The sequence below is a fragment of the uncultured Flavobacterium sp. genome (assembly GCF_963925185.1).
In the GTDB taxonomy this organism is placed as follows: Bacteria; Bacteroidota; Bacteroidia; order Flavobacteriales; family Flavobacteriaceae; genus Flavobacterium.
Window position 1 is genome coordinate 1 of the sequence record NZ_CAWURC010000024.1, and the last position, 42,408, is coordinate 42,408.

The following is a 42,408-nucleotide window of genomic DNA, read 5'->3' on the forward strand; positions in this document are numbered from 1 at the left end:
TTAGTGTAGTAAGCAGTTAGAAGCCGATGTAGCTCAGTTGGCTAGAGCAGCTGATTTGTAATCAGCAGGTCGTGGGTTCGAGTCCCTCCGCCGGCTCTTTAATAAAACCATCTAACTTTTGTTAGGTGGTTTTTTGTTTGGAATGCTTAGGAACGACAAGTTTATGATTAAAATCGGTCTTGTTTTCAAAACAAGACCGGTTTTAATTTTGTTAATAGATATGTAATGTTATTTCTGGGCTTTAATTTTTGCTACATATTGCGTCAATTTTTTACCATAAAGTGATTGTGCTACTTTTGGCGACATTGATTTTTGGATGGTGTCCAAATATTTGATATTTATGTCATAAATATCGGATAAAGCGATGTAAGGAGACACTTCGTATTCTCTATTGTTTATGGCAAAATTCGTGGCAAATAAATATTTACGTTTGGTGTTATTGTCTTGTTTTGTATTAAGACTATCTATAGTTTTTGAGTTATTACTTTTAATGGCATTGAATTTCTGTTCAATCATATCAAGATTTTCATCTCTAAAACGACTATTTATTTTTTTATAGTCTTCATAGATCTCCTGGTTTTTTGAGCCTGTTATTTTCGCACTCAAAATGTATGAATCTAAATTGGTGTCAATGTTAATATTTCCTGATTCTGCAAAAAACAATATGTTGTTGTCCATTGAATTTGTCACGCCTCTATCTAAAAACAGATATAGCATTTCTGCCGATTTTAAATCTATATCAGTTTCAAATTCTGAATTTCCATCAATATTTATTGTATCTATAGCAACAAGACTGGTGTCAACAACTCTTTGAATGTATAAAGTCCCCTTTTTTAGTCCTTTGATATTACCTGTTAGATGTAAATTTGTTTTTGATACTTCCTTGTTGCAAGACGACAATAGCAAAAGGGTAAAGAAGGCATTAAATAATTTTTTCATAGGTGGTTATATTTTTTGCAAAATAAAGAAAATTGTTGGAAAGATTAACTATTGTCTTCGTTGAATTTCATAAAAAAACCCCAACTTATTTCTAAATGGGGATTTTATAGAAGACAAATCGGATTATCCTTTCAGCCAAGCTTCTTTTAATGATGATTTTATTGCATCGGCCGCTTTGAAACTTTTTTTTTCTTCATAAGGAAGTTTTACCGTTCCTTTGATGATTTGCTCTTTGTCGTTGCGTTTTATTTTTATTGTAATTGGATCATTTTCTTTCCATTTTTGACTTTCCGAAATCAAATCATAAATGTTATCCAACGAATAAAAGGTATCATTTACAGTCATCAAAACATCATCGCCTTTGATGCCAATGTTGCTAAAGAATTCATTTAATTCAATATTTGGAATAACGATTATTTCCTTTGTTTCACGATTTACGGTAATATATGGGGATTGTCCTTTTATGAAAACATTGCCAGGTAGTTTTTTAGTTGCTTTAGTAACTCCGACTCTTACTAAATAAGCTTCATAAGGAATTGGGGTTGTTCCCGAAACATAAGTTTTTAAAAATTCGCCCACTTCTGGATAAGTCAATTCGGTTATTTTTGTAAAAAGTTCCTCATCGTTGAATGCTTTTGAAACTCCAAATTCATTAGAGAGTTTTTGCATTAAATCAAGAATACCTCTTTCTCCGTGACTATTTTCCCGGATAATAATATCCAAACACATTCCTATTAATGCCCCTTTTTGGTAAACATTTAAATATTGATCTTTGTATGGTTTTACCAATACATTAGCACTCATAGTAGTGAAGGGCATTGTGTCATCAAGTGTCTTTGCTTGTTCGATTTTTTCGGCCATTCTAGTGTAAAATTCATCTTCATTTATCAATCCTTGGTTAACTTGGAAAAGATTCGCAAAATATTCAGTAACACCTTCATACATCCATAAATGCTGGGACATTTTTGGAGTATTGTAGTCAAAATTTTGAATTTCCTGCGAGTGAATTGTTAACGGAGTTACAATATGAAAAAACTCATGTGAAACTACGTCTTTTAATTGCTCGGCCAGTGCCTCTTTCCCCATCATTTCTGGCATAACAACGGTTGTTGCTGTTGGATGTTCTAATGCTCCAAAACCACGAGCATCTGGTTTTGACATATCGGATAAATAGATAAGTACAGTATATTTTTTTGTAGAATTAAATTTTCCCAAAAATGTTTTTTGGGCTGTCATCATCGTTTTCAATCCAGGAGTAATATCCTGGGCGGTCAATTTTCCGTTTGGAGAATATACTGCAATTTGAATTTCCATCCCATTTACATTAAAAGTAGTATAGTCTGGTTTGGAGTACATAATTGGATTTTCGACTAATTCGGCATATCGAGAAGTTGAAAACACATCGTTTGTAGTAGACGAATCCTGGTCAATCATTGATGTTGCGCCCCAAAGTCCTGCTGGATGCGAAATAGTTACTGTATACGGAATGGACATATAATTTGTAAAATAACCTACAAAACAATGTGTGTTGAGCATTATATTTTTTTCCGCATCTATATTTGAACCTGTTGGCGAAAAAATGTCATCGCCACCAAAACCAGTTCCTTTTTCGGTATCAAAAGTGTCATTTACCAAATAAGTGATTTTATCTAATTTTTTTGCATTGGCAATTGACCACGAATTAGCATCTGTTTTTTTAACTTCCAAAAGGTTTCCTTTTTTATCGAATGCTTTAAATTCTTCAATATACCTTCCAAAATTATCTTCTGAATAGGTTCCAGGAACCATTTTCGGAATACCGTAAGTTATTTCATTGGTGCTAATTTTAGGAGATTTTACTGTGACCAATACTTTGTCATCCTTGATTTCGTTTAAGTTAATGTTGACTTGAATTTTTTCTTTTGTAGAATCAGTAATTTGAGAATTAGCGGATTTATAGCTAAAAAGTGCTGTTGCAAATGCAATTGCAAAAAATATTTTTTTCATTTTAAAATTTTTTGTTTTAGGATTAGTAAAGAAAAAGGGTTAATTGTTACAAAGACTAACACAGGTTTTACGAAGTAATAATTATTAAATAAAAAACTCCTGATTACAGGAGTTTTTTATTTAATCGAGTTTGTTTTTTATATAGTACTTACCATCCAAATCTTCATCGAATTCGTCTATTTTAATAGGTTTTGGTTTTGGTTTATTCGCAGCTGCTTTCTTTTTCCACATTTCAAATTTTTCTGTGGGCATCTTCTTTTTCATGATTTCAAGAACCTCTTTCTCGGCTAGGCCAAATTCTTTTTTGATTATTTCAAAAGGATTTTTTTCCTCTAGGGCAAATGTAACAAGTTTTTCTGTTTGTTCCCAGGTCAATTCTTTGCGGTTACTCTTTTTCATTACGTGAAAATTAATTCAAATAGGTGTTAATGATTAATAAATTCCAATTCTAAATTATGTGCCAATATTAATAAAAAATATAATCACTTTTGATTTAAAGGCAATGTTTTTTATAGTTTTTAGTTGTTTTCTGGTGATCTTAGTTTTTCGAAAGGAATTTTTAATAAATTTTTCAGTCGATTGTTCTCTTTTGGATTCATGTGTGTATCAATACCATAGATAATTTTGTCTTTTGGGAGTGCCATAAATGTTCCAAATATTCGATCCCAAATTGAAAAAATATTGCCGTAATTGCTATCTGTATATGGAAGCGTATTGTGATGATGTACCTTGTGCATGTCTGGTGACACTATAAAATAACTCAAAACAGCATCTAATTTTTTTGGTAACGCAATATTAGCGTGTGTAAATTGTGTTGAAATTACCGAAAGAGTTTGATACATAAATATCAGCCACATTGGACTTCCAACTATTAAAACCCCAAGTGTTGTAAACACAAATCGGAGGACACTTTCTCCTGGATGATGCCTATTTGCAGATGTCGTGTCTACCCATGTATCGGTATGATGAATGAGATGAAAGCGCCATAAAAATTTAACTTTATGCTCTACGAAATGAACTAAATAAGCTCCAATCAAATCCAGTAAAAGAAGGCCAATCACGGCATAAATCCAAAGAGGCATTGGCGGTAGCCATTGTAAAACACCAAAATTATTTGTAATAGTCCAATCGGAAGTCATTAACAAAATGAATGCCAATGAAAAATTGATAACGATGGTCGTTAATGTCAAAAAAATATTTATGCTAGCGTGATGCCACTTTTTATAAGAAAACCGGAAGAGCGGAAAAGCATTTTCTATCAACCAAAATAAAGCAATGCCACCAACTAAAATTAGACTTCTATGGGAAGAAGGAATCGTTGAAAAATAAGAAACTATTTCGTTCATAATTTAAATATTTGAATTTAAATATATTGTTTTTTTGATAATCTAATTATTCAATTACACGAAATGTTAGATTTATTCTTGAATCAGTTGTTTTTGATGTTTTCGGAATTTGGTGTTTCCAAAAATGCTGCGTGGGTCCTTTCATTAACAATAAACTCCCATGTTCCAGTACAATACTTTTTTTCTGGTTTTTATCCGTATTGTGCTTCAATTGAAAAGTGCGTTCAGCACCAAAACTCACTGAGGCAATCACTGGATTCTTACCTAATTCTTTTTCGTTATCCGAATGCCATCCATTTCCGTCGTTTCCGTTACGATAATAATTAAGTAAAACAGAAGTAAAATTCGTTTCGGAAATACTTTCGATATGAAATTTCATCTTTTGTAGCAGCAGATTCCATTGATGCGGCTGCATTTTAATATTAGAATATGAATATGGCTTTCTGTCGTTTCCATACAAGGCGGTTAATCTGGGTTGTAAATGTTTTTTACCGTAAACAGTTATTTCATCTTGTTGCCAAGGAGTTTTTGTCAATAATTCTGCAAATATTTTGTCAGCTTCCTCTTGATCAAAAAAATGGGGATAATAGATGATTTCTGCATCTAGCAAATTTAGAACTATTGGCTCATTTTGAAAAAGTGAATTCATTATGTAAAAGTAAAGAGAAAAACCCAAGGTTAAAATCCTTTTTTCTCTTTACTTCTTAACTGGGCTTTATAATTATCGATTTGTAATTTCATAAATGTATATAATTAATGTTTGTCATCACTATGTCAAGAATCCCAAAACCCTAGTCAGTGTAAAAATTTTAAATTTTGTTTTCTATTTAGACTTTCTATTTTCTAATATTTTTTTGAATGAACGACCGCGAATTTCCTCTAATGTTAGTCCTGTTGCTAATACTTCTTCTTCCGTAATAGCGCCACTATTCAAAGCGCGAAGAAAGTAATTTAGTAATCCCTGTCCAGTTGCTGCATCATCAAAAACATCTCCTATTAAAGTAGCGCGTGCGGCCTTATCCACAAAGGTTTTCAAACGTTCTACAGCATCGTCATAACTTTCTAAAAAGAAAGCATATACTGCAGCATAACGCATCGGAAATTGAGCTGGATTTAAATCCCAACCTTGATAATAGCCATTCCATAACGAATGACGAATATGATCGTAGCCTTTTTTCCAAGCTCTGTGAACTACTTGACGATTTTCTTCTTCTTGAGCTGGAGTCAAATCACCTCGGTGTGGTCCAATAGGCATCGTATTTGTCGCTCCATCGCTCAACCAAATTCCGGTATGTGCCAAAGCTACTTTGGTAACATGATGCGCAAAATCGCAAACAGGATGATCCATTTCTTGGTATTTTGCTGTAATACTACAACTCGCCGTATAATCATAAGTGCCAAAATGCATCGCAATACAACGCCCTTGAGCAGCTTTTATAAATCGGTATAAAGGATTTGTCCCGTCTATGTCCATGATTGCTTGAGTAGTCTCGACCATCATTTCCATTTTTAAAATTCCTTTTTCCAATTCTAATTCTTCTTCTAAAATAGAAAAGAAATTAGCCAAAGTTTCTGGTTGTTGCGGAATCGTAACTTTTGGTAACATCACCACAAAATTATCAGGTAATTTTCCATTGGTTTCTTTCACCAAGGTGCTTACAAAAATATCTAATGTTCGCAAACCTCTTTCTTTCATTTCTTCGGTAAACGGTTTTATACGAATACCAATAAAAGGAGAAAGTGTGTTTTCTCTCATGCCCTTAGCTACTTCTTTAGCAGTCGATACGGCAGTTTCATCTTCTTCTTCGTTGCTTCGGTTTCCGTAACCATCTTCAAAATCAATTCGGAAATCTTCAATAGCTTCTAATTTTAATTTAGCCACTACTTTGTCATAAATGCGTTTGGTAAAATTGGTTCCTCCTGTTAAACCAAATGCTTTTCCAAAAACCTCATGATTGGGTGCGTAGGTTTCTAATATTTCTAAAGCTCTTTTCCCCAGTGCAATTGGCGCATCCGATTTAAAAAGGTTGGCGCCACCGTATAAAGTATGCACAGGCTGGCGGTCGCTTCTATCTCCTGGATAAATTTCGTTAAATGCTGAATTAGCTTGACTTAAACTATGGAATAATTGTTTTTTTTTTGAATTTGGAATTGTCATATTAATTATAAATTTATATTGTCTATTATCTTTCTCTAACTTCCTCTGTAGGTATTGTATCCAAAGGGATTTACTAACAGTGGCACATGGTAATGTGTTTCGTCAAAGGTGTTGAATATAATCGCGACTTCTGGATAAAATGTTTTTATGTTTTGTTGTGCATAATAATTACCAGTATCAAAAACCATTTTATAGGAACCGGGTTTCAAGTTTTTTTCTTGTGGTAATAAGTCTGCAATTCTTCCATCGGTATTCGTGATTCCTTGAGCTATGGTTTGCCAAACGTTGTTTCTTTTAGCTTGTAATCGTATCGAAATATTGGATCCAGGCAACCCAACCGAAGTATCTAAAACATGAGTGGTAATTTGGCTGACTTTTAAAAATTCAAAATTGCCTCCAGTTATTAATTTTTTGAATCGGATAATAGAGATTTTTTGTTGCTCTCCCATGGCAATATGCAATTCTTCGTCAGCCGAATTTTTCAATCGGTCTAAAAGTATTTGTAACATTTCTGTTGCTGACTTTCCTGTGGCGCAAACGATAAAAATAAAACCATTCTTGTTTTCATAATCAGTGTTGGCTTGAGACAATGCTTCAATAGTATGGCTAGTTGCAACGGCAACTCCGGCTTGTTCTTTACCTGCAAATTTTTCGGTTAGACTTTTTACATCTCCAATTTTCGGATGATGGGTGAAAGAGGCTCTCCAATCTGTTTCGGAACATTGGTCATACCAAATTTCGGTGGCATAATCCACTAAATCTTTTTCTGAGATAAAGGGGAAATGTTCCATCATCGTGGAAGCCCATTCGTTAGAACCACAACAAGCAAATAAATGGTTGTAGGCGGTTTGATTGTCTAAAGTATTAAATTGGGATAGTGTCATGGTTTAAATATTTTCAATTTATTATTTGATTTATAAATATCAAAAATTATTATTATAGATATTAATAATCCTCCAATTGCTAGCAAAACGATATGTTGATTAAACGATAAAATTTTCAAAAACATTGCAATTATCCAGATTATGAAAAGATTTATATTGAAAATAAAAGAGAATATGTAAAAGAAATTTACTTTTAAATTATTTTGTTTATATTTTAAAAAGTTGATTATTCGAATAATTAATAAAATAATTCCCAAACCAATAGAAAAATACAAACTAAATATATAAAAAATTAATAAATTTAAACCATGAAATGTACTTTCTTTTTCTGTAAAATAATCAAAAAAACCATATAAAGTCCAAAAGTTAATTATTATCATCGATAATAAACTAAATCCAAGTATTTTTTCTTTCATAATTTTTATCTCCATTTACTTCAAACTCGCTCCTTGTTCAATCCAGCATCGAATAGCATCTCTTTCTTCTTGAGTAATATTGGTTTTGTTATTTTGAGGCATAGTTTTAGTTAAAACCACACGTTGCATAATTAAGTCTTTTTTCTTTACAATATCTTCTGGAGTGTCATATTTTACACCATTTGGAGCTACTTTGTTGATGTCGTCCGTTGGTGCGGCTGAATGACATTGCACACACCGTTTTTGGATAATAGTATTCACTTCTGCAAATGAAATCTCTTTTTTACATTCGTAAGGATTCGTACTTGGTGCCGATATAAAGCAAGCCGCTAAAAGTATAGCAACCGAAACTGGCAAAATCCAAACATTGAGATCCTTTTTTTCTTTCAGATTTAGATAGTGTTTCACCCCGGCGGTACCTAAAGAAATAATTGCCAAAATAAGCCATGGATATTCATAACCAAAAGTAGATGGAAAATGATTACTCACCATAACAAACAAAACCGGCAACGTAAAATAGTTGTTGTGCAACGAACGGGCTAATGCTTTTTTACCCAAACTTGGGTCTAACGGAATTCCTAATTTAGCACAACGCACCATTTCTTTTTGCCCGGGAATGATTACAAAGAAAACATTGGCAACCATTATTCCACCAATCATAGCACCAAAATGAATATAAGCTGCTCTTGGACTAAAAACGTGGCAATAGAAGTAAGCGAAAGCTATTAAAATGGCAAAACCAATAATTGAAAATGCCAGTTGGTTTTTGATTAAACGAGTTTTGCAAAGAAAATCATAAACTATCCAAGCTACAACAAACGAACCCACACCTATCGATATACCCTGTGTTGCGGTAATATCTAAAATATTTTTATCAATTAAGAAAGCAGAAGCATTAAAATAGTACACTACAAACAACAAACAAAAACCAGAAAGCCAAGTAAAATAAGCTTCATACTTAAACCAATGCAAATGCTTGGGAATAGTTTTAGGAGCAACCTTGTATTTTTCTAAATAATAGAATCCGCCACCGTGAACTGCCCAAAGATTTCCAGCCAATTCATCGCGCACATCATCTGTTCTATTTAAGGCATTTTCGAGAAATACAAAATAAAAAGAAGCGCCAATCCACGCAATTCCGAAAGTAATATGCATCAACCGAATTACAATATTGAGCCATTCCATTAAATGACTTTCTAATGGAGTTCCTTTTACTAAGAAATAAGTGTTAACAAGAATTCCAACAATTACTAATAAAATTCCTGTATAAATGTAATTTTGACTAGCAACTTTTATTTCTTCTTTCTCTTCAGAAATTGTGTCCAATTTGCCAATCTTAACGCGTGACATTTTATAAGACAAATACCCCAGCATTATTAAAACGCAAAAATAAACTACATATAGTACAGTTAATATGAATAGATTGATACTCATTACCTACTGATTTTACCAAAGATTCTTAATCTACTAATTCCTCCGTCAGGAAAAATATTTAGCCTAATGTGTGTTATCGTATTTGATGCATTTATTTCGGAAACAAATTCGTGTTCGTGATCTGCACTTAACTTTTGTTGTGGTAAGAGTGTTTGCCAATTGATGTTTTTTAGTACATTATCCGTATCAGAAACACAGGCTTCAATGGAACAACTGTCTGGATAATTTCCTTTAAAATGGCACGTATCTACAACTATTCTGTCTACAATTCCTTTGTGAGCTAATTTTAAAATTACCCAATCGCTGTTGTTTGGTGTTCTATTTCTTTTGGTTTCCCAACCATCGCCCATGTTGACTCCACGATTTGGCATGATTAAATTACTCATGTCGCTAAAAAACATATCGTTACAAGCAATAGCTTGACCGCCATTAATGGCAGCTGCTAAATCTATTTCCTGAGAAGTAGAAACGGCATCCCAATTTTTGAATACTTCTCCATAAACGCGTAATCTTGCGACACCACCATCAGGATAAATATGCAAACGTATGTGAGTAAAATTTTCATTGCTTTGAGATTCAAAGAAATTTTGAGAGCCCGCATCCAAATGAGATTTTGGCAGAATTTCAGTCCAGGCTATAGCATCCCAATCAGTTATTTCATCAGTATGCGCAAGATTCACAGCCTCAATTGACGCATGTGGCGGATGATTTCCTAAAAAGAAATTGGTGTCAATGTCAAATCCAGTGATTTTACCAGAAGTAGCTAATCGAATTACAGCCCAATCGTGTCCAGGCGTTCTTTTTCTTCGGCTTTCCCAACCGTCCATCCATTTCCCTCTATCTGTATATTTATCGGTAATAAATACCCCACGGGTTAGTGCGATTAAGTTTTCTTTTTCGGCAAAAAAATCATCCGTAGCATACAAGACTTTTCCGCCTAATCGTTCAGCCGCCAAGTCAGTAAGTTGAGTAAATGATGGTGATTCCTTTATAATTTCTTTTACTTTTTCAAAAGCCATTTTCCTTTATTTTTATTTTCTATTGATTTATTTTTATAAACAGTCTCGCCATTTACTATTGTTTCAAGTATAACCCCACTTAGACTTTGTCCGATGTAAGGACTGATTTTATATCTAAAAAGAACGTTTTCTTCTTTAATAAGACTGGATTCTTCTGGGTTCCAAATAACAAAATCGGCATCATTTCCCACTTCAATAGTTCCTTTAGAAGCTGCCTTTATAAAGCGAGCTGGTTTTGAGGTAACTAGCGGAATAAATTGCTCTAAAGTTATAGTGTTTTTTAATGCTGTCCATGAACCATTTAACAAAAACTGAATACCTGCAATTCCGCCCCAAGCTTTTTTTAAATTTCCAGTTTCAATTTCTTTAATGTTTGGAGGTGCAGGGGAATGATCGGTAGTTATAAAATCTAAAACACCCGAAAGAAATGCTTGTTTTAATTGCTCATTATTTGCTTTTTCTCGAATTGGTGGAGCGCACTTATAGATGGTATTCGCATCAGGAATAGCCTCTGCATTAAAGTAAATGTATTGCGTACATGTTTCTGCAGTTATAGGCAAACCTTCTTTTTTTGCGGCTTCAATTTTAGATAAAGCATCAGCCGACGCCACATGCACAATATGCACCTGACATTTATGTTTGCGACACATGCGGATCATTAAATCGACCGCATCGTTTTCCCATTTTTTTGGTCTGCTTGCTAAATAATGTTGGTAGCTTGTTGGGTTTTCATCAAAATCGGTAGCTACTTCAGTATTGTATAATTCACAATGAGCTAATAACGGTAATTTGAATTCAGCAATAACAGGCATGGCTTCCTCTAAATCTTTTTCGGTAACATTAGGAAATTCATCAAGTCCTGAATGTGTTAGAAAGCATTTGACACCAACTACACCGGCTAATATCATTGCTTCTAAATGAGTTGAATTACCAGGAACAAGTCCAGCATAAAAACCTACATTTACATTCATTTTTCCTATAGAAGCTTCTAGTTTTTCTTTAAAATTAGCTACAGTAGTAGTCACCGGACTTGCGTTTAATGGCATGTCGACAATGGTCGTTGTACCACCCGCAGCTGCCGCTTGAGTAGCTGTTTCAAAGCCTTCCCATGCTGTTCTTCCGGGCTCGTTAACATGAACGTGAACGTCGATTACACCAGGCATTAAAACACTGTTCCCAATATCCTCAGCATCATTTCGTTTTTCGAAATGAATTGCGGTTATCGTTTTGTTGTCGAATTCTATGGTTGCTGGTTGTAGTTTATTATCTACCCAAACCCTATTACTGTATATTTTTCTTTGTTGCAAGCTTGCTTTTTTTATGTGCGAACTAACAAATATAGTTTTAATTAAAAAAAATACAAGGTTTGTTATAAAATATTGATATAAGTAGGTTAGCCTCCAATGGTGATCATACTTCGATTTTGTGAAAACTGCTCTGGATTTTGAAATTTCAAATCATCATCCATTCCTCCACGGATTGCTTTTTTAGAAAGTAGATTTTGTTGAATTAAAGGGATAATTGATTTTCCCGCCCGCAAATCTTCTAACAAAGAAGTTTCTGAATTGGAAAAAAGACAGTTTTTTAATTTTCCGTCAGCGGTTAATCGAATGCGATTGCAAGTGCTACAAAACGGATTTGTAACCGAACTTATAATGGCAAAACTGCCTAAATAAGATGTGATTTTAAAATTTTTGCAAGTGTCATTTGGCGCATCAACAAGGCGTTCAATATTGCCAAGGGGATATTTTGACTGAATGGTTTCTATAATTTGAGCGTAAGAAATTAATTTTGATTTGTCCCATTGGTTGCCACTAAAAGGCATGAATTCTATAAATCGAACTTGGATGTTTTTATTTTTTGTCAAAGCAATAAAATCAATGATTTCATTATCATTGAAATTTTTAATCAAAACCACATTAAGTTTAACTTGAAACCCTTCTTGGAGCAATAAATCGATATTTTTAATCACAGTGTCAAAATAATTTCGTCTCGTGATTTTATTAAATTTTTCTTTTTCCAGACTATCAATACTAATGTTTACAGTTTCAATTCCTGCGATTTTAAAAGTTTTAATAAAATCAGGAACTAGAATTCCATTGGTGGTAATGGTCAAGTTGACACCCAATTTTCCTAGTTGCAGAATAATTTCTTTGGCTTCTTTTCGAACCAAAGGCTCACCACCAGTTATTCGTATTTTTGTAACACCTTGGCGAACAAAAGTTTTGGCGATATAGACAATTTCATCGACTGTCATCAAATGAGTTTTTGGCGTAAGTGCAACCCCTTCTTCAGGCATACAATAACTGCATCTCAAGTTACAGTGTTCTGTAATTGAAATTCGTAAATAATCATGCCCACGTCCGTGTGAATCCTGCAATAAAATAGGTTTATTTTCCATGATTGAAGCCGTTCAATAGTTGAAATAAATGCAATACTGATGGAAAAACAGCATCAATAGATTCTGCCGCGCCTCCTGTAGAACCTGGTAAAGCCATAATTAAAGTATTGGCTTTGAACCCAACAACACTTCTGGATAACATGGCAAAAGGCGTTCTGTCTTGTCCGTAGGAACGAATTGCTTCTTCTATACCTGGAATTCTTCGATCTAATAAAGGAATTACTGCTTCGGGAGTCACATCTCTGTTTGACAATCCGGTTCCGCCAGTTAGAATTACTAAATCTATTTTTTGATTACAAAAAAGCTGAATTGTATTTTGAATATTCTGAATTTCATCAGGAATTATAATGTATTGAGAAACTGTTAATCCTATTTTTTCTAATTTATTGACAACAATTTTCCCTGCTTTATCTTCTTTATTTCCAGCAGCAACACTGTCAGAACAAACGATAACCGCTAAAGAAAGAGTTGTGTTTTCTTTCATTCCATAATCTGATTTTCCTCCTTTTTTATGCAGCAATTTTATGTTAGAAATCTCAACATTTTTATCGATGGGTTTCAACATGTCATACATTGTGAGTGCTACAATGGAAGCACCATGCATGGCCTCGACCTCTACACCTGTTTTGTAAATTGCTTTGACGGTAACTTCAATTTGAATAAAATCTTCAAAGCATTCAAATTGAATTTCTGTAAATTCAATCGGCATTGGGTGACAATCTGGAATGGCATTTGATGTATTTTTAACGGCAAATAACCCTGCGGTTCTCGACACTTCTAGCACATCGCCTTTGGGAACTTTTTTGTCCAAAATGGCTTGTATTGTTGTTGCCGAACCTACTTTTACAATTGCTTGGGCAACTGCCGTTCTTAGCGTGATTATTTTATGTGTGATATCTACCATTTTATGTATTTTTTTTCCAAGAATAGGTTTCGTCTTCAAGGATTTCTTTGCCAAAAATAGGTGCTTTTTCTTTTATTTCTTCAACCAAAAACTCCAAAGCTTCGTAGACCACTTTTCTTCTTGGCGCAGAAACAAATACAAATAGGCAAATTTCTCCCGTTTTTACTAATCCTAAACTATGATAAATGTGTAAACACGACAAGTCATATTTTGCAAACGCTGCTTCCCGGATTTCATAAAAACTTTGTTCTGCCATGTCTTCATAGGCCGAATACTCGATTGCTGCGACATTTTCCCCATCAATAACATCAGCGCGAACTTGACCTAAAAAGATATTATGGGCGCCAATAGTGGTTTTGCTTTGATGTTTTGAAATGGAATCTCCAATAAATTCTGCGGAAATGGGTCCTATTTTAAAACAAGATTTTTTAGGTTTATTTGTTGTCATTTATGTGATATTTTTTTTTAATGCATCAATTCCGTTTTGCAAGTGAAAAAGATTAGTAAATCCTTTTTTAATTAAATAATCTCCGGTCAATTTACTTCGAGTTCCGTTTTGGCAAAACAAAATAATTTTTTGATTTCTATCGGTGTTTTTTAAGAAATCATCTAATTGGGACAATGGCACATTGTTTATTTTTTGCAAATCTAATCTAGGTTTTTCATAGGTTTCTCTGATGTCAATCACAAGGCTATTTTGATGAGTAATTTCTTCGAATAAATTAGTTGAATTCACGATTTTAACTTCATTAATTGTTAGAGTGTTCAAAATTTTAAATCCATTTTGAAGGCCCTTTTCAATTTCTGTTGGATTTTTTTTGAAATTAATATTTTCGAATTTAGAATTTAAACTATTGTATATAAGTAACTTACCGCTCAAAATTTCACCTATTTCCAAGATTATTTTTAATACTTCATTAGCTTGTAAAACACCTAGTGTATTTGGCAAAACCCCCAAAACCCCAGTATTGGAACAGTTTGGCGACATATTTTCTTTTTCGTTTTCTGGAAATAGACAGCGATATGTTGGACCAGATTTGTAATTAAACACGGAAAGTTGTCCTTCAAATTTATGGATGGAAGTATAAACCACTGGTATTTTCTTTGCCAAGGAAACATCGTTAATCAAATAGCGAGTGGCAATATCATCGGTGCAATCAACTATTATTTGATAATCGGAAATAATTTCAAAAGCATTTTTTTTAGCAAAATGAAATGAATAGGGGATTACCTTGATTTCAGGATTTTGCTTAAAAACAGCATCGGTGGCAATGGTCGCTTTGTTTTTTCCACAATCAGCCAAAGTGTATAAAAATTGACGGTGCAAGTTGGTTTCTTCAACTACATCTCCATCCATAATTCCAATATGACCAACACCGGCAGCGACTAGATTTTGCAACACCGGACAGCCTAAACCACCAGCGCCAATGATTAAAACCTTGGCGTTGGTTAGTTTTTCTTGACCCAAAATTCCAATTTCGGGTAATTCTGTTTGTCGATTATACCTTTTTGAATGCATTTTTATTTTTTTATCCACCAGCAAATGGTGGAAGTAAAGCTATTTCATCAGTGTTATTTAACTCGGCATTTTCTTTGGTCAATGATTGATTAACTGCAAATGAATAGCTTGTATTTTTTAGTTCAGGATATTTTTCTTCGAGTTTCGATTGCAATTTACACAAAGTGATAGTTTTATTTTCAAAGAAAAGTTGTTCTTCCTTTTTTTTGGTAATATCAGCAATCATCCCAAAATATTTAAGTGTCATCGTCATAATTTAAATGGTGTATAATTTAAATATGGCTATAGCTAATACTATAGCCAGCACATTTTTCAATATTTTTGAATTCATTTTTTTGGTTCCAAAATATCCACCAAGGATTCCTCCAAACATGGTTAGACCGATTAACCAGGTTGACGAAATCGGGAAAATTCCTCCGATGGAAACAAATCCAAAAAGACCAGAAATGGAGTTTACAAAAATAAACAATGCCGTTACTGCCGCAGTCTGCTTTATGTTTGCCCACCCAAACAGTAGTAATATTGGACTTAAAATAATACCGCCCCCAATACCTATCAATCCTGATAGAAACCCGATTAATGCGCCTATTGCCAATGCCGAAAACAGGTTTAATGGCTTTAAATCTGTTTTGTGTTTTCCAAACAAGCCTACCAATCTTGCAACGGCAAATAGCAAAACGGTTGCTAAAATTATTTTATAATAATGGCTGTCGATTTTTATTGTACCTCCCAGAAATGAAAAAGGCACAGATGTTATGGCAAAAGGATAAAATAATTTCCATTCGAACTTTTTTTGGTGATAATAAAAATAAAATGAAATGGCAGAAACCAATATATTCAAAATCAAAGCTGTAGGCTTCATAAAAGTCACTGGGAATGCAAAAACACTCATTAATGCCAGATAACCACTAGCGCCTCCATGTCCCACGCTAGCATATAGAAAGGCAACTATGGGAAGCAAAAGCAACAATAAAGGAAAATTTAGTAATTCGCTGGCAGGCATGTTTTGGTATTTAGATTGTAAATATACTAAATAGTGTAGACAACGACTTTGTCTCCTTTTATAAGCTTGTAGTTTCCGTTAGGCAAATAAACCAAGGCATTGGATAGCGCAAAAGTATCTAGCATAGACGAATCCTGGTGCGAAAGTAGGGTAACTTGATCGGCAACTACCAAAGCCTTTAAAAATTGACAACGCGAATTATCAACAATAAAATCATGTGTTATTGTTTTTGACTGTTTTGAAACATAAGAAGACTCAATCCCAGAGCGTCTTTGAAGTGTTGGTAATACATAAATATAGAAACAGGTCAAGTTTGCCGCTGGATTTCCGGGCAATGCAAAAATGATTTTATCCTTTTGTTTTCCAACAAATAAAGGTTTTCCAGGTTTTTGATTTACTTTATAAAATAATGTTTCGACTTCAATACTTTTCAAAGCACTTTCCACAAAATCATAATCCCCAACAGATATTCCCCCTGAAACTAAAACCACGTCGTTTTCAAGAATGGCTTTTCTTAATATTGTTTTAGTACTTTCAAAATCATCTTTAATTTTATATAACGAAACAACTTCAAAATTGCCATTGTACAAAGCGGTTTGGAGCATTATGGCATTGCTTTCATAAATTTTTCCATTAGGTAAAAAATCTCCTGCCGAAACTAATTCATTTCCAGTAACCACAATTCCAACTGTTGGTTTTTTATATACTTTTACAGAAGTAAAACCCAATCCAGCCAAAAACCCAATGGCTGCTGCATTTAGAAAAGTATTTATTGTCAAAGCAACATCGGCTTTTGAAATTTGAGCACCAATTTGGCGAATATTGGTTTCTAATTTTATGTTTTCCTGAAGTAATAATTGAGTGTTGGTAATCGTGACTTTTTCAATTTGAATTACAGCCTGAGCAGAATCAGGAACGGCAGCCCCAGTGAATATTTTTACAGCTTGACCGGGTTGAAGTTCTTCGGAATATATATCGCCAGCTTTTACTTCCCCAACAATGGTGTATAATAACAAATCATGAATACAAATAGCAAAACCATCCATATTTGATTGTCGGAATGGAGGCATATTTATTGAAGAATATAAAGTTTCAGCAAGAACATGATTTCGAGCTTCCAATAGAGAAACTTCCATTTCTTTCAAGGGAGAAACAGTATCTTCTAATATTGAAAAAGCGTTGTCGATGGAAATCATTCGTAAATTATAATTGGTTTTTAATCTTTATTAATTGCGCCGCAACACTGATGGCTATTTCTTGAGTAGTTTCACTTTTGATATCTAAACCAATTGGTGCATGTATTTTTAAAATTTGCTCTTTGTTATAACCATCGGCGATGAGGTTTTGAAACAAAGTGGCAATTTTTTTCTTACTGCCTAACATCCCAATGTATTTGAAATTTCTATCCAGTAATCGTCTAACTATTATATCGTCAGTTCGAAAACCAAAAGACATGATAACTACATAGACAGCATCTCCTTCGGGAATATAATTTTCTATGGTTTCAAATTCAGCAACTTGTTTCGAATGAACAAAATCATTGCTCATCATGGTGTTCAAATTTTCTCTGTGATCGAGAAGATGAACTTCAAAATCCAATCGAGAAAGCACTTCACTCAAAGCCAAACCAACGTGTCCGCCACCAATGATATATACTTTTTGAACCACGGCGTTTTTCTCTTTATAAATCCACTCCGTATTTTCGGGATGTTCTGAATTAATGGTTATACCATAATTTGAATAAGCAATCGAAACCTCTTTTTGAGACAGAATCTTATCGATTTTAGAAATAAAATCGGAATAAATATCATAAAAAGCAATCGTTTGTTGACCAGAACATATCATTCCCGATTGATTTTTAGGTGCTTTTTTGTCGTGAATTTGGTGTTTTATAAAAGGTTGAAATTCAGTTTTTTTTAGTAATGTCTGTGCATATTGCACTAATTTATGCTCCATAATTCCACCACCAATGGTCCCGAACATTTGATTTTTTGTCACTAGCATTTTAAAACCTTTTCTACCCGGACTGCTACCTTCATTGGCAATGACAATCATCAAGATTAATCGCTCTTCTTGCCGTAGCAATTTCGACATTTTTATGTAGGTATCTAAAACCATTGGCTGCTCATTGAATAATAAATGGCCATTAAACCTGAAAATAGGGTACTTGCTACAAATCTATCTTTCAAAAGGATTTTGTTTTGTATATAATAATTCGCCAAAACAGATATTGGAATATTGATTAAAAATGATAAAAGTCCAATTTTCAATAAGCTAAAGTTAATTTGGAAAAATTTTCCAGAAAAAAGCATCAGCAAACACAAGTGACGAGCAATCCATAAAGGGTTGAAATACAGTAGTACAATTGTAGCTTTGATTAATCGCTTTTTTACTTTTTGTTTTTTAAATCTTTTTATAAATTTATCTATCCAATTAAAAAATAGTTGAATTTCAAAAGCATACAAAAAGACTCCAAGTAAAAACACACAAACTGCTCTAAAAAAACTAAAATCATCTGACAAAATAGAGGCAATCGAATCGCCAATCATAAAAACAAACCCACCAAAAAAATTACTGAAATATTTTTTTTTACTAAAAATCATTTGCTTATAACTGTTGTGGTTTGTAGAGGTCCATTAAAACTTTTTCTGGGGTGTAAGGTGCATTTATGATCAATTCAGCATTTGGGTTGAACGATTTTATCGCATTACGAATGGCAAAATAAGCTCCAATTCCATACATTATAGGTGGTTCTCCAACCGCTTTTGATTTCTTGATGGCTAATTCGTGACCTTCAGTTTCTAAATGTCTAATGTTTATTTCTTTAGGTACAGAATAAATATCGGGAACTTTATAAGTAGAAAGTGCATTCGAAACCAATCTTCCTTGCTCGTTATAAATAATTTCTTCCAATGTCATCCATCCAATTCCTTGTACCAATCCACCTTCAATTTGACCATTATCGATTGTTGGATTCATGCTTTTTCCAAAATCATGTACGATATTTACACTTTCAAAATTATATATTCCTTTCAAACAATCAACAGTTACTTCTAAAATTGCCGTTCCATATACATGATAAGCAAATGGATGTCCCTTCTCTTTTGATTTATCATAATGAATGGTAGGGGTAGAATAATGGGCATTCTCGCTCAATGCCACTCTCAACGTAAACGCTTTCATAACTAAATCTTGCCAAGTCATCTCGGTATTTTTAGCGCTGGCAATAACTAACTCGTCTTTAATTTCTATAACTTCAGTGTCAAATTCTTTTTGAGCGACCGTTTTTAATCGATCCAACAAATTATTGCAAGCTATTTGCAATGCTTTTCCATTAAGGTCAGCACCAGCACTTGCGGCAGTTGGTGACGTATTGGCAACTCTAAGTGTATTGGTAGATTCTATTCTAACACTTGAAGGTTTTATTCCAAATGTTTCGGTTACGATTTGAAGCATTTTGGTGTTAACTCCTTGTCCCATTTCGACTGCGCCAGTATTTACTACGACACTTCCATCATGATAAATATGTACCAATGCACGTGCGTGATTCATCATGGTATTGGTAAACGAAATTCCAAAACAAATTGGCTGGATGGCTAATCCTTTTTTAAATCGTGAATTGGTAGCGTTAAAAGATTCGATCCTCTCTTTTTGAGCATCATAATTATAGCTTTTCATACAGCTTTCCCAGGTATTTTTTGCTTCTGTTTGTTGCAAAATCTGACCATAAGATAATTCGTCGCCATCTTGTACCAAATTAATTTTTTGTATCAAAGAGGGGCTTACGCCTAAATTTTCTGCCGCTTTCACGATGGCCGCTTCAATTACAAATTTACCTTGTGGCCCGCCAAAACCTCGGAAAGCAGTATTAGGAGGTAAATTAGTTTTACAACTGTATGCTCTTGCAATTACATTGGGAACAAAATAGGCGTTGGTAGAGTGAAATAACGTTCGTTCCATCACAGCTGGCGACAAATCTGCAGCGGCTCCTGCATTTTGATAATGGGTAACTTCGTAAGCTAAAATTTTATAATCTTTGGTTAAACCAATTTTAAAATCGGCTGAATAAGGATGCCTTTTTCCAGTCATTCGCATATCATCCATTCGATGCATCGCCATTTTTACAGGCTTATGCAAAAGTTGGGATGCTAAAGCAACCATGACTGCCCAAGGAGTTGCTTGGTCTTCTTTTCCGCCAAAACCTCCACCCAAACGAACAGTGTCAATTTCGATTTTATGCATGGGAATCCCCAGAACTCTGGCCACCATTCTTTGAACAGCTGTTGGTCCTTGAGTCGATGAAGATATAATTATACTTCCGTCTTCTTTTGGTCGAGCATAAGCTCCTTGTGTTTCTATGTACAAATGTTCTTGCCCATTTACATCGGTTCTGCCTTCAAAAACAAAATCGCATTGCGACCACGCTTGTGCCGTATTTCCAAGGGTAAAAGACCTTGGAGACATAATAAGTTTGTTTTGTTTTTGTGCTTCCCGTGCATCTGTAATAATGGGTAATTCTTCGTAATCTACTTTGATAAGTTTTGCTGCTTGACGACAATGATGCTCAGATGTCCCAATAATAAGAGCAATTACTTGACCCCGAAAATGCACTTCGCCTTCGGCAAATAAAGGTTCGTCAGGAAGGATTCCTCCAATTTGATTTTCTCCTGGAATGTCTTTAGCCGTTAATATTGTAACGATGCCAGCTCTATTCAAGGCATTTTCAAAATCGATGCTTTTAATTTTGGCATGAGCCACCGTGGAATCAAAAGGCAATGCATAAAGGGTTCCCTTGATTTCTTGAATGTCATCAAGATAAATCGATTTTCCTTTTACGTGATTATGTGCGTCTATATTAATCATATTAAGTCATCCATTTTAATGGTTTCGGGGAAAAGAGCGATAAAATGTGCAAAAAACAATTGGCGCGCCAGGAGTCTTTTGTATTCTTCCGTTCCACGAGCATCGCCAATTGGCGCTAATTCGTTTTGTAAAATTTGTTCCGCTTGTTTAATTGTATCAGTATCTATTGATTTGTTTACCAAAAAATCATTGGTTTTTGATAAATATTTCGGTATTGGGCCAACACCACCTATAGAAATGTGGACCTCAAGGATTGTGTTTTCTTTCGTGCTAATTGTTAAAGCAGTGTTTACACTGGCAATATCTAGATATTGTCGTTTACATACTTTTTCAAAATTAAATTTACTGCTGGTATCGGGGATTTCAAAAGTGATTTCGGAAATGATTTCGTCTTCGGTTTTGTTGAGTACTTTATAGCCTAAATAAAAATCTTTCAATGGTATTTCACGAGATTCGTTTTCTTTATTGGTCAACGTAATTTTTGCTTTCAAAGCCAACAATATAATCGTAAAATCACCAATAGGAGAGCCATTGGCCAGATTTCCTGCAATAGTTGCGATGTTTCGAATTGGTGTTGAAGAAACTAATTTTAAATAGTTGTACCAATTTGGAATTTTCTCTAAAAGTGTTTTATTGACAATCAAATCAGAAATTGTAACGGCTGATTTTATAGAACAAAAATCACCTTCAAAAGTGATGCGATTCAGTGAGTTTTTATCAAACAAATAGTTCAAATCCATATCGTGTAATTCGTCATGTTTTTGAACGTATAAATCGGTTCCGCCGCCAATAGGAATGTTTCCTTCGGTGTTATATTTTAGATTAAAGTCATTTAATTGGTCTTCGATATGTAGAAAATATTCAGGAATAAATTCATTTTCGACTAGCCATCTTAAAGGGTTTTCAGAATTTTTATTTTGTAGTTTTTCGGCTAATTTTGCTACGGCACGTTCAATAGATTTGTAGCCCGTGCAACGGCAAATATTACCATCGATAGCACTAATGGCGCCTTCAATATTGGGTGATTCACAAGTTAATGCATAGCCGCTCATAGAGTTTATGAATCCCGGTGTGCAAAATCCACATTGTGTTCCTGATAAATCGACTAAGGCTTGTTGCGCTTGGTTGAGTTTGTCCGGAAGGTTTAATCCTTCAATGGTTACTACGTGTTTGCCATGAACATTGGGCAGTGGTGTGAGGCAAGAAGTTGCGCTGAAATATTCTAATTTTCCGTCTTTTAGCGAACCAATTAAAATGGTACAAGCTCCACAATCGCCTTCACGGCAACCAATTTTTGTACCGCGTAAATTTTCATCATAACGAATGAAATCAAGCAAAGTGATGTTGCCCGGATTTTGTTTATGAATGACTTGGTTATTTAAAATAAATTGAATCATGAAAATAAATTAGGAATCAATATTCTGTTTTAGTAATACTCTCTGACCATAACCGAAAAGCCTCCAAAGCTTCATCTCTCATCATTTGAGCAGTGGTCAACTTCCTGTCTTGAAAAGGAATTTCGATTTCTTCGTAGATAAACTGGTCGTCAAAATTAATATCGGCAGCATCTTTTTTAGTGTTGGCAAAATACATTTTATCTGGTCTAGCCCAGTAAATTGCGCCCAAACACATTGGGCACGGTTCGCAACTTGTATAGATTTCGCAACCATCTAATTGGAAAGTTCCTAATGTTTTGCATGCATTTCTAATGGCGACTATTTCCGCATGTGCAGTTGGGTCGCCCGAAGAGGTTACTTCGTTTGCGCCACGAGCAATAATTTCACCATCTTTCACAATTACGGCACCAAAAGGGCCGCCCTTGCCAGACATTACATTTTCAATAGACAGGCGAATGGCTTCCTGCATAAACTCATTTTGTTTGTTTGAACACATTTATATCGTTTTTGGTAAAATAATAAATTAATAATCTAGCCCGTGGGGTTTAATTATTTAAAGTAAAAAAATGATTAAATGTTTGGTCAGAACACTTTAATTCTGATAAAGAAATTATACCCATTTTAATTTTTTTGTGGGGGTAAAAATAGTGTATAATTATGAGTTGAATGGTATAAGTAGTATGTTTTTTTGAAGAGACCTTTCAATGTCTTATTTTGTATTTCAGATCGGTAAGCAAGAATAGTTTAATTACATCCCTTTTTTATCACTCAAATCACTCAAATGCAAACGAAGCGCATCGACCGAAATGTTAATTTCCCAAAAAGAAAATCCCAATGAAATTAACAAACTGAGCAAACTCATCCCAAAGAGATATACTCCAAATAATTGTAGCTCTAAAAACAATAAAAGCATTGAAAACACAGATACGAATAAACTCAAGACCCCAGCCATTTGCATATATCGGATGAGTGTTAAGCGTAAGTTTAGGTTTTTAATTTCTAATAAAATTAAACTATTTTCTTTTTCCTTGTAGGCTTTTTTTAGTCCTCTTATGATTGTGGCTATAGTAAGAAACCGATTGGTATAGGCCAATAAAATTAGAGAAGTGGCCGAGAACAGAAGGGCGGGAGTTTCTATTTGTAAGATCATTTTATTTGATTTTTTATAAGTTCAACTTTCAAAGTTCGTTATTCTTTTGTCAATATCGAATTCTTTTAAGTAAAAAACCTGCAAGTTCCGATTCTTCGGAATAACTCACAGGCATTTCTTCTTTTAATCGGTTATGCGAATAACTGGTTAAACAAATTATTTATTTTATCAAATCGAAACTTCTCTTCACAAAAGCCGTAAGCTCTTCGCCTTTTAACAAGTTTTGCGATAATTTTGCCAAGTCTAAAGCCTGTTTTACCAAACCTTCTTGCGCTGTTTTATCCTTCATGTTCAAAATATTTGAAGCCAATTCAGAATTGGTGTTTACTACCAAATTATACATTTCTGGCATGTTCCCCATTCCGAACATTCCGCCACCGCCAGACTGACTCATCTCTTTCATTCTTCGCATAAATTCCGGTTGCGTGATAATAAAAGGAGCTGCTTGACTATCCATGGGTTGTAATTGAACCTGATAGTTTTGTTTAGGAACCAACGCTTCTAAAACTATTTTTAAGCTTTCTTTTTCTTCATCGGATAATTTAGAAATCGTAGTTTCCTCTTTTTTGATTAAATTATCGATATGATCTGAATCGACCCTCACAAAAGTTAACTCTTTGTTGTCTCCTTCTATTTTTTGAATTAAATGTGGGATAATTGGAGAATCTAAAAGCAGGACTTCATATCCTTTTTCTTTTGCTATTTCAATATAAGAATGTTGCGCTTCTTTATTTCCAGCATATAAAACGACTAATTTTCCGTCCTTGTCAGTTTGGTTTACGGCTAATTTTTCTTTTAATTCTTCTAAAGTATAATACGCATTATCAACTGTTGGATACAAAACAAAAGCGGATGATTTTTCATAGAATTTGTCTTCTGATAGCATTCCGTATTCTAAAACAATTTTGATATCGTTCCATTTTTTTTCAAATTCTTCACGGTTTTCAGTAAATAACGATTTCAATTTATCAGCAACTTTACGAGTGATGTAATTCGAAATTTTCTTCACTGCTGCGTCTGATTGCAAGCTAGAACGCGAAACATTTAAAGGGATATCTGGCGAATCAATCACCCCTTTCAACATGGTCAAAAATTCAGGAACAATTCCTTCAACATTGTCAGTTACATATACCTGATTTTGATACAATTGAATCTTATCTTTTTGAATTTGTAAGTCAGAACCCAGTTTTGGGAAATACAAAATCCCCGTTAAGTTAAACGGATAATCTACATTTAAATGAATGTGAAATAAAGGTTCTTCAAATTGCATTGGATACAATTCGTGGTAAAAACTTTTATAATTTTCATCAGATAATTCTGCTGGTTGTTTAGTCCAAGCCGGATTTGGGTTGTTGATGATGTTGTCAGTTTCAACTTCGGTGAACGTTTTATCTTTATCCTCTGGCGCAACTTCTTCGCCCTTTTTTTGCTCTATTTTTTCTTTTCTAGTTCCAAATTTAATTGGAATAGGCATAAACTTATTGTACTTATTTAACAATTCTTTGATTTTGTATTCTTCCAAAAAATCTAATGAATCTTCTGCAATATGCAAAATAATTTCAGTTCCACGAGTAGTTTTATCACTTGGTTCCAGCGTAAATTCAGGACTTCCGTCACAAGTCCAGTGGGCCGCTGGTTCTTCTTTATGTGATTTAGTTAAGATTTCTACTTTGGAAGCTACCATAAAAGCAGAATAAAAACCAAGTCCAAAGTGACCAATTATCCCAGAATCTTTAGCAGAATCTTTATATTTTTCCAAAAACTCTTCGGCACCAGAAAAAGCAATTTGGTTGATGTATTTCTCCACTTCTTCCGCAGTCATTCCCAATCCTTGGTCAATAATGTGAAGTTTTTTGCCTTCTTTGTCGATTTTTACTTCAATGATAGGGTTGCCATATTCCGCTTTAGCTTCACCAATACTTGTTAAATGTTTTAATTTTAGTGTAGCATCGGTTCCATTAGAAATCAGTTCACGCAAAAAGATTTCGTGATCGCTATATAGAAATTTCTTGATTAAAGGGAAGATGTTTTCTACCGAAACATTAATTTTTCCAGTTGTCATATTTTTAGTTTTTAAATTTATTTTTTATGAATCTAATTCTTTCAAATAAGATACCAAATAGTGTTAAAGTGACAAATTGACATTTTAATCTGTTTTAATTATTTTTTTATTGTTTCCAAAATTAAGTCCAAAACAAGCTTTAAATTATTTTCATCTTCTTGATAACTCCTTAAAGTAAAATTATTGTTATATTGTGCTAAATTTTTAAATTTGCATCCTAAATTTTATTAAAAGACCATTACAATGTACCATTCAAAAATCGCAGGATTAGGATATTATGTTCCTTCCAATGTCGTAACCAACGACGACTTGTCTAAAATTATTGACACTAATGACGAATGGATTCAGGAAAGAACCGGAATTCAAGAGAGAAGACATATCATTAGGGGTGAAGATACTACCACAACAATGGGCGTGAAAGCTGCGAGAATCGCTATTGAACGTTCAGGAATTTCCAAAGAAGACATCGATTTTGTGGTTTTTGCCACCTTGAGTCCAGATTATTACTTTCCTGGTCCAGGAGTTTTAGTACAGCGCGATTTGGGTCTAAAAACTGTTGGCGCATTAGATGTTAGAAATCAATGTTCAGGTTTTATTTATGCATTATCTGTTGCAGATCAATATATTAAAACCGGAATGTACAAAAACGTTTTGGTAATTGGATCTGAAGTACATTCAGCTGGGTTGGATATGACTTCTCGTGGACGTGGAGTTTCGGTTATATTTGGCGATGGAGCTGGAGCTGCTGTCATAAGCAGGGAGGAAGATTTGACAAAAGGAATTCTTTCTACTCACTTACATTCAGAAGGGCAACATGCCGAAGAATTGATTGTAAAAGCGCCAGGAATGGGTGGCCGCTGGGTAACTGACATCCTTGCAGATGATGATCCTAATGACGAAAGTTATTTTCCTTATATGAATGGACAATTTGTATTTAAAAATGCTGTGGTTCGTTTTTCAGAAGTTATCAACGAAGGTTTGCAAGCCAATAATTTACAAGTTTCGGATATTGATTTGCTTGTTCCTCATCAGGCAAATTTGAGAATTTCCCAATTTATTCAGAAGAAATTCGGATTGAATGATGACCAAGTTTTTAGCAATATTCAAAAATACGGAAATACAACGGCGGCTTCTATTCCTATTGCGTTAACGGAAGCTTGGGAGCAAGGAAAAGTAAAAACAGGAGATACAATAGTTTTAGCTGCTTTTGGCAGTGGTTTTACTTGGGGAAGCGCTATCATAAAATGGTAAATTAGATTTTATAGTTTTAAAAATCAAAAAACCCGAAGTGGCATACTTCGGGTTTTTCTTTACAACAAAATTAAAATTAAACTAATTTATAAAAGTCAACTGCTACCTTTGGTCTTGTTTTCATCTCTTTGGCATCCTTGAATTACTGTATGTTTTTTAATTTCAAAACGGGTGTTGAATTCAATAAAGCTGATTTGATTTTTCATTATTAGAGAAATATTTCCAACATATAGATAACTAGTAGATTTTGCAATCGATAAATTGTTACATAAAAATTGAAAACAATCGATAATTTGTATTCTTACAGAAGTAATCCTCCTAATTTTTAAGAAGAAATTATCTCTCTTTCCAATTTTCAAATTGAGGCATAATAACTATCTTTGCAGCTTTAAAAAAACAAATAAAATGACATTACCACAAATTCTTACCCCTTCAATTGAAAAAGCCGTCCAAGCTTTATTTGACGTTGCCATTGACAAAGTTGAATTTCAAACTACACGAAAGGATTTTGAGGGTGATATCACGATGGTAATTTTTCCTTTATTGAAAGTTGTTAAAAGCAATCCGGTCGAATTGGGAAATAAAATAGGCAACTATTTGGTCGAAAATCTACCAGAAGTTAGCAAGTTTAACGTAGTTTCCGGTTTTTTGAACATCGTTATTTCCGACGAATATTATTTGAATTTTTTTAATAGAATTAGAAAAAATGAAAAATTTGGTTTTGTAACTTCTAGTCCAAACGAGAAAGCTGTGATGGTTGAATATTCTTCACCAAACACGAATAAACCTTTGCATTTAGGTCACGTTCGAAATAATCTTTTAGGTTATTCTGTTGCTGAAATTATTAAAGCTTCAGGCAAAAAAGTTTATAAAACTCAAATTATCAATGATCGTGGAATTCATATTTGCAAGTCGATGTTGGCTTGGCAAAAATTTGGAAATGGAGCAACTCCTGAAAGTATGGGTTTAAAAGGCGATAAATTAGTTGGAAATTTTTACGTTGCTTTTGACAAAGCTTATAAAGAAGAAATTACGCAATTAATGAGCGAAGGAAGAACCGAAGACGAAGCTAAAAAGCAAGCGCCAATTATTCTTGAAGCGCAAGAAATGTTACTGAAATGGGAAGCTGGTGATACCGAAGTTATTTTACTTTGGAAAACAATGAACCAATGGGTTTATGACGGATTCGCAACAACATATAAAAATATAGGAGTCAATTTTGATAGTTATTATTACGAAAGTAACACCTATTTATTAGGAAAAGACGTGGTTCAAATTGGTTTGGAGAAAGGAGTTTTCGAAAAAGATCCCGACGGTTCAGTATGGATCGACTTGACCGACGAAGGTTTAGATAGAAAAATAGTACTGCGTTCAGACGGAACCGCAGTTTATATGACGCAGGATATTGGAACTGCAATTCAACGTGTAAAGGATTTTCCAGACGTTGGTGGAATGGTTTATACAGTTGGCAATGAACAGGATTATCATTTCAAAGTTTTGTTTTTGATATTGAAAAAACTCGGTTTTGATTGGTCAAAAAACCTCTTTCATTTATCTTACGGAATGGTCGATTTGCCTTCCGGAAAAATGAAAAGTCGAGAAGGTACCGTTGTCGATGCCGATGACTTGATGCAAGAGATGACGTATACGGCACAAAAAATTGCCGAAGATTTAGGAAAACTAGAAAGTTATTCACCCGAAGAAAAAGGAACATTGTATAAAACCATTGGACTCGGCGCCTTGAAATATTACATTTTGAAAGTCGATCCAAAAAAACGAATCCTTTTCGACCCCGAAGAATCAGTTGATTTTGCTGGAAATACCGGGCCGTTTATTCAATATACTTACGCAAGAATCCAGTCGATAATTCGTAAGTCAAATTTTTATTTTTTAAATAAAGCAGAAATAGAATCACTTCACGAAAAAGAAAAAGGATTATTGAAACAAATTGAATTGTTTCCAGAAGTAATTCAAAATGCGGCTCAAAACCAGAGTCCAGCACTTGTCGCCAATTATACTTATGATTTGGTTCGCGAATACAATTCGTTTTATCAAACGGTTTCGATTTTGGGTGAAGAAGATTTAGAAAAAAAAATATTCCGAGTACAACTTTCGAAAAAGGTAGCAGATACAATTGCTTTGGCATTTCAATTATTGGGAATTGATGTCCCTGAAAGGATGTAGTTTTGCACCCTATAATCCAAGGAGCGATTGTAGCTTCTTAACTTTATATTATATTTGCATTTTAATAAAATAAAAAATCATGTTCGATAATTTAAGCGATAAATTAGACAAGGCCTTTCACATACTGAAAGGACACGGAAAAATAACTGAAGTTAACGTTGCCGAAACTCTTAAAGAAGTTCGTCGTGCTTTATTGGATGCCGATGTCAACTTTAAAATTGCCAAAGATTTTACCACAAAAGTAAAAGAAAAAGCAATTGGACAAAACGTATTAACGACACTTCAACCCGGACAGTTACTGGTAAAAATTGTTAAGGACGAGCTAACCGAATTGATGGGTGGAGATGTTGCTGGAATCAATCTTTCTGGTACTCCAACGGTTATTTTGATGTCAGGATTACAAGGTTCAGGAAAGACTACTTTTTCTGGAAAATTGGCAAATTATCTTCAAACTAAAAAGGGTAAAAAACCACTTTTGGTTGCCTGTGATATTTATCGTCCTGCTGCAATTCAGCAATTATATGTTGTTGGAGATTCAATCGCTGTCGAAGTATATTCAGAACCAGAAAATAAAAATCCAGTTGAAATTGCTCAAAATGCTATCAAGCATGCTAAAGCAAATGGTTTCAATGTAGTAATTGTGGATACTGCCGGACGTTTGGCTGTAGATGAAGCAATGATGACTGAAATCTCAAATGTTCACAAAGCTATTCAACCACACGAAACTTTATTTGTTGTTGATGCGATGACAGGTCAAGATGCGGTAAATACGGCAAAAGCTTTCAATGACCGATTAAATTTCGATGGTGTAATTCTAACTAAATTAGACGGTGATACTCGTGGTGGAGCAGCTTTGTCTATTAAGTCTGTAGTCAATAAACCAATAAAATTTGTTGGTACCGGCGAAAAAATGGATGCCATCGACGTGTTCTATCCTACTCGTATGGCGGAACGAATCCTTGGAATGGGAGATGTTGTGTCTTTGGTAGAAAGAGCGCAAGAGCAGTATGACGAAGAAGAAGCTAGAAAAATTCAAAAGAAAATTGCTAAGAACGAATTTGGTTTTGACGATTTCCTTTCCCAAATCCAACAAGTGAAGAAAATGGGTAATATGAAGGATTTGGTAGGAATGATTCCCGGAGCTACAAAAGCAATGAAGGATGTCGAGATTGAAGACGATGCATTCAAATCTATTGAGGCTATCATCCATTCTATGACTCCAAAAGAAAGATCAAAACCAGTCATAATTGACGTAAAAAGAAAAACTAGGATTGCCAAAGGTTCCGGGACAAAAATCGAGCAAGTCAATCAATTGATGAAACAGTTCGAGCAAATGAGCAAGATGATGAAAATGATGCAAGGCCCAGGCGGAAAAAATATGATGAAAATGATGGGCAATATGAAAGGTGGAATGCCACAAGGAATGAGATAAATTGGTTTAAGGTTCAAAAGTTTAAATTTGTTTAAAGTTTTGAACTTCATTTTTTTTTTTTTTTTTAACAACACACTATGTTTTTTAAGGTTTATTTTAAAGTCATCCAAGCCTTTAAACGTTTAAACTTTCAAACTTTCAAACAAAATTAAAATGCAATTACTAGACGGGAAAAAAACATCGGAAGACATTAAAAACGAGATTGCGGCCGAAGTAAGGCAAATGATAGCTGCCGGTCAAAAAGTTCCTCATTTAGCAGCTGTTATTGTAGGTACTAATGGTGCAAGTTTGACTTATGTGGGAAGTAAAGTAAAATCGTGTCAACAAATTGGATTTGAATCTACTTTGGTGTCGTTGCCAGAAAACATTTCAGAAATCGATTTGCTTTCAAAAATAAAGGAATTAAATGAAGATGATGATTTAGATGGTTTTATCGTTCAATTGCCTCTGCCAAAACATATAGACGAGCAAAAAATTCTGATGGCTATTGATCCGGATAAAGATGTAGATGGATTTCATCCTACTAATTTTGGAAAAATGGCTTTGGAAATGGAAACATTTTTGCCAGCAACTCCTTATGGAATAATGGAATTGTTAGAACGTTACAAAGTAGAAACAGCAGGCAAACATACCGTAGTTATTGGACGTAGCCATATTGTGGGTCGACCAATGAGTATTTTGATGAGTCGCAAAGGATATCCTGGAGATTCTACGGTAACTCTTACTCACAGTAGAACCAAGAACATTGAAGAGTACACAAAAAATGCAGATATTATCATCACGGCTCTTGGTGTTCCAAATTATCTTAAAGCCAATATGGTAAAGGATGGTGTTGTTATTATTGACGTTGGTATTACCAGAGTGGAAGACGCTTCTAATCCAAAGGGTTATGTAATTACTGGCGATGTCGATTTTGATGAAGTTAGTAAAAAATCTTCATTCATAACACCCGTTCCAGGTGGAGTAGGGCCAATGACAATTGCGATGTTGCTGAAAAACACGCTTTTAGCCAGAAAAATTAGAAGTATAAGTAAGTAATATTTCTCCCGAAATCAACAACAAAGCCTATTCAACTGAATAGGCTTTGTTGTTTTATAAATTATTTTAATTATTTATTTGTTAATTGAAAATAAAGTATAACTTTGCATTACAAAGTACTTTATATTATGAATCAGAAACAACAAGAAGATTTATCACACATTCGTTCCATGATGGAACGCTCTTCAAGATTTATTTCATTAAGCGGACTCTCAGGAGTATTTGCTGGTTTATCTGCTTTGATTGGCGGATTGTATGCGTACCTATTGGTTGATAGGATGAATGATGAATATTATTATGGGAATAGTATATCGTATAATGAAGATTTGATTTTCCAATTATTTTTTATTGCAATGCTTATTTTGTTTTTTGCTTTATCATTTGGAATCTTCTTTACGATTCGAAAAAGCCGAAAGTACAATTTACCCATTTGGACGATAGCTACCAAAAAAATGCTTGTCAATTTAGCCATTCCATTACTAGTTGGTGGTGTATTTTGTTTAGCACTTTTATACCATGGGGTTTTTGTTTTATTGGCTCCAGCAACTTTAATATTTTATGGATTAGCATTGATTAATGCTGAGAAATATACTTTTTCGGATATTAAATATTTAGGATTTTGTGAGTTAATTTTAGGTTGTATTTCTCTTTTCTATGTTGGATACGGTTTGATTTTTTGGATCATTGGATTTGGAATTTTACATATCTTATATGGTTTGCTACTATTCAAAAAATATAAATAAACCATCAAATGGGAATTATTGATAAACTAAATAAAGACTTCGAAAGCCGTGTCAGATTGGGAATTATGTCCATTTTGATGGTCAATGATTGGATTGATTTTACCGAAATGAAAGCGCTTTTGAATATCACAGACGGTAATTTAGCCAGTCATTCTTCAGCGCTTGAACGAGGGGAGTATATCGAAATTAAAAAAGAATTTGTGGGCAAGAAACCAAAAACATCTTATAGAGTTACTAATTTAGGAAGAGCTTCTTTTGTGTCACATTTAAACAGTCTTGAAAAATTATTCAAATCAAAATAACTTTTTTTTTAACCATTTACTTTGAAAATCAAAGTACTTTTAAATTTTTAATTATGAAAAAACACCATTTAATTTTAGGTTGTACAGCCATTTTTGTTTTACTTTTTTACAAGGAATCTGTTGGAGTTAATCTAGCTTTATTCGGAATTATATTGGCAATTTTAGTCTATATACGATTCGAAAAAAAGACCATTTTGATAAAGATTTTATTTGTCAGTTCAATACTTTCTTGTTTTGCATTTGCTTGGTATGCCGATTTCTTTTCTTTTTTAGCTTTATTCTTTTCTTTGATTTTTCTGCAATTTCAAAATGAAAGTAGCAAACTTAAAATCATTCAATCGATTCCTGCAGTTTTCATTACTGGAATCACTTCATTAGGAAGGCCTTTTATCTTCAATCAATGGTTGCCTCAAGCAAAAATTGATAATAACGGTGCCAAGAAGTTAATTGCGTATTTCTTAATCCCATTACTATTTTTAATTGTATTTTTTATAGCCTATTCTTATGGTAGTGATACCTTTTCAGGAATATTTGACTATGAGTTAGATATTGATTTTTGGCCTTTAGTATTTATTACAATTTTGGGATTTTATTTTTCTTTTAGTTATTGGAATTACTGGGTTCCAGAATATTTTTATATCAATAGCCATCAATTAAATAACGATTTTTCTAAAGAAAGTAAACAGGATTTTACGCCTAGTTTTTCTTTTTTAGATATTGATTTTGAGCGTAAAAGTGGTGAGATTTCGTTAGTGCTTTTAAATTTAATGCTTTTGGTTTTTATAGGAACCTATAATTATGAACAATTTTTCAAAGAAGAATCAAAAACCGTACTTAGTGCTGCAACTCACGACAGAGTAAACGCAGTGATTATTTCAATTATCATGGCAGTGGGTGTTATATTGTTTTACTTTAAAAAAGGATTTAATTTTGACACTAATGCTAACTTTTTAAAAAGATTGGCTAAGATTTGGGTTGGCCTTAATGCAATATTGATCATAAGTTCGGCCGTGAAAAACTCGGAATACATCCTTCATTTTGGAATGACATATAAAAGGTTAGGAGTATATGCCTTTTTGGTTTTAACTCTAATTGGATTGGGATTTACCTATTATAAAATTAAAAATCAAAAAACGAATGCTTTTCTTTTTAATCAAATGCTTTGGTGTGTTTATGGTTTGATATTGTTATGTAGTTTTGTTAATTGGGGAAATCTAATTACAAGTTACAATGTTTCTGTGAATAAAGGGGTAGAGCCCAAATTCTTGAAAAGTTTAAATTATAATGAAGAATATCGTCAGCAATATTTTTCTGATTCATCAATTCTTTCCATAAATGATTACGACAGAGAAGGTGATGTAGAATATGAACAAAGTAAAAGCTTTCTTTCCAAAGCTTTATATTATGAGTTCGTTTCTTTGAAGTAGAAGGATTATAAAAGCAAAAAACCAAGAACTTAATCTTGGTTTTTTACTTTTAATAATCTCCTCTTTTCTTAAACCTTGGATCGTCTTTTTTGATGAATTCGGTTCTGCGTTTTGGAGTTTCTTGTTTTGGCAAACTAGCCTCTTCGGTTTTGCTCGAGGGTGCAATCAATTCGTTGAGTTCCTTGATTTCGGCATCGCTTAAATCGCGATAACGCCCAACAGGAATATCTAGCGAGATATTGATGATTCGAATGCGTTTCAAAGCAATAACTTCATAACCCAAATATTCGCACATTCTTCGAATTTGGCGGTTTAAACCTTGAGTCAAGACGATTTTGAAAATAGTCGCACTGATTTGTTCTACTTTGCATTTCCGGGTAATGGTATCCAAAATAGGAATTCCATTTCCCATTTTTTCAATAAAACGATCTGTTATGAGTTTGTTGACCGTTACTGTATATTCTTTTTCATGGTTGTTTCTGGCGCGAAGAATTTTGTTTACAATATCGCCATCATTGGTCATAAAAATCAATCCTTCACTGGCTTTGTCTAATCTTCCAATGGGGAAAATACGTGTGGGATAATTGATGTAATCCACAATATTATTGCGAACTTCTAAGTTGGTGGTACATTCAATTCCTTCGGGTTTGTTGAAAGCCAAATAAACGGATTTCTCCCTTTTTTCTCGGATTAACTTGCCGTCAATGCGTACTTCGTCATCAGGTGAAACCTTGGTCCCTAATCCTGGTATGATTCCGTTAATGGTTACGCGACCTTCTTCTATAATTTTATCGGCTTCACGTCGCGAACAAAAACCAGTTTCTCCGATGAATTTATTAAGGCGCTTTAGATTTTCTTCCATAAGACAAAAGTAAACAAATTACTTCGTCTGTTCGCTATGCTCGGGTGGAAATGGTATGATTTGTAAATTTTAGAATGTTTTTCAGCAGCAAGTATTTATCAAAAAAAAAGTTTTAATCAAATAAAAATAGAGACACTTTTTTATACAAATCATCATCATGTAATTTATGTCCTAACCCAGAAGTTTCTATAAACTGAACATCTTTCCAAGCACCGACAATTTTTTTTGCTTCCTCAAATAAAACGACTTTATCGTCAATATCGTGTGCCACCAAACCTTTTACATCAATTTTTGAAGCAAATAATTTCCCTGAAAATTGTTCTAAGTTTCGATTTAAGATTTTAATATATTTTTTCTCCAATGTTTTTGAAATTCTGGTATTCAAACTCAATAGGCTAATGAAATTATTAAATAGAATTTTAAAATCACTTGGAGCCCCTAAAATCACCATTTTTTCGATTGAAGGACTTTGATATTTGTATTGATAATACAAACACGTTTGCCCGCCCATTGAGTGGCCAATTAAATATTGTGGTTTAAATTTCTCGACAATTAAGTGTATAAATTCGGCATATTTCAGAATAGTAAATTCTTTACCACTTGATAATCCTTGTGCAGGTCCATCAATGGCAATAATAGTACTTCCTGATTTTTTGAGGTAAGGCAATAAGTTTTCCCAGCGAGAGGAATTACTTTCCCAACCGTGAACTAATAAAATCACGGTTTTGTTTCCTTTCCAAGTGTAGGATTGAATGCAATCCTCTTCGTATTGAAAAGTTTCAGAATGTGATTCTTGAAGGATTTTAGGAAGTTTTTTTTTGGATAATTTTCCTTTTCTAGGTTCACTATAAAAAGCGTGAGCAATATGCCCAGCTTTTTTTGGAAACACAAAACTCAAGAGATTGATGTATAATCCAATAGATTTTGTCAGTAAAAAATGAAATGAATTTTTCATATAAAAAAAGTCCCGATTTTTGTCGGGACTTAAGTGTTTTAGAATTTAGCGAAAAGCTTTTCCATTTTCTCTTTTTCTTCTTCAGCCAGAACGCTGTCGACTAATATTCTTCCTGAATGTTCATCGGTGATGATTTTCTTTCTGGAAGCAATTTCCACTTGTGTTTGAGGAGGAATAGTAAAAAATGATCCAGCCGAAGCTCCTCTTTCAATAGAAACAACAGCTAAGCCATTGCGAACACTTGATCTTATTCTGTTATAAGCTGTCAATAATCTTTCTTCGATTAATTTTTGGTATTCCGCAGATTTCTCTGTTAAAAAAGCTTCTTCTTTAGCGGTTTCGGCCATAATGGCGTCTAATTCTGATTTTTTATGTTTCAAGTGATTAGATTTAGTTTCTAATCTTTCTTTTGATTGTGTGATTACTTCTTTTTTGTGTTCCATTGAAGCTTTCATTTCCTTAATTTGCTTTTCGGCTAATTGAATTTCCAATTCTTGAAATTCAACTTCTTTAGTCAATGAATTAAATTCTCTGTTATTACGAACAGTATCTTGCTGTTTAGTATATCTTTTTATAGATTCTTTGTGTTCGTCAATTGCATTTTTCTTCACTTTTACAAGCTCCTCGATAGCATCAAGATCGTTTTTCAGTTTTTCTGAACGGGTACTTAATCCTGCAACTTCATCTTCTAAATCTTCCACTTCTAGAGGAAGTTCACCTCTTACATTTCTGATTTCATCAATTCTAGAGTCAATCAATTGTAAATCGTAAATTGCTCTTAATTTGTCTTCAACACTCAATTCTTTTGTAGTCGCCATATTCTATGTCTATAAGTACTTAACTGGATTTGTATTTTCTTCCGATAAAACGATTGCAAAATTAAGGATTTTTTTCCGAAGAAAATCAACAATATAATTTTTTGTATAGCGTTCGCTTTCAAAATGTCCAATATCGGCCAAAAGCAGTTGATTTTCAGCCTCATAAAATTGGTGATACTTCAAATCAGCCGTCAAAAAAACGTCTGCTCCAGCCTGAATGGCATTTTTTATGGCAAAACTTCCCGATCCGCCAAGAACTGCAATTTTTTTTATGGGTTTACCCAAAAAAGAACTATGACGAATTCCGCCACATTGCATCTTGTCTTTAACGAAATTCAGAAATTCTTTTTCGTCCATTGGAACTTTCAATTCTCCAATCATTCCCAAACCAATGTTTTGATTGGCATTTTCTAAATTATAAATTTCATAAGCCACTTCTTCATAAACGTGATTTTTGAATAGCGCTTTTAAAATCTTGCTTTCTAAATTTTTTTCGAAAGTAACTTCGATTTTTATTTCGTCAGCTTCTACAAATTCAAAGCGATCGCCAATCTCTGGATTGCTGTGTTCGTTTCCTATATAAGTTCCAATTCCTTTTGAGTTGAAACTGCAATTTCCATAGTTACCAATGTTTCCTGCGCCAACGTCAAACAAAGAGTTTCGCAACTTTTCGGCATTCTCGGGAATGGTGTAAGTCACTAATTTCCGAATGAAGTTTTGTTTTGGAATTAGAATTTTTGTTTTGGTTAAACCCAATGCGTTGCAGAAAATTTTATTTACTCCATCTTGATGATTGTCTAATGCGGTGTGAACGGCATAAATGGCAATATCATTTTTTATGGCTTTTATAACAGCTCTTTCGACATAGTTTTCCCCCGTAATTTTCTTTAATCCCGAAAATAATATAGGATGAAAACACACAATCAAATTACATTTTTTTGCAATTGCCTCGTCAATTACACTTTCCAAAGCATCATGACAAACCAAAACCCCCGTTGCTTCCGATTCTTGATTTCCAACCAATAAACCTACATTATCAAAATCTTCGGCATAGGCAAGTGGCGCCATTTCTTCGAGCACGGAAATTATTTCTTTAATTTTACTCACTGTTCGATTTTTTTTGTGTTAGTGAATCTTCGATTTTATTTTTCATATTTTATAACCAACAAAGTTAAGGAAATAATAACTCAACTTTTTTATAATGATAAAATAGTATACTTTCGTAGTATGAATTTACTTCGAAAAATACTCTTTCCCTTTGCCATTTTGTATGGATTCATTACCAGTATTCGGAATTTTCTTTACGATAAAGGAATTCTTAAATCCTATTCTTTTGACATTCCCATTATTGCTGTAGGGAATCTAAGTGTTGGTGGTACGGGGAAAACCCCTCAAATTGAGTATTTAATTCGTCTACTTAAACCTAAATTTAAAGTTGCTACCTTAAGTCGTGGTTACAAAAGGAAATCCAAAGGTTTTATTTTAGCAGATTCAAATTCGAACGCAGAAATACTTGGAGACGAACCAATTCAGTTTTATAAAAAATTCAATACTATTCAGGTTGCGGTTGATGTGAATAGAAAAAACGGAATAGAACAATTGCTTTCCCAAACTAATAAACCCGAAGTTATTTTATTAGATGATGCTTTTCAACATCGAAAAGTAAAAGCAGGTTTTTATATTTTGCTAACTTCATATGGCGATTTATATTCGGATGATTTTATGTTGCCAACAAGAAATTTACGTGAAGGCAGAAGTGGAGCGAAGAGAGCCAATTTGGTTGTTGTAACAAAATGCCCCGAATCCCTTTCCATTATCGAGAAAAATGAGATTAGAACCAAATTAAAACTGGCTTTGAATCAAGAATTGTGTTTTTCTTTTGTCGATTATGATGAATTTATATATTCTGAAGGTAAAACGATGAAAGTCGAAGAAATTCGGAATATTGATAAATTACTTTTGGCAGGAATAGCAAAACCCATGCCTTTTTTCGCATATTTGCAAAGCAAAAATGATAAACGTTTGATTTTTTCCGACCATCATCATTTTACAGAAAATGATATTAGAGAAATAAAAAACAAATCACAAAACAAAATTATTATCACAACCGAAAAAGATTTCGTGAGATTGAAAGGCAAATTTACAAACAAACAACTTTTCTATTTGCCAATACGAAGTTCCTTTCTTTCAGCAAGTGATAATTTTGACAAAGCCATTTTAAATTATGTGGGAACAAGTACAAGAAACAGTTAGTTTTATTAAAGAAAAAATTAATTTTACTCCAGAATATGGCGTAATCCTAGGTTCAGGGTTGGGTAGTTTTACGGATGACATAAAAATAGAATTTACCTTGCCTTATGGTGAAATTCCAAATTTTCCGGTTTCTACTGTTCAAGGCCATAAAGGAGCTCTGGTTTTTGGAACTATTGGCGATAAAAAAGTGGTTGCTATGCAAGGTCGTTTTCATTTTTATGAGGGCTATTCGATGAAGGAAGTTACATTTCCGGTGCGTGTGATGAAATTTTTGGGAGTCGAAAAACTTATTGTTTCCAATGCTTCGGGAGGAGTAAATCCCAGTTATAAAGTAGGCTCGATAGTTATCCTAAAAGACCATATCAATATTGCGCCAGAACATCCTTTGCGAGGTAAAAATGACGAACGTTTTGGACCTCGGTTTTTAAATATGAGTGAACCTTATTCTAGAAAAATGATTGTCAAGGCGAAAGAATTGGCTCAAAATCTAAATATTACTGTTCAAGATGGAATTTATCTTGGGCTTCAAGGACCAACATTTGAAACGCTGGCCGAATACAAAATGGTAAAAATTTTGGGTGCTGATTGTGTAGGAATGTCAACAGTTCCCGAGGTAATTGTGGCACGCCATATGGACATGGAAGTTTTTGGAATTTCTGTAATTACAGATATGGGCGATGAAGAAAATATCGAAACTGTTTCGCACGATGAAGTTTTAGAGGCAGCGAAAAAAGCGGAACCTAAAGTGAGAAGTCTTATCAAGGAATTGATTTTGAACTATTAATGTGTTAAAATAATTAAATCAATAATTCGGGAGGAATATCCCGTTTCATTATCATACCAGCCCACTACTTTGACCATCTTGTCTATTACCGAAGTGAGTTGCGCGTCAAAAACACAGGAGTTTTTGTTGCCAATAATATCGACGGAAACAATTGGATCTTCGGTGTAATCCAAGATACCTTTTAAATTAGTTTGAGAGGCAATTTTAAAAACAGCATTTATTTCGTCAATTGTTACTGCACGTTTTACATTAAAAGTAATGTCGGTCAACGATCCGTCAGGAACTGGAACTCGAATACCACAACCACCTATTTTCCCTTCGAATTCCGGAAAAACCTTAGTCAAAGCCTTAGCAGCACCAGTTGTAGTGGGAACTATGGATTGACTTGCGCCACGAGCCCGACGTAAATCTTTGTGGGGTTGATCGTGTAAACTTTGGTCAGTGGTGTACGAGTGAATCGTTGTAATATAAGCTTGTTCGATGCCACAAAGTTCATTGATGACTTTCATCATTGGAGCCGCATTATTCGTGGTGCAACTGGCATTCGAAATAATGGTTTCGGTTCCGTCGAGAATGTGTTCATTTACGCCAAGAACCACTGTTTTTATAGAATCTACTTCGGATGGTGCGGAGAGAATTACTTTTTTGGCTCCAGCCAAAATATGGGCATTGATTTCCTCGAATGTTCTATATTTTCCTGTCGATTCCACAACAACATCAATGTTAATCGATTTCCAATCCAAGTTTGAAATGCTTTTCTCGTGAAAAAAAAGAAAATGTTTCCCATCGACAATTATTCCTTTTTCATCAGCCGAAACTTCAAATGGCAAAACCCCGTGAATACTGTCGTATTTCACCAGATGCGCCATAGTTTTCGTATCGGCAACATCATTAATGGCAACAACTTCAATAGTGGGATGGTTCAAAAGCAAGCGAAATAAATTCCGACCAATTCTTCCAAAACCATTTATGGCAATTCTTGTTTTCAAAGTTTTTTTTGGTTAATGGATTAACCGGTTAAACGATTAACCGATTAAACATTTTATAAAATATGTTTTTGTGCTTTATACGAAGAACGTACCAATGGTCCGCTTTCAACGTGGCGAAATCCTAATTCCAAACCAAATTTTTCATATATGGCGAATTGTTCGGGTATTATAAATTCTTTTACAGGCAAGTGTTTTTTGCTGGGTTGCAAGTATTGACCAATAGTTACAATATCAACATTGGCATTTCGTAAATCTTGCATCGTTTGAAAAACTTCTTCCTCGGTTTCGCCAAGACCAAGCATAATTCCAGATTTCGTTCTATTGATTCCTTTCGCTTTCAAATATTTTAAAACTTCAAGACTTCGGTCATATTTTGCTTGAATACGTACTTCTCGAGTTAATCGGCGAACGGTTTCTACATTGTGTGAAACCACCTCGGGATTGGCTTCCACAATACGGTCTATATTTCTTTCGATTCCTTGAAAATCAGGAATGAGGGTTTCTAAAGTTGTATTGGGGTTCATTCTACGAATGGCTTTTATGGTCTCTATCCAAATAATGGAACCGCCATCTTTCAAATCATCTCTGTCAACGCTAGTAATTACAGCGTGTTTGATCTTCATAATTTTGATGGATCGTGCTACTTTTTCAGGTTCGTCCCAATCCACGGTTTCGGGTCTTCCGGTTTTTACGCCACAAAATCCACAAGAACGGGTGCAGATATTTCCCAAAATCATAAATGTTGCCGTTCCTTCACCCCAGCATTCGCCCATATTTGGACAACTTCCTGATGCACAAATGGTGTTTAAACTATATTTGTCGACTAAGCCGCGTAATTCTGTATATTTTTGACCAATTGGGAGTTTTACTCTCAACCATTTCGGTTTTCCTATCGGTAATGTATTCTCTAAAATAGTTTCCATAAATCAATTTTTGAAAGGGCAAAGATAATGAAAGTTGTCTTAGCAAATGGAGTTTTAAGGTAGGGTTATAAAAAAATCATCTCATAATTTGTGGGATGATTTTTCTAATTCATCTTAATTCATCTGAACTGTAATGGGCAAATTATAAGAAGTTCTAACTGGTTTTGAATTAACCATTCCCGGAGTCCATTTGGTTATCAAGGATTTCAAAACCCGGATAGCTTCTTTTCTCAAGCCATAACCAGGATCTCGTCTTACCTGAATGTCGGTCATGCTGCCGTCCTTTTCAATCACAAAGGACACATTAATTTTAATGGTGCTGAGTCCGTCGATTTCTGGTTTTTCGAAAGTATTACCTATATAATTATATAATTTTTGCATTCCGCCAGGAAATTCGGGAAGCTTGTCCAAGGCAGTAAAGGCAACGATGACATTACCCCAATTTATCCAAGAAGGCATTTAGCCCAATGGAAAGCAAGTAAATATATTTATCCTTATTTATTGAGGAATTTGGTAATAACGGAAGTGAATCAAGGCTGGAAAATTGATATAACCTATGTTCCAATGTAAAAGGGATTTATTTATTTAACGGTTATAATAGATGTTTATAGTCGCTTTATTGTAGGTTGGCGATTGAGTAATTCTTTAGATGCTGCTTCCTCTTTAAACGTTGTGAAAAAAGCAGTAGATCAATATGGAACTCCAACTATTTTGAATAGCGACCAAGGAAGTCAGTTCACTTGTAAAGAGTACATAGATTATTTAAAAAGCAATGGTATTCAAATAAGTATGGACGGAAAAGGAAGAGCATTGGATACTATTTTTATTGAAAGATTTTGGAGAACAATAAAATATCAATACATTTACCTCAATCCTAGTGCATCTGGATTTGATTTATTCATCGGAATTAAAAAGTGGATTGAGAAATATCATTTTAGGGCACACCAAGGAATACAAAGAAAAAAA

Annotated in this window: 42 protein-coding genes and 1 tRNA gene; 11 read left to right on the top strand and 32 right to left on the bottom strand. The window is 34.0% G+C overall.

Annotated features, from left to right (window positions below; translation table 11 throughout):
- The first annotated feature begins 22 nt into the window (after positions 1–22).
- A tRNA-Thr gene (locus tag AABM59_RS05230) sits at positions 23–96 on the top strand.
- Between the two features lie 132 nt (positions 97–228).
- Here AABM59_RS05230 and AABM59_RS05235 read toward each other — a convergent pair.
- The 25 genes from AABM59_RS05235 to htpG all read right to left on the bottom strand — a co-directional run bounded on the left by AABM59_RS05235 (position 229) and on the right by htpG (position 25,481).
- Entirely contained in the window at positions 229–939 is a 711-nt protein-coding gene (locus AABM59_RS05235) for a DUF4369 domain-containing protein (RefSeq protein ID WP_338407924.1), read from the bottom strand.
- A gap of 123 nt (positions 940–1,062) precedes the next feature.
- Positions 1,063–2,925, bottom strand: coding sequence for a peptidase M61 (locus tag AABM59_RS05240; protein WP_338407925.1), 1,863 nt, complete (start codon positions 2,923–2,925; stop codon positions 1,063–1,065).
- A 120-nt stretch (positions 2,926–3,045) separates the two neighbouring features.
- Positions 3,046–3,324 carry a DUF2805 domain-containing protein gene (locus AABM59_RS05245; RefSeq protein ID WP_338407926.1) on the bottom strand — a complete coding sequence of 93 codons (279 nt, stop codon included), beginning with the start codon at positions 3,322–3,324 and terminating at the stop codon, positions 3,046–3,048.
- A 119-nt stretch (positions 3,325–3,443) separates the two neighbouring features.
- Positions 3,444–4,271, bottom strand: coding sequence for a sterol desaturase family protein (locus tag AABM59_RS05250; protein ID WP_338407927.1), 828 nt, complete (start codon positions 4,269–4,271; stop codon positions 3,444–3,446).
- 46 nt (positions 4,272–4,317) lie between these two features.
- On the bottom strand, positions 4,318–4,920 hold the full coding sequence (locus AABM59_RS05255) for an alpha-ketoglutarate-dependent dioxygenase AlkB (RefSeq protein WP_338407928.1): 603 nt from the start codon (positions 4,918–4,920) through the stop codon (positions 4,318–4,320).
- A gap of 174 nt (positions 4,921–5,094) precedes the next feature.
- Entirely contained in the window at positions 5,095–6,429 is a 1,335-nt protein-coding gene (locus AABM59_RS05260; protein ID WP_338407929.1) for a hypothetical protein, read from the bottom strand.
- A 35-nt stretch (positions 6,430–6,464) separates the two neighbouring features.
- On the bottom strand, positions 6,465–7,313 hold the full coding sequence (gene uraD, locus AABM59_RS05265; RefSeq protein WP_338407930.1) for a 2-oxo-4-hydroxy-4-carboxy-5-ureidoimidazoline decarboxylase: 849 nt from the start codon (positions 7,311–7,313) through the stop codon (positions 6,465–6,467).
- Entirely contained in the window at positions 7,310–7,729 is a 420-nt protein-coding gene (locus AABM59_RS05270) for a hypothetical protein (protein WP_338407931.1), read from the bottom strand. Before AABM59_RS05270 ends, uraD begins: the two co-directional genes overlap by 4 nt.
- A 15-nt stretch (positions 7,730–7,744) precedes the next feature.
- Positions 7,745–9,079, bottom strand: coding sequence for a urate hydroxylase PuuD (locus AABM59_RS05275; protein ID WP_338407932.1), 1,335 nt, complete (start codon positions 9,077–9,079; stop codon positions 7,745–7,747).
- Between the two features lie 83 nt (positions 9,080–9,162).
- Complete coding sequence (alc, locus tag AABM59_RS05280; RefSeq protein WP_338407933.1) at positions 9,163–10,182, bottom strand: allantoicase; 1,020 nt, start codon at positions 10,180–10,182, stop codon at positions 9,163–9,165.
- Complete coding sequence (gene allB, locus AABM59_RS05285) at positions 10,164–11,489, bottom strand: allantoinase AllB (protein ID WP_338407934.1); 1,326 nt, start codon at positions 11,487–11,489, stop codon at positions 10,164–10,166. The genes alc and allB overlap by 19 nt, the downstream gene beginning before the upstream one ends.
- Positions 11,490–11,575: 86 nt before the next feature.
- Positions 11,576–12,583, bottom strand: coding sequence for a GTP 3',8-cyclase MoaA (gene moaA / locus AABM59_RS05290; protein ID WP_338407935.1), 1,008 nt, complete (start codon positions 12,581–12,583; stop codon positions 11,576–11,578).
- A complete protein-coding gene (moaCB, locus tag AABM59_RS05295; RefSeq protein WP_338407936.1) occupies positions 12,573–13,487 on the bottom strand; it encodes a bifunctional molybdenum cofactor biosynthesis protein MoaC/MoaB in 915 nt (304 codons plus the stop codon). The genes moaA and moaCB overlap by 11 nt, the downstream gene beginning before the upstream one ends.
- A 1-nt stretch (position 13,488) precedes the next feature.
- On the bottom strand, positions 13,489–13,935 hold the full coding sequence (locus AABM59_RS05300) for a molybdenum cofactor biosynthesis protein MoaE (RefSeq protein ID WP_338407937.1): 447 nt from the start codon (positions 13,933–13,935) through the stop codon (positions 13,489–13,491).
- The gene (locus AABM59_RS05305) at positions 13,936–15,006 is read right to left on the bottom strand and encodes a HesA/MoeB/ThiF family protein (protein WP_338407938.1); all 1,071 of its coding nucleotides are present in this window, start codon (positions 15,004–15,006) and stop codon (positions 13,936–13,938) included.
- Positions 15,007–15,016: 10 nt separating this feature from the next.
- Positions 15,017–15,253 (bottom strand): MoaD/ThiS family protein, encoded by a 237-nt coding sequence (locus AABM59_RS05310; protein ID WP_338407939.1) that lies wholly within the window; start codon positions 15,251–15,253, stop codon positions 15,017–15,019.
- A gap of 9 nt (positions 15,254–15,262) precedes the next feature.
- Positions 15,263–16,009, bottom strand: coding sequence for a sulfite exporter TauE/SafE family protein (locus AABM59_RS05315; RefSeq protein ID WP_338407940.1), 747 nt, complete (start codon positions 16,007–16,009; stop codon positions 15,263–15,265).
- A gap of 26 nt (positions 16,010–16,035) precedes the next feature.
- Positions 16,036–17,205: a molybdopterin molybdotransferase MoeA gene (locus AABM59_RS05320; protein ID WP_338407941.1), complete on the bottom strand. Its 1,170-nt coding sequence runs from the start codon at positions 17,203–17,205 to the stop codon at positions 16,036–16,038.
- 7 nt (positions 17,206–17,212) lie between these two features.
- On the bottom strand, positions 17,213–18,127 hold the full coding sequence (locus AABM59_RS05325; RefSeq protein ID WP_338407942.1) for an XdhC family protein: 915 nt from the start codon (positions 18,125–18,127) through the stop codon (positions 17,213–17,215).
- Positions 18,118–18,531, bottom strand: a complete 414-nt coding sequence (locus AABM59_RS05330) for a hypothetical protein (RefSeq protein WP_338407943.1) — start codon at positions 18,529–18,531, stop codon at positions 18,118–18,120. Before AABM59_RS05330 ends, AABM59_RS05325 begins: the two co-directional genes overlap by 10 nt.
- Positions 18,532–18,616: 85 nt before the next feature.
- Positions 18,617–20,872 carry a molybdopterin cofactor-binding domain-containing protein gene (locus tag AABM59_RS05335; protein ID WP_338407944.1) on the bottom strand — a complete coding sequence of 752 codons (2,256 nt, stop codon included), beginning with the start codon at positions 20,870–20,872 and terminating at the stop codon, positions 18,617–18,619.
- Positions 20,869–22,269, bottom strand: a complete 1,401-nt coding sequence (locus tag AABM59_RS05340) for an FAD binding domain-containing protein (protein ID WP_338407945.1) — start codon at positions 22,267–22,269, stop codon at positions 20,869–20,871. Before AABM59_RS05340 ends, AABM59_RS05335 begins: the two co-directional genes overlap by 4 nt.
- Before the next feature lie 16 nt (positions 22,270–22,285).
- Complete coding sequence (locus AABM59_RS05345; protein ID WP_338407946.1) at positions 22,286–22,765, bottom strand: nucleoside deaminase; 480 nt, start codon at positions 22,763–22,765, stop codon at positions 22,286–22,288.
- Positions 22,766–23,017: 252 nt separating this feature from the next.
- A complete protein-coding gene (locus AABM59_RS05350) occupies positions 23,018–23,419 on the bottom strand; it encodes a DUF2721 domain-containing protein (protein WP_338407947.1) in 402 nt (133 codons plus the stop codon).
- Between the two features lie 160 nt (positions 23,420–23,579).
- A complete protein-coding gene (gene htpG / locus AABM59_RS05355; protein WP_338407948.1) occupies positions 23,580–25,481 on the bottom strand; it encodes a molecular chaperone HtpG in 1,902 nt (633 codons plus the stop codon).
- A 243-nt stretch (positions 25,482–25,724) separates the two neighbouring features.
- Between htpG and AABM59_RS05360 the strand changes: the two genes are divergently transcribed.
- From AABM59_RS05360 to AABM59_RS05390, 7 genes are all read left to right on the top strand, one after another.
- Positions 25,725–26,732 (top strand): beta-ketoacyl-ACP synthase III, encoded by a 1,008-nt coding sequence (locus tag AABM59_RS05360; protein ID WP_338407949.1) that lies wholly within the window; start codon positions 25,725–25,727, stop codon positions 26,730–26,732.
- Between the two features lie 405 nt (positions 26,733–27,137).
- The gene (gene argS / locus AABM59_RS05365) at positions 27,138–28,916 is read left to right on the top strand and encodes an arginine--tRNA ligase (RefSeq protein WP_338407950.1); all 1,779 of its coding nucleotides are present in this window, start codon (positions 27,138–27,140) and stop codon (positions 28,914–28,916) included.
- A gap of 79 nt (positions 28,917–28,995) precedes the next feature.
- Entirely contained in the window at positions 28,996–30,348 is a 1,353-nt protein-coding gene (ffh, locus tag AABM59_RS05370) for a signal recognition particle protein (protein ID WP_338407951.1), read from the top strand.
- Positions 30,349–30,501: 153 nt separating this feature from the next.
- On the top strand, positions 30,502–31,386 hold the full coding sequence (locus tag AABM59_RS05375; RefSeq protein ID WP_338407952.1) for a tetrahydrofolate dehydrogenase/cyclohydrolase catalytic domain-containing protein: 885 nt from the start codon (positions 30,502–30,504) through the stop codon (positions 31,384–31,386).
- Between the two features lie 128 nt (positions 31,387–31,514).
- The gene (locus AABM59_RS05380; RefSeq protein ID WP_338407953.1) at positions 31,515–32,129 is read left to right on the top strand and encodes a hypothetical protein; all 615 of its coding nucleotides are present in this window, start codon (positions 31,515–31,517) and stop codon (positions 32,127–32,129) included.
- A gap of 8 nt (positions 32,130–32,137) precedes the next feature.
- Positions 32,138–32,431 carry a transcriptional regulator gene (locus AABM59_RS05385; RefSeq protein ID WP_338407954.1) on the top strand — a complete coding sequence of 98 codons (294 nt, stop codon included), beginning with the start codon at positions 32,138–32,140 and terminating at the stop codon, positions 32,429–32,431.
- A gap of 53 nt (positions 32,432–32,484) precedes the next feature.
- Positions 32,485–33,858, top strand: coding sequence for a DUF4173 domain-containing protein (locus tag AABM59_RS05390; protein WP_338407955.1), 1,374 nt, complete (start codon positions 32,485–32,487; stop codon positions 33,856–33,858).
- A 49-nt stretch (positions 33,859–33,907) separates the two neighbouring features.
- Here the strand turns inward: AABM59_RS05390 and rluF are convergent, their stop codons facing one another.
- The 4 genes from rluF to AABM59_RS05410 all read right to left on the bottom strand — a co-directional run bounded on the left by rluF (position 33,908) and on the right by AABM59_RS05410 (position 37,561).
- Positions 33,908–34,720 (bottom strand): 23S rRNA pseudouridine(2604) synthase RluF, encoded by an 813-nt coding sequence (rluF, locus tag AABM59_RS05395; protein WP_338407956.1) that lies wholly within the window; start codon positions 34,718–34,720, stop codon positions 33,908–33,910.
- 112 nt (positions 34,721–34,832) lie between these two features.
- Positions 34,833–35,675: an alpha/beta fold hydrolase gene (locus AABM59_RS05400; RefSeq protein WP_338407957.1), complete on the bottom strand. Its 843-nt coding sequence runs from the start codon at positions 35,673–35,675 to the stop codon at positions 34,833–34,835.
- Between the two features lie 38 nt (positions 35,676–35,713).
- Positions 35,714–36,493 carry a C4-type zinc ribbon domain-containing protein gene (locus AABM59_RS05405; protein ID WP_338407958.1) on the bottom strand — a complete coding sequence of 260 codons (780 nt, stop codon included), beginning with the start codon at positions 36,491–36,493 and terminating at the stop codon, positions 35,714–35,716.
- 9 nt (positions 36,494–36,502) lie between these two features.
- Positions 36,503–37,561, bottom strand: coding sequence for a Nif3-like dinuclear metal center hexameric protein (locus AABM59_RS05410; RefSeq protein ID WP_338407964.1), 1,059 nt, complete (start codon positions 37,559–37,561; stop codon positions 36,503–36,505).
- Positions 37,562–37,720: 159 nt separating this feature from the next.
- Here AABM59_RS05410 and lpxK point away from each other — a divergent pair, with 159 nt between their 5' ends.
- On the top strand, positions 37,721–38,746 hold the full coding sequence (gene lpxK / locus AABM59_RS05415) for a tetraacyldisaccharide 4'-kinase (protein ID WP_338407959.1): 1,026 nt from the start codon (positions 37,721–37,723) through the stop codon (positions 38,744–38,746).
- Positions 38,718–39,530 carry a purine-nucleoside phosphorylase gene (locus AABM59_RS05420; protein WP_338407960.1) on the top strand — a complete coding sequence of 271 codons (813 nt, stop codon included), beginning with the start codon at positions 38,718–38,720 and terminating at the stop codon, positions 39,528–39,530. Before lpxK ends, AABM59_RS05420 begins: the two co-directional genes overlap by 29 nt.
- On the opposite strand, the gene gap is transcribed toward AABM59_RS05420, so the two are convergent.
- From gap to AABM59_RS05435, 3 genes are all read right to left on the bottom strand, one after another.
- On the bottom strand, positions 39,527–40,519 hold the full coding sequence (gene gap, locus AABM59_RS05425) for a type I glyceraldehyde-3-phosphate dehydrogenase (RefSeq protein WP_338407961.1): 993 nt from the start codon (positions 40,517–40,519) through the stop codon (positions 39,527–39,529). The two genes, AABM59_RS05420 and gap, sit on opposite strands and share 4 nt — an antisense overlap.
- A gap of 53 nt (positions 40,520–40,572) precedes the next feature.
- On the bottom strand, positions 40,573–41,442 hold the full coding sequence (gene lipA / locus AABM59_RS05430) for a lipoyl synthase (protein ID WP_338407962.1): 870 nt from the start codon (positions 41,440–41,442) through the stop codon (positions 40,573–40,575).
- Positions 41,443–41,556: 114 nt separating this feature from the next.
- Entirely contained in the window at positions 41,557–41,901 is a 345-nt protein-coding gene (locus tag AABM59_RS05435) for an energy transducer TonB (protein ID WP_338407963.1), read from the bottom strand.
- A gap of 120 nt (positions 41,902–42,021) precedes the next feature.
- Between AABM59_RS05435 and AABM59_RS05440 the strand changes: the two genes are divergently transcribed.
- On the top strand, positions 42,022–42,408 hold a 387-nt coding region (locus tag AABM59_RS05440; protein ID WP_338407965.1), incomplete at its 3' end, for a DDE-type integrase/transposase/recombinase.

What these genes read in the sequence shown, in the direction of transcription:
- AABM59_RS05250 (WP_338407927.1), bottom strand. Translation starts at nt 4,271, where the DNA reads ATGAACGAAATAGTTTCTTATTTTTCAACGATTCCTTCTTCCCATAGA.
- AABM59_RS05245 (WP_338407926.1), bottom strand. Translation starts at nt 3,324, where the DNA reads ATGAAAAAGAGTAACCGCAAAGAATTGACCTGGGAACAAACAGAAAAA.
- moaCB (WP_338407936.1), bottom strand. Translation starts at nt 13,487, where the DNA reads ATGGTAGATATCACACATAAAATAATCACGCTAAGAACGGCAGTTGCC.
- AABM59_RS05275 (WP_338407932.1), bottom strand. Translation starts at nt 9,079, where the DNA reads ATGTCACGCGTTAAGATTGGCAAATTGGACACAATTTCTGAAGAGAAA.
- argS (WP_338407950.1), top strand. Translation starts at nt 27,138, where the DNA reads ATGACATTACCACAAATTCTTACCCCTTCAATTGAAAAAGCCGTCCAA.
- uraD (WP_338407930.1), bottom strand. Translation starts at nt 7,313, where the DNA reads ATGACACTATCCCAATTTAATACTTTAGACAATCAAACCGCCTACAAC.
- AABM59_RS05310 (WP_338407939.1), bottom strand. Translation starts at nt 15,253, where the DNA reads ATGACACTTAAATATTTTGGGATGATTGCTGATATTACCAAAAAAAAG.
- lpxK (WP_338407959.1), top strand. Translation starts at nt 37,721, where the DNA reads ATGAATTTACTTCGAAAAATACTCTTTCCCTTTGCCATTTTGTATGGA.
- AABM59_RS05340 (WP_338407945.1), bottom strand. Translation starts at nt 22,269, where the DNA reads ATGATTCAATTTATTTTAAATAACCAAGTCATTCATAAACAAAATCCG.
- lipA (WP_338407962.1), bottom strand. Translation starts at nt 41,442, where the DNA reads ATGGAAACTATTTTAGAGAATACATTACCGATAGGAAAACCGAAATGG.
- AABM59_RS05335 (WP_338407944.1), bottom strand. Translation starts at nt 20,872, where the DNA reads ATGATTAATATAGACGCACATAATCACGTAAAAGGAAAATCGATTTAT.
- AABM59_RS05405 (WP_338407958.1), bottom strand. Translation starts at nt 36,493, where the DNA reads ATGGCGACTACAAAAGAATTGAGTGTTGAAGACAAATTAAGAGCAATT.
- AABM59_RS05435 (WP_338407963.1), bottom strand. Translation starts at nt 41,901, where the DNA reads ATGCCTTCTTGGATAAATTGGGGTAATGTCATCGTTGCCTTTACTGCC.
- AABM59_RS05320 (WP_338407941.1), bottom strand. Translation starts at nt 17,205, where the DNA reads ATGATTTCCATCGACAACGCTTTTTCAATATTAGAAGATACTGTTTCT.
- AABM59_RS05300 (WP_338407937.1), bottom strand. Translation starts at nt 13,935, where the DNA reads ATGACAACAAATAAACCTAAAAAATCTTGTTTTAAAATAGGACCCATT.
- AABM59_RS05325 (WP_338407942.1), bottom strand. Translation starts at nt 18,127, where the DNA reads ATGGTTTTAGATACCTACATAAAAATGTCGAAATTGCTACGGCAAGAA.
- AABM59_RS05255 (WP_338407928.1), bottom strand. Translation starts at nt 4,920, where the DNA reads ATGAATTCACTTTTTCAAAATGAGCCAATAGTTCTAAATTTGCTAGAT.
- AABM59_RS05380 (WP_338407953.1), top strand. Translation starts at nt 31,515, where the DNA reads ATGAATCAGAAACAACAAGAAGATTTATCACACATTCGTTCCATGATG.
- AABM59_RS05420 (WP_338407960.1), top strand. Translation starts at nt 38,718, where the DNA reads ATGTGGGAACAAGTACAAGAAACAGTTAGTTTTATTAAAGAAAAAATT.
- AABM59_RS05375 (WP_338407952.1), top strand. Translation starts at nt 30,502, where the DNA reads ATGCAATTACTAGACGGGAAAAAAACATCGGAAGACATTAAAAACGAG.
- AABM59_RS05350 (WP_338407947.1), bottom strand. Translation starts at nt 23,419, where the DNA reads ATGATCTTACAAATAGAAACTCCCGCCCTTCTGTTCTCGGCCACTTCT.
- AABM59_RS05360 (WP_338407949.1), top strand. Translation starts at nt 25,725, where the DNA reads ATGTACCATTCAAAAATCGCAGGATTAGGATATTATGTTCCTTCCAAT.
- moaA (WP_338407935.1), bottom strand. Translation starts at nt 12,583, where the DNA reads ATGGAAAATAAACCTATTTTATTGCAGGATTCACACGGACGTGGGCAT.
- AABM59_RS05260 (WP_338407929.1), bottom strand. Translation starts at nt 6,429, where the DNA reads ATGACAATTCCAAATTCAAAAAAAAAACAATTATTCCATAGTTTAAGT.
- AABM59_RS05240 (WP_338407925.1), bottom strand. Translation starts at nt 2,925, where the DNA reads ATGAAAAAAATATTTTTTGCAATTGCATTTGCAACAGCACTTTTTAGC.
- htpG (WP_338407948.1), bottom strand. Translation starts at nt 25,481, where the DNA reads ATGACAACTGGAAAAATTAATGTTTCGGTAGAAAACATCTTCCCTTTA.
- AABM59_RS05410 (WP_338407964.1), bottom strand. Translation starts at nt 37,561, where the DNA reads ATGGCGCCACTTGCCTATGCCGAAGATTTTGATAATGTAGGTTTATTG.
- ffh (WP_338407951.1), top strand. Translation starts at nt 28,996, where the DNA reads ATGTTCGATAATTTAAGCGATAAATTAGACAAGGCCTTTCACATACTG.
- rluF (WP_338407956.1), bottom strand. Translation starts at nt 34,720, where the DNA reads ATGGAAGAAAATCTAAAGCGCCTTAATAAATTCATCGGAGAAACTGGT.
- AABM59_RS05305 (WP_338407938.1), bottom strand. Translation starts at nt 15,006, where the DNA reads ATGCATTCAAAAAGGTATAATCGACAAACAGAATTACCCGAAATTGGA.
- AABM59_RS05315 (WP_338407940.1), bottom strand. Translation starts at nt 16,009, where the DNA reads ATGCCTGCCAGCGAATTACTAAATTTTCCTTTATTGTTGCTTTTGCTT.
- AABM59_RS05385 (WP_338407954.1), top strand. Translation starts at nt 32,138, where the DNA reads ATGGGAATTATTGATAAACTAAATAAAGACTTCGAAAGCCGTGTCAGA.
- AABM59_RS05390 (WP_338407955.1), top strand. Translation starts at nt 32,485, where the DNA reads ATGAAAAAACACCATTTAATTTTAGGTTGTACAGCCATTTTTGTTTTA.
- AABM59_RS05345 (WP_338407946.1), bottom strand. Translation starts at nt 22,765, where the DNA reads ATGTGTTCAAACAAACAAAATGAGTTTATGCAGGAAGCCATTCGCCTG.
- alc (WP_338407933.1), bottom strand. Translation starts at nt 10,182, where the DNA reads ATGGCTTTTGAAAAAGTAAAAGAAATTATAAAGGAATCACCATCATTT.
- AABM59_RS05235 (WP_338407924.1), bottom strand. Translation starts at nt 939, where the DNA reads ATGAAAAAATTATTTAATGCCTTCTTTACCCTTTTGCTATTGTCGTCT.
- AABM59_RS05400 (WP_338407957.1), bottom strand. Translation starts at nt 35,675, where the DNA reads ATGAAAAATTCATTTCATTTTTTACTGACAAAATCTATTGGATTATAC.
- AABM59_RS05270 (WP_338407931.1), bottom strand. Translation starts at nt 7,729, where the DNA reads ATGAAAGAAAAAATACTTGGATTTAGTTTATTATCGATGATAATAATT.